At 71.5% G+C, this 56556-nt stretch carries 52 protein-coding genes (2 of these 52 only partly in view); 26 read left to right on the top strand and 26 right to left on the bottom strand.

The features are described 5' to 3' along the window. Positions 1 to 381, bottom strand: partial view of a PadR family transcriptional regulator gene (locus tag ABFX55_RS08060; protein WP_346119126.1) — the 5' portion only. The gene continues 351 nt to the left of window position 1, outside the view; the window shows 381 of its 732 coding nt (coding positions 1–381); it begins with the start codon at positions 379 to 381; its stop codon lies off the left edge, out of view. 307 nt (positions 382 to 688) lie between these two features. Between ABFX55_RS08060 and ABFX55_RS08055 the strand changes: the two genes are divergently transcribed. Continuing rightward, positions 689 to 1414 (top strand): metal-dependent hydrolase, encoded by a 726-nt coding sequence (locus ABFX55_RS08055; protein WP_346119124.1) that lies wholly within the window; start codon positions 689 to 691, stop codon positions 1412 to 1414. Positions 1415 to 1560: 146 nt separating this feature from the next. Next, a complete protein-coding gene (gene acnA / locus ABFX55_RS08050; protein WP_379479003.1) occupies positions 1561 to 4338 on the top strand; it encodes an aconitate hydratase AcnA in 2778 nt (925 codons plus the stop codon). Positions 4339 to 4366: 28 nt separating this feature from the next. Here the strand turns inward: acnA and ABFX55_RS08045 are convergent, their stop codons facing one another. Further along, positions 4367 to 4552 carry a hypothetical protein gene (locus ABFX55_RS08045; RefSeq protein ID WP_346119120.1) on the bottom strand — a complete coding sequence of 62 codons (186 nt, stop codon included), beginning with the start codon at positions 4550 to 4552 and terminating at the stop codon, positions 4367 to 4369. After that, a complete protein-coding gene (locus ABFX55_RS08040) occupies positions 4549 to 5328 on the bottom strand; it encodes a neutral zinc metallopeptidase (protein WP_346119118.1) in 780 nt (259 codons plus the stop codon). The genes ABFX55_RS08045 and ABFX55_RS08040 overlap by 4 nt, the downstream gene beginning before the upstream one ends. A 62-nt stretch (positions 5329 to 5390) precedes the next feature. Here ABFX55_RS08040 and ABFX55_RS08035 point away from each other — a divergent pair, with 62 nt between their 5' ends. From ABFX55_RS08035 to ABFX55_RS08015, 5 genes are all read left to right on the top strand, one after another. Then, on the top strand, positions 5391 to 6071 hold the full coding sequence (locus tag ABFX55_RS08035) for a sulfite exporter TauE/SafE family protein (protein ID WP_346119232.1): 681 nt from the start codon (positions 5391 to 5393) through the stop codon (positions 6069 to 6071). 352 nt (positions 6072 to 6423) lie between these two features. Next, positions 6424 to 7551 carry a sugar ABC transporter substrate-binding protein gene (locus ABFX55_RS08030; protein ID WP_346119116.1) on the top strand — a complete coding sequence of 376 codons (1128 nt, stop codon included), beginning with the start codon at positions 6424 to 6426 and terminating at the stop codon, positions 7549 to 7551. A 50-nt stretch (positions 7552 to 7601) separates the two neighbouring features. Beyond that, positions 7602 to 8366, top strand: coding sequence for an ATP-binding cassette domain-containing protein (locus ABFX55_RS08025; RefSeq protein ID WP_346119114.1), 765 nt, complete (start codon positions 7602 to 7604; stop codon positions 8364 to 8366). Further along, positions 8363 to 9622, top strand: a complete 1260-nt coding sequence (locus tag ABFX55_RS08020; RefSeq protein ID WP_346119112.1) for a sugar ABC transporter permease — start codon at positions 8363 to 8365, stop codon at positions 9620 to 9622. The genes ABFX55_RS08025 and ABFX55_RS08020 overlap by 4 nt, the downstream gene beginning before the upstream one ends. A 35-nt stretch (positions 9623 to 9657) precedes the next feature. Next, positions 9658 to 10863 (top strand): ROK family transcriptional regulator, encoded by a 1206-nt coding sequence (locus ABFX55_RS08015; protein ID WP_346119110.1) that lies wholly within the window; start codon positions 9658 to 9660, stop codon positions 10861 to 10863. Here ABFX55_RS08015 and ABFX55_RS08010 read toward each other — a convergent pair. The 3 genes from ABFX55_RS08010 to ABFX55_RS08000 all read right to left on the bottom strand — a co-directional run bounded on the left by ABFX55_RS08010 (position 10860) and on the right by ABFX55_RS08000 (position 13383). Further along, entirely contained in the window at positions 10860 to 11657 is a 798-nt protein-coding gene (locus ABFX55_RS08010; protein ID WP_346119108.1) for a neutral zinc metallopeptidase, read from the bottom strand. The genes ABFX55_RS08015 and ABFX55_RS08010 overlap by 4 nt on opposite strands. 90 nt (positions 11658 to 11747) lie before the next feature. Continuing rightward, a complete protein-coding gene (locus tag ABFX55_RS08005) occupies positions 11748 to 12518 on the bottom strand; it encodes a neutral zinc metallopeptidase (RefSeq protein WP_346119106.1) in 771 nt (256 codons plus the stop codon). A 64-nt stretch (positions 12519 to 12582) separates the two neighbouring features. After that, positions 12583 to 13383, bottom strand: a complete 801-nt coding sequence (locus tag ABFX55_RS08000; protein ID WP_346119104.1) for a neutral zinc metallopeptidase — start codon at positions 13381 to 13383, stop codon at positions 12583 to 12585. Between the two features lie 162 nt (positions 13384 to 13545). On the opposite strand from ABFX55_RS08000, the gene dxs reads away from it, so the two are divergent. Continuing rightward, a complete protein-coding gene (gene dxs / locus ABFX55_RS07995) occupies positions 13546 to 15426 on the top strand; it encodes a 1-deoxy-D-xylulose-5-phosphate synthase (protein WP_346119230.1) in 1881 nt (626 codons plus the stop codon). Here dxs and ABFX55_RS07990 read toward each other — a convergent pair. After that, positions 15368 to 16009 carry a DedA family protein gene (locus ABFX55_RS07990; protein WP_346119102.1) on the bottom strand — a complete coding sequence of 214 codons (642 nt, stop codon included), beginning with the start codon at positions 16007 to 16009 and terminating at the stop codon, positions 15368 to 15370. The two genes, dxs and ABFX55_RS07990, sit on opposite strands and share 59 nt — an antisense overlap. 141 nt (positions 16010 to 16150) lie before the next feature. On the opposite strand from ABFX55_RS07990, the gene ABFX55_RS07985 reads away from it, so the two are divergent. Both ABFX55_RS07985 and ABFX55_RS07980 read left to right on the top strand, forming a co-directional pair. Then, positions 16151 to 17611: an amino acid permease gene (locus ABFX55_RS07985; RefSeq protein WP_346119229.1), complete on the top strand. Its 1461-nt coding sequence runs from the start codon at positions 16151 to 16153 to the stop codon at positions 17609 to 17611. Positions 17612 to 17729: 118 nt separating this feature from the next. After that, complete coding sequence (locus tag ABFX55_RS07980; RefSeq protein WP_346119100.1) at positions 17730 to 18377, top strand: hypothetical protein; 648 nt, start codon at positions 17730 to 17732, stop codon at positions 18375 to 18377. Here ABFX55_RS07980 and ABFX55_RS07975 read toward each other — a convergent pair. The 5 genes from ABFX55_RS07975 to ABFX55_RS07955 are packed head-to-tail and all read right to left on the bottom strand — an operon-like array spanning position 18367 to position 23175. Next, positions 18367 to 18744 (bottom strand): SSI family serine proteinase inhibitor, encoded by a 378-nt coding sequence (locus tag ABFX55_RS07975; RefSeq protein WP_346119098.1) that lies wholly within the window; start codon positions 18742 to 18744, stop codon positions 18367 to 18369. The two genes, ABFX55_RS07980 and ABFX55_RS07975, sit on opposite strands and share 11 nt — an antisense overlap. A 55-nt stretch (positions 18745 to 18799) precedes the next feature. Beyond that, positions 18800 to 20869: a 3-hydroxyacyl-CoA dehydrogenase NAD-binding domain-containing protein gene (locus tag ABFX55_RS07970; protein WP_346119096.1), complete on the bottom strand. Its 2070-nt coding sequence runs from the start codon at positions 20867 to 20869 to the stop codon at positions 18800 to 18802. Next, positions 20866 to 22050, bottom strand: coding sequence for a thiolase family protein (locus tag ABFX55_RS07965; RefSeq protein ID WP_346119094.1), 1185 nt, complete (start codon positions 22048 to 22050; stop codon positions 20866 to 20868). The genes ABFX55_RS07970 and ABFX55_RS07965 overlap by 4 nt, the downstream gene beginning before the upstream one ends. 39 nt (positions 22051 to 22089) lie before the next feature. After that, on the bottom strand, positions 22090 to 22824 hold the full coding sequence (locus tag ABFX55_RS07960; protein WP_346119092.1) for a hypothetical protein: 735 nt from the start codon (positions 22822 to 22824) through the stop codon (positions 22090 to 22092). Between the two features lie 36 nt (positions 22825 to 22860). Then, complete coding sequence (locus ABFX55_RS07955; protein ID WP_346119090.1) at positions 22861 to 23175, bottom strand: ArsR/SmtB family transcription factor; 315 nt, start codon at positions 23173 to 23175, stop codon at positions 22861 to 22863. A gap of 95 nt (positions 23176 to 23270) precedes the next feature. Between ABFX55_RS07955 and ABFX55_RS07950 the strand changes: the two genes are divergently transcribed. From ABFX55_RS07950 to ABFX55_RS07920, 7 genes are all read left to right on the top strand, one after another. Then, positions 23271 to 24656, top strand: a complete 1386-nt coding sequence (locus ABFX55_RS07950) for an MFS transporter (protein WP_346119088.1) — start codon at positions 23271 to 23273, stop codon at positions 24654 to 24656. 66 nt (positions 24657 to 24722) lie between these two features. Continuing rightward, positions 24723 to 26108, top strand: coding sequence for an FAD-dependent monooxygenase (locus ABFX55_RS07945; protein WP_346119086.1), 1386 nt, complete (start codon positions 24723 to 24725; stop codon positions 26106 to 26108). Positions 26109 to 26179: 71 nt separating this feature from the next. Beyond that, a complete protein-coding gene (locus ABFX55_RS07940; protein WP_346119084.1) occupies positions 26180 to 27148 on the top strand; it encodes a hypothetical protein in 969 nt (322 codons plus the stop codon). Between the two features lie 118 nt (positions 27149 to 27266). After that, positions 27267 to 28262: a LacI family DNA-binding transcriptional regulator gene (locus ABFX55_RS07935; RefSeq protein ID WP_346119082.1), complete on the top strand. Its 996-nt coding sequence runs from the start codon at positions 27267 to 27269 to the stop codon at positions 28260 to 28262. After that, positions 28263 to 29051, top strand: a complete 789-nt coding sequence (locus ABFX55_RS07930; RefSeq protein ID WP_346119080.1) for a sugar phosphate isomerase/epimerase family protein — start codon at positions 28263 to 28265, stop codon at positions 29049 to 29051. It begins immediately after the preceding gene. Beyond that, positions 29048 to 30025 carry an alkaline phosphatase family protein gene (locus tag ABFX55_RS07925; protein ID WP_346119078.1) on the top strand — a complete coding sequence of 326 codons (978 nt, stop codon included), beginning with the start codon at positions 29048 to 29050 and terminating at the stop codon, positions 30023 to 30025. The genes ABFX55_RS07930 and ABFX55_RS07925 overlap by 4 nt, the downstream gene beginning before the upstream one ends. 130 nt (positions 30026 to 30155) lie before the next feature. Beyond that, on the top strand, positions 30156 to 32810 hold the full coding sequence (locus ABFX55_RS07920; RefSeq protein ID WP_346119076.1) for a PEP/pyruvate-binding domain-containing protein: 2655 nt from the start codon (positions 30156 to 30158) through the stop codon (positions 32808 to 32810). A 68-nt stretch (positions 32811 to 32878) separates the two neighbouring features. On the opposite strand, the gene ABFX55_RS07915 is transcribed toward ABFX55_RS07920, so the two are convergent. The 5 genes from ABFX55_RS07915 to ABFX55_RS07895 form a co-directional block, all read right to left on the bottom strand. Continuing rightward, the gene (locus tag ABFX55_RS07915; RefSeq protein WP_346119074.1) at positions 32879 to 33709 is read right to left on the bottom strand and encodes a sugar phosphate isomerase/epimerase family protein; all 831 of its coding nucleotides are present in this window, start codon (positions 33707 to 33709) and stop codon (positions 32879 to 32881) included. Continuing rightward, entirely contained in the window at positions 33706 to 34869 is a 1164-nt protein-coding gene (locus ABFX55_RS07910; protein ID WP_346119072.1) for a dihydrodipicolinate synthase family protein, read from the bottom strand. The genes ABFX55_RS07915 and ABFX55_RS07910 overlap by 4 nt, the downstream gene beginning before the upstream one ends. Then, positions 34866 to 36005, bottom strand: a complete 1140-nt coding sequence (locus tag ABFX55_RS07905; RefSeq protein WP_346119070.1) for a Gfo/Idh/MocA family protein — start codon at positions 36003 to 36005, stop codon at positions 34866 to 34868. The genes ABFX55_RS07910 and ABFX55_RS07905 overlap by 4 nt, the downstream gene beginning before the upstream one ends. A 70-nt stretch (positions 36006 to 36075) precedes the next feature. After that, entirely contained in the window at positions 36076 to 37317 is a 1242-nt protein-coding gene (locus tag ABFX55_RS07900; protein WP_346119068.1) for an HRDC domain-containing protein, read from the bottom strand. Beyond that, a complete protein-coding gene (locus ABFX55_RS07895) occupies positions 37314 to 37907 on the bottom strand; it encodes a DUF3000 domain-containing protein (RefSeq protein ID WP_346119066.1) in 594 nt (197 codons plus the stop codon). Before ABFX55_RS07895 ends, ABFX55_RS07900 begins: the two co-directional genes overlap by 4 nt. 612 nt (positions 37908 to 38519) lie before the next feature. Between ABFX55_RS07895 and hemE the strand changes: the two genes are divergently transcribed. Continuing rightward, positions 38520 to 39539, top strand: coding sequence for a uroporphyrinogen decarboxylase (gene hemE, locus ABFX55_RS07890; protein WP_312895495.1), 1020 nt, complete (start codon positions 38520 to 38522; stop codon positions 39537 to 39539). Positions 39540 to 39543: 4 nt separating this feature from the next. Here hemE and ABFX55_RS07885 read toward each other — a convergent pair whose 3' ends face one another. Both ABFX55_RS07885 and ABFX55_RS07880 read right to left on the bottom strand, forming a co-directional pair. After that, a complete protein-coding gene (locus ABFX55_RS07885) occupies positions 39544 to 39876 on the bottom strand; it encodes a TSUP family transporter (RefSeq protein WP_346119064.1) in 333 nt (110 codons plus the stop codon). Beyond that, positions 39828 to 40301, bottom strand: coding sequence for a TSUP family transporter (locus ABFX55_RS07880; protein WP_346119062.1), 474 nt, complete (start codon positions 40299 to 40301; stop codon positions 39828 to 39830). Before ABFX55_RS07880 ends, ABFX55_RS07885 begins: the two co-directional genes overlap by 49 nt. Before the next feature lie 140 nt (positions 40302 to 40441). On the opposite strand from ABFX55_RS07880, the gene ABFX55_RS07875 reads away from it, so the two are divergent. Next, positions 40442 to 43141 carry an AfsR/SARP family transcriptional regulator gene (locus ABFX55_RS07875; protein ID WP_346119060.1) on the top strand — a complete coding sequence of 900 codons (2700 nt, stop codon included), beginning with the start codon at positions 40442 to 40444 and terminating at the stop codon, positions 43139 to 43141. On the opposite strand, the gene ABFX55_RS07870 is transcribed toward ABFX55_RS07875, so the two are convergent. Continuing rightward, the gene (locus tag ABFX55_RS07870) at positions 43102 to 44094 is read right to left on the bottom strand and encodes a DUF4349 domain-containing protein (protein ID WP_346119059.1); all 993 of its coding nucleotides are present in this window, start codon (positions 44092 to 44094) and stop codon (positions 43102 to 43104) included. The two genes, ABFX55_RS07875 and ABFX55_RS07870, sit on opposite strands and share 40 nt — an antisense overlap. Before the next feature lie 127 nt (positions 44095 to 44221). On the opposite strand from ABFX55_RS07870, the gene ABFX55_RS07865 reads away from it, so the two are divergent. From ABFX55_RS07865 to ABFX55_RS07850, 4 genes are all read left to right on the top strand, one after another. Then, the gene (locus ABFX55_RS07865; protein ID WP_346119057.1) at positions 44222 to 44881 is read left to right on the top strand and encodes a class I SAM-dependent methyltransferase; all 660 of its coding nucleotides are present in this window, start codon (positions 44222 to 44224) and stop codon (positions 44879 to 44881) included. Between the two features lie 36 nt (positions 44882 to 44917). Further along, positions 44918 to 46330, top strand: coding sequence for a protoporphyrinogen oxidase (gene hemG / locus ABFX55_RS07860; protein WP_346119056.1), 1413 nt, complete (start codon positions 44918 to 44920; stop codon positions 46328 to 46330). A 4-nt stretch (positions 46331 to 46334) separates the two neighbouring features. Next, positions 46335 to 47036, top strand: coding sequence for a hydrogen peroxide-dependent heme synthase (hemQ, locus tag ABFX55_RS07855; RefSeq protein WP_183646251.1), 702 nt, complete (start codon positions 46335 to 46337; stop codon positions 47034 to 47036). 208 nt (positions 47037 to 47244) lie between these two features. After that, complete coding sequence (locus ABFX55_RS07850) at positions 47245 to 47865, top strand: hypothetical protein (protein ID WP_346119054.1); 621 nt, start codon at positions 47245 to 47247, stop codon at positions 47863 to 47865. 6 nt (positions 47866 to 47871) lie between these two features. Here the strand turns inward: ABFX55_RS07850 and msrB are convergent, their stop codons facing one another. After that, complete coding sequence (gene msrB / locus ABFX55_RS07845; RefSeq protein ID WP_346119052.1) at positions 47872 to 48273, bottom strand: peptide-methionine (R)-S-oxide reductase MsrB; 402 nt, start codon at positions 48271 to 48273, stop codon at positions 47872 to 47874. A gap of 330 nt (positions 48274 to 48603) precedes the next feature. Here msrB and ligD point away from each other — a divergent pair, with 330 nt between their 5' ends. From ligD to ABFX55_RS07830, 3 genes are all read left to right on the top strand, one after another. Beyond that, positions 48604 to 49602: a non-homologous end-joining DNA ligase gene (gene ligD, locus ABFX55_RS07840; protein WP_346119050.1), complete on the top strand. Its 999-nt coding sequence runs from the start codon at positions 48604 to 48606 to the stop codon at positions 49600 to 49602. A 62-nt stretch (positions 49603 to 49664) separates the two neighbouring features. Continuing rightward, on the top strand, positions 49665 to 50192 hold the full coding sequence (locus ABFX55_RS07835; protein ID WP_346119048.1) for a hypothetical protein: 528 nt from the start codon (positions 49665 to 49667) through the stop codon (positions 50190 to 50192). Then, a complete protein-coding gene (locus ABFX55_RS07830) occupies positions 50189 to 50878 on the top strand; it encodes a class F sortase (RefSeq protein ID WP_346119046.1) in 690 nt (229 codons plus the stop codon). The genes ABFX55_RS07835 and ABFX55_RS07830 overlap by 4 nt, the downstream gene beginning before the upstream one ends. Before the next feature lie 5 nt (positions 50879 to 50883). On the opposite strand, the gene ABFX55_RS07825 is transcribed toward ABFX55_RS07830, so the two are convergent. The 5 genes in view from ABFX55_RS07825 to ABFX55_RS07805 are tightly spaced (at most 43 nt apart) and all read right to left on the bottom strand, a layout consistent with a single transcriptional unit that may run on beyond the window. Further along, positions 50884 to 52902 (bottom strand): acyl-CoA dehydrogenase family protein, encoded by a 2019-nt coding sequence (locus ABFX55_RS07825; protein ID WP_346119044.1) that lies wholly within the window; start codon positions 52900 to 52902, stop codon positions 50884 to 50886. 43 nt (positions 52903 to 52945) lie between these two features. Then, on the bottom strand, positions 52946 to 54376 hold the full coding sequence (locus ABFX55_RS07820; RefSeq protein ID WP_346119227.1) for an aldehyde dehydrogenase family protein: 1431 nt from the start codon (positions 54374 to 54376) through the stop codon (positions 52946 to 52948). A gap of 37 nt (positions 54377 to 54413) precedes the next feature. Next, positions 54414 to 54767, bottom strand: a complete 354-nt coding sequence (locus ABFX55_RS07815; RefSeq protein ID WP_346119042.1) for a hypothetical protein — start codon at positions 54765 to 54767, stop codon at positions 54414 to 54416. 26 nt (positions 54768 to 54793) lie between these two features. Beyond that, positions 54794 to 55918 carry an ATP-dependent DNA ligase gene (locus tag ABFX55_RS07810; protein WP_346119040.1) on the bottom strand — a complete coding sequence of 375 codons (1125 nt, stop codon included), beginning with the start codon at positions 55916 to 55918 and terminating at the stop codon, positions 54794 to 54796. A gap of 3 nt (positions 55919 to 55921) precedes the next feature. Further along, a protein-coding gene (locus tag ABFX55_RS07805; RefSeq protein WP_346119038.1) for a pyrimidine reductase family protein crosses the window boundary here: on the bottom strand, positions 55922 to 56556 show its 3' portion. It continues 85 nt past the right edge of the window; the window shows 635 of its 720 coding nt (coding positions 86–720); its start codon lies off the right edge, out of view — the gene reads right to left on this strand; the stop codon is at positions 55922 to 55924.

Here is a 56556-nt window from a genome sequence, read left to right as displayed (position 1 = left end):
GCCGCCTTCGCTGCGCTCGGCGATCTCCTGGATGACCTGGTAGCCGTTGCGCGGCTCCTCGGCGAGCAGGGCGAGGATGGCGGCGCGGACGTCGCCGCGCTTGGCCTTGCGGCCGCTGCCGCCGAATCCGTGACGGCCGAACGGCCCGCCTGGACCGCCCCATGGGCCTCTGCCGAACTCGAAGGGGAACGGGCCGGGCCTGCCCCTTCCTCGCTGCCGGTGTTCGTGCGGGCCTCCCTCGTGCGGCGGGCCCTGCCTCTGGTGGTGATGACCGCCGTGCTGCCACGCCCCGGCCATCATGCGGAACGCCTCGCGGGCGGCCCTCTTCATCTCGCGGGGGTCGGCCCACTGGCCGCCGCCCATTGCCTGTGCGGAACTCATGGTGTGTTCTCCGTTCATACGCGATCGACTTTCGACCGCTCTCGATGCTTCAAAGATATATCGCTAACATTCTGAAGGCAAGGCCGGTTTCGGGACAGCTGTGGGGAAGTGCCGCGGAGTGACCTAGATCACGAAAAAGTCGCGGAATTCGGGAACATGGATGGGATGGGGGCCGTTAACTAGAGCAGACGAGGTCGTTCCGCGTCGGCAGGGCTGGGGGGTGCTGTCGCCGCGGTAGCGACCTCGTCTTTTTTGTCCCCGTCTCCCGCACGCGCTTTGCTCTACGATGACGTAGCGTGATCTTGACATGATGGGGCACACACACGCGCTGACCGGAGCCGCCGCCTGGCTGGGCCTCGCGCCCGTCTTCGCCGCGCTTCCGCTGGTGAACGAGTCGAGCAGGTTCATCGAGACGGGCATCATGGCGGGCGCCCTGACCCCCGCCGAACTCATCGCGGGCGCGCTGGTGTGCGCGGGCGCGGCGATGCTGCCCGACCTCGATCACCCCAGCGCCACCATCGCCCAGACCTTCGGCCCCGTGACCTGGCTGCTCAGCAAGGCGGTCTCGTGGCTGTCGGGCGGGCACAGGGGGGCCACGCACTCGCTGGCCTTCGCTGTGGCGGCGGGGTTCGGCGCGCACTACCTGGCCAGCACATACCCGATCGGCAGGGACATCATGGTCGTCCTGCTCATCGGCCTGTCCCTGCGCGCGATCGGCATCGGCATCCCCGGCAACAAGATGGGCTCGGCGATGGTCAACATCGGGCTCACCGCGGGGCTCTACGTCGTGTTCATGTCGCTGGGCGTGGGCTACGCGTGGCTGGGGCTGGCGGTCGGGATCGGCTCGCTCATCCACGTGGTCGGCGACTGCATGACCGAGCGGGGCTGTCCCGTGCTGTGGCCGATGGCCTACAAGTTCATGCTGCCGTGGAAGATCGGCATCAAGACCGGCAAGAAATTCGAGCAGAAGATTCTCGCGCCGGTACTTTCCGTGGCGATTGTCGGCCTCCTGTTCTGGCGCCTCGCCTACTAGCGGGTAACTTGATGTCGAGATACTTTGCCGGATATCTTGATGTCGAGAGATCCGGCCCCGCCTCCTGGTTAGGGTGACCTAACGTCATGGGAGGTCGCATGGTGCGGCAGGATTTGTGACTGAGAACTTGTCTAACGAGGAGGCGAATCACCGTGTCCGCGAACAGCTTCGGCAGCCGTGACACGCTACGCGTCGGCGACGCGTCGTATGAGATTTTCCGGCTTGATGCCGTCGAGGGCGCTGCCCGCCTCCCCTACAGCCTGAAGATCCTGCTGGAGAACCTCCTCCGCACCGAGGACGGCGCGAACATCACCGCCGACCACATCCGTGCGCTGGGCCAGTGGGACCCGAGCGCGGCGCCGAGCGTGGAGATCCAGTTCACGCCCGCGCGCGTCATCATGCAGGACTTCACCGGAGTGCCGTGCGTGGTCGACCTGGCCACGATGCGCGAGGCCGTACGCGACCTGGGCGGCGACCCCGCCCGCATCAACCCGCTGGCCCCCGCCGAGATGGTCATCGACCACTCGGTCATCGTCGACTTCTTCGGCCACCCCGACTCCTTCCAGCGCAACGTGCAGAGGGAGTACGAGCGCAACCGCGAGCGCTACCAGTTCCTGCGCTGGGGCCAGACGGCCTTCGACGAGTTCAAGGTGGTCCCGCCGGGCACCGGCATCGTCCACCAGGTCAACATCGAGCACCTGGCCCGCGTGGTCATGACCCGCGACGGCAAGGCCTACCCCGACACCTGCGTCGGCACCGACTCCCACACCACGATGGAGAACGGCATCGGCGTGCTCGGCTGGGGCGTCGGCGGCATCGAGGCCGAGGCCGCGATGCTCGGCCAGCCGATCTCGATGCTGATCCCGCGCGTGGTCGGCTTCAAGCTCACCGGCAAGCTGCCGGCCGGCGCGACCGCCACCGACCTGGTGCTCACCATCACCGAGATGCTGCGCAAGCACGGCGTGGTCGGCAAGTTCGTCGAGTTCTACGGCGAGGGCGTCTCCTCGGTGCCGCTGGCCAACAGGGCCACGATCGGCAACATGAGCCCCGAGTTCGGCTCGACCTGCGCGATCTTCCCGATCGACGGCCAGACCATCGACTACCTGCGCCTGACCGGCCGCTCCGAGGAGCAGATCGCCCTCACCGAGGCCTACGCCAAGCAGCAGGGCCTCTGGCTCGACCCCTCGGCGGAGGAGCCGGTCTTCTCCGAGTACATCGAGCTCGACCTGGCCACGGTCGTCCCCTCGATCGCCGGCCCGAAGCGCCCGCAGGACCGCATCGCGCTGAGCGACGCCAAGCGCGCCTGGCGCGCGGCCGTCAAGGACTACGCGACGGAGGCCGACTTCGGCCCCGCCGACGAGGCCTCGGCCGAGTCCTTCCCCGCCTCCGACTCCCCGGCGATCAGCCACGACGGCAACGGCGACCAGCCGCACGCCCCCGCGCTGAACGGCTCGCGCCCGCACAAGAAGGTGCCGGTCACGCTGGCCGACGGCACCTCCTTCGAGATCGACCACGGCATCGTCTCGATCGCCGCGATCACCTCGTGCACCAACACCTCCAACCCGTTCGTCATGCTGGGCGCGGCCCTGCTGGCGCGCAACGCGGTGGAGAAGGGCCTGACCCGCAAGCCGTGGGTCAAGACCTCGCTGGCCCCCGGCTCGCAGGTCGTCACCGGCTACTTCGAGCGCTCGGGGCTCCAGCCGTACCTCGACAAGATCGGTTTCAACCTGGTCGGCTACGGCTGCACCACCTGCATCGGCAACTCCGGCCCGCTGCCCGAGGAGATCTCGGCCGCGGTGCAGGAGCACGACCTGGCCGTCACCGCGGTCCTGTCGGGCAACCGCAACTTCGAGGGCCGCATCAACCCCGACGTGAAGATGAACTACCTGGCCTCGCCGCCGCTGGTGGTCGCCTACGCGCTCGCGGGCACGATGGACATCGACCTCGACAACGAGCCGCTCGGCACCGGCGCCGACGGGCAGCCGGTCTTCCTCAAGGACATCTGGCCCTCGCCCGAGGAGGTCGCCGAGGTCGTCAGCTCCTCGATCGGCCGCGAGATGTTCGAGCGCGACTACGCCGACGTCTTCAAGGGCGACGAGACCTGGCAGTCGCTGCCGATCCCGACCGGCAACACCTTCGAGTGGGACCCCGCCTCCACCTACGTGCGCAAGGCGCCCTACTTCGAGGGCATGCCGGAGAAGCCCGAGCCCGTCACCGACATCTCCGGGGCCCGCGTCCTGGTCAAGGTCGGCGACTCGGTCACCACCGACCACATCTCGCCCGCGGGCTCGATCAAGGCCGGCACCCCCGCCGCGCAGTACCTGCAGGCCAACGGCGTCGAGGTCAAGGACTTCAACTCCTACGGCTCGCGGCGCGGCAACCACGAGGTCATGATCCGCGGCACGTTCGCCAACATCCGCCTGCGCAACCAGATCGCGCCGGGCACCGAGGGCGGCTACACCCGCGACTTCACCCAGGCCGACGGCCCGGTGTCGTTCATCTACGACGCCTCGGTCAACTACGCCTCCGAGGGCACGCCGCTGGTCGTCCTGGCCGGCAAGGAGTACGGCTCTGGCTCCTCGCGCGACTGGGCCGCCAAGGGCACCGCGCTGCTCGGCGTCAGGGCCGTCATCGCCGAGTCCTACGAGCGCATCCACCGCTCCAACCTGATCGGCATGGGCGTCCTCCCGCTGCAGTTCCCCGAGGGACAGACGGCCGAGTCGCTGGGCCTGACCGGCGAGGAGAGCTTCGACATCACCGGAGTCGAGGCGCTCAACCAGGGCTCGATCCCCGGCACCGTGCACGTGAAGGCGGGCGAGGTCGAGTTCGACGCGGTCGTGCGCATCGACACGCCCGGCGAGGCCGACTACTACCGTCACGGCGGCATCATGCAGTACGTGCTGCGCTCGCTGCTGGCCAAGTAGGGGGACTTCCCGCTCCCGCACCCGGCCATCAGCCGGGGGCGGGCGGCGGGGGCCCGGCCATGGGCCGGGCGGGCGTGACCCTCAACGCGCCCCACTCGGGGGAACCACCCGATCTGACCGACGCCCCGCGCACCACCCCGCGCGGGGCGTCGGCGTTCTCCGCGCCGCCGTGGCTCACCTCTGCGACGGCACGCGCCGTCGGCGCGGCCGTCACGAGACCCTGGACGGCGGCGCCGACCAAGTGTCGCACGCCGAGGGCGACCCGGCCGCGTAGCCGCGTCCGAGCCAGTACGCGCGGCTGGCGCCCTTGCCGTGGCTGCGACGCCCCTCGGGCTCGTCCCCGCTCGCCCTCACCGCCTCGACGAGCGCCGTCCAGTCGGCGGGGGAACGGCCGAGCGAGCGCCACACGCTTGCGGTGAACACCCCCGCCAGGCAGTCGGCCTGCAGCTCGTAGCGCCTGCCCAGCTCGGCCTGGTCGCCCCTGCGGGCGCGCACCAGCCTCTCGTAGGCGCTCCTGACGCCCGCCTGCTGCTGCACGTGGTGACCGTACTCGTGGGCGGCGATCTTCAGCGGGTACAGGTCGGTGCGCCCCTCGATCCACGGGCCCTCGAGGGGGAAGACGAGCGTGGCGCGCCGGGTGCAGTAGAAGGCCGCCGCGCCGCCCGGCCACGGCAGGCCGCACACCTCGTCCTGCGGCTGCTCGAAGTAGAGGACCCTGGGGGCGCGGTAGCGCAGCCCCGCCCTGCGGAAGTGCGCCGACCACCCGGTGTCCATGCACCTGACGATCGCGGTGAGGTACTCCTTCGATCGGGGGATGCCGCCCGAGATCAGCGGCGGCTCGGGACAGGAGGCGGCGCGCAGCACGCCGGTCCCGTGGAGCCGTCCCGGCGGGCCTGCCTGTGCCTGGCCGTGAGCGGGCGGGACGGCGAGAGCACCGGTCGTGACCAGGGCGAGGGCGCAGGTGGCGGCCCGGCGAAGGGGGATTCTCACGACCATGGAGCATAGAGCCCATGACAGACGCGGTGTTGATCCTGATTCTTGCGGGTTTGGCGGTGTTTGTGGGGGCGGTTGTTCAGGGAAGCATCGGGTTCGGCCTGGGTCTGGTCGCCGCTCCCGTCCTGACGATGCTCGACCCCACCCTCATGCCGGGCTCGATCCAGGTGGTCAACGCCACGTTGCCGCTGTTCACGCTGGCCGTGGAGTGGCGCAGGGCGGATTGGAGGGGACTGGGCTTCGCGCTGCTCGGCCGGCTGCCGGGCAGCGCGATCGGCGCCGTCATCGTCGTCCACGTCTCCGCCACGTCCCTCGGCGTCTTCGTCGGGGTCATGGTGCTGATCGCCGTGGCGCTGACCGCACGGGCGGTGGCGGTGCCGCGCAACGGCTGGACGACCACCGCGGCGGGGTTCGCCTCGGGTGTCACGGGGACCGCCACCGGCATCGGGGGGCCGCCGATGGGGCTGGTCTACCAGAACGCCAGGGGCCCGGAGATCCGCGCGACGCTGGCCGCCTTCTTCTTCCTCAGCGCCAGCCAGTCGCTGCTCATCCTCTGGTGGGTCGACCGGTTGCCGGCCAGGGCGCTGTGGTCGGGCGCGCTGCTGATCCCGTTCCTGGTCGTGGGGTTCCTCGTCTCCGGGCCGCTGCGCCGCCACCTCGACGGCGGCGGGGTCAGGCGCGCCGTCCTCGTGGTGGCGGCGCTCTCCGCGCTGGCGCTGGTCGCGCAGAGCCTGCTGTGAGCGCGGCCCGCCCAACCCGCAGGTCTTCGTCTTCGCCGAGCGGAGCGCGACCTCGGGGTGGCGCGCCGACGCCTTGTCCAGCAGGGGCTGCGGCCTGCCCCGCAGGTGCAGGAGAACTCGTCGTCGTGCTCGCCCTCGCACGCGCCCGCCTCCTGATGCTGGGCGAACGCCGGTTACCCGGGCGTTTCTGGATTGTTACCCGCCACAACAAACTCGCCCTGCCGGGGGTCTTCCAAAGCAGGCCGCGGCGGAATACGTTGCCGCAAACAACATTCACCGCGTACGGCAGGCGCCGCCGTACGCGGGCGGAGCAACCCCCCATCCGTTCCCCCTGAGAAAGGACCCGTGCACCATGCGCAAGGGGATCCTCAGCCTGACCGCCGCGGTAGCGGCGACGACCCTCGGTCTCACCGCGTGCGGGGGCGACAGCGGTGGCACCACCCAGGCCAGTCCTGCCCAGTCCAGCGCGGCGCCCGCCTCCAGCGCGGCCGCCGCGGGCAAGATCGGCGTCATCCTTCCCGACAGCAAGTCCTCGGCCAGGTGGGAGACCGCGGACCGCAAGTACCTGGAAGAGGCCTTCAAGGCCGCGGGCGTCGCCTACGACATCCAGAACGCCCAGGGCGACAAGAACGCCTTCCAGACGATCGCCGACCAGATGATCACCAACGGCGCGACCGTGCTGATGATCGTCAACCTGGACTCCGGCACCGGCAAGGCCGTGCTCAGCAAGGCCAAGGCGCAGGGCGTGGCCACCATCGACTACGACAGGCTGACGCTCGGCGGCGGCGCGGCCTACTACGTCAGCTTCGACAACACCAAGGTCGGCACCCTGCAGGGTGAGGGCCTGTCGAAGTGCCTGGCCGACAAGAAGGCCGACAAGCCCATGGTCGCCTACCTCAACGGCTCGCCCACCGACAACAACGCGACGCTGTTCAAGGCCGGCTACGACGGCGTGCTCAAGCCGAAGTTCGACTCGGGCGAGTACGTCAAGGGCCCGGACGAGTCGGTGCCCGACTGGGACAACGCCAAGGCAGGCACGATCTTCGAGCAGATGCTCACCGGCGAGCCGAAGATCGCGGGCGTGCTCGCCGCCAACGACGGCCTCGGCAACGCCGCCATCACCGTGCTGAAGAAGAACAACCTCAACGGCAAGGTGCCGGTCACCGGCCAGGACGCCACCGTCCAGGGCCTGCAGAACATCCTCGCCGGCGACCAGTGCATGACGGTCTACAAGGCGATCAAGAAGGAGGCCGACGCGGCGGCCGCGCTGGCGGTCTCCCTGGCCAAGGGCGAGAAGCCCTCGGCCACCGGCACGGTCAAGGACACCGAGAGCGGTCAGGACGTGCCCGCCGTGCTGCTCGACCCCCAGGGGATCTTCTTCGACAGCGTGAAGGACGTCGTGGCCGACGGTTTCGTCACCAAGGACGAGCTGTGCACGGGCGAGTTCGCCGCCAAGTGCACCGAGGCCGGAATCCAGTAGACGCGGTCAGGGGTACGGCTGGCGGCAGCCGTACCCCTGCGGAGGAGCATATGAACCCCGTTCTTGAAGTGAGAGGGATCGACAAGAGCTTCGGTCCCGTCCAGGTCCTGCACGACGTCACCTTCGCCGCGCACAGGGGCGAGGTCACCGCACTGGTGGGCGACAACGGCGCGGGCAAGTCCACCCTGGTCAAGTGCATCGGCGGCATCTACCCGATCGACGCGGGCGACTATTTCTTCGACGGCGAGCAGGTGCACGTCGGCGGCCCCCGCGACGCGGGCGAGCTGGGCATCGAGATCGTCTACCAGGACCTCGCGCTCTGCGACAACCTCGACATCGTCCAGAACATGTTCCTGGGCAGGGAGCGCAGGAGCGGGCTGGTGCTCGACGAGGCCACGATGGAGGAGATGGCCCAGCAGACCCTCACCAGCCTGTCGGTCAGGACCGTGAAGTCCATCAGGCAGCAGGTCTCCAGCCTCTCGGGCGGGCAGCGGCAGACCGTCGCCATCGCCAAGGCCGTGCTGTGGAACAGCAAGGTCGTCATCCTCGACGAGCCCACCGCCGCGCTCGGCGTCGCGCAGACCGCGCAGGTGCTCGAACTGGTCCGCAGGCTCGCCGACAAGGGTCTGGCGGTCGTGCTGATCTCGCACAACATGAACGACGTGTTCGCCGTCTCCGACCGGATCGCCGCGCTCTACCTCGGGCGGATGGCCGCCCAGGTCAAGACCGCCGACGTGACCCACGCGCAGGTCGTCGAACTCATCACCTCGGGGCGCAGCGGAGACCTGGGCCTCACGAACGGGGTCTCGACATGAGCAAGCTCCTGGCCGACGACGAGGCCATCGTCACCGCAGTGCGGCAGCCCTCCATCGGCAACAGCGCCCGCGCCTACACGGAGAGGGTGCGCGGCGGCGACATGGGCGCGCTGCCCGCCGTGCTCGGCCTGGTCGTGCTCTGCACCGTCTTCGCGCTGCTGCGGCCCACCTTCCTCACCCCCGTCAACTTCGCCAACCTCTTCACCCAGGGTGGCCAGATCACCGTCATCGCCATGGGCCTGGTCTTCGTCCTGCTGCTGGGCGAGATCGACCTGTCGGCGGGCTTCGCCAGCGGCGTGTGCGCCGCCGTGCTCGCCGTGACGCTGACCGACATGGGCATGCCCTGGTACGTCAGCGTGCTGGCGGCCATCCTCACCGGTGTCCTCATCGGCCTGGTGCTGGGCGTGCTGGTGGCCAAACTCGGCATACCCTCCTTCATCGTCACGCTGGCGGGCTTCCTCGCCTTCCAGGGCGTGCTGCTCGTGCTCCTGGAGGAGGGCACCAACATCTCCATCCGCGACGAGACGATCCTGGCCATCGCCAACAGGAACCTCACCCCGATGCTCGGCTGGGGCCTGTTCCTGGTCGGGGTCGGCGGCTACGCGGCCGTCCAGATCGTCAGGTCGCTGAAGCGGTCGCGGCGCGGCCTGGTCGCCGACCCCGCCTCGCTGATCGCCGCGCGCGTCGGCACGATGGCGGTGATCGCCGGCCTCGCGGTCTACGTGCTCAACCTGGAGCGCAGCCGCAACCCCGCCCTGGTGTCGCTCACCGGCGTGCCCATCGTGGTGCCGATCGTGCTCGCCCTGCTGGTCGTGTGGACGTTCGTGCTGCGCCGCACCGCCTTCGGCAGGCACATCTACGCGGTCGGCGGCAACGCGGAGGCCTCCCGCAGGGCAGGCATCAACGTGGACCGGATCAAGATCAGCGCGTTCGTGATCTGCTCGGGCATCGCGGCGGTCGGGGGCATCATCGCCGCCTCCAGGGGCGCCTCCGTCGACCCGAACACCGGCGGCAGCCAGGTGCTGCTCTACGCCGTCGGCGCCGCCGTGATCGGCGGCACCAGCCTGTTCGGCGGCAAGGGCCGCGTGATGGACGCCGTCCTCGGCGGCGCGGTCATCGCGGTCATCGACAACGGCATGGGTCTCATGGGCTACGGCTCCAGCGTCAAGTTCATCGTCACGGGATCGGTGCTTCTGCTGGCGGCAGGGGTGGACGCGCTCGCCCGTCGTAGGGCGGCCGCCGCTGGTCTAAGGTGATCAGCGACTTCGGCACGGCAAAGGATCCACTGACGATGCGAGCGGGCCCGTCCCAGGAGGAGATCAGGCGTCACAACCTCGGCGCGCTGCTTCGCCATGTCCACCTGGGCGGGCCCACCTCCAGGGCCGAACTGACCTCCAGGATGGGCCTGAACCGCAGCACGATCATGGCCCTCACCTCCGACCTGACCGCCGCGGGCCTGGTGCGCGAGGAACTGCCGCGCGAGACGGGCAGGGCAGGTCGCCCCTCGCTCGTGGTGCGGCCCGAGTCCTCGCGGGTCTACGTCTTCGCCTTCGACGTCGGCCCCGACCGGCTCGCGGTGGCCCGCGTCGGGCTGGGCGGGGTGATCCTCGACCGGCGCGAGTCCGTACGGCGGCGCGGCGCCTTCGACCTGGAGGAGGTCGTCGGCGCGCTGGCCGCCTTCGCCAGGCAGATGCACCGCAAGACCCGCGCGGACACCGTCTGCGTGGGAGCGGCGGCCGCGGTCTCGGGCGGCGTGGGCAGGAGCGACGGGGTCGTCAGGTACGGGCCCAACCTCCTGCAGGCGGAGGCCCCCTTCGGCGAGGCGCTGGCCAGGAAGCTGGGCCTCGGCCTGCAGGTCAGCGTCGGCAACGACGCCAACCTCGGCGCGCTGGCCGAGCACACCAGGGGCGTCGGCGTGTCCGTGAGAGACCTGATCTACCTGCACGGCGACGTCGGCGTGGGCGGAGGGGTGATCGCGGGCGGGCACCTGCTCGGCGGGCACGAGGGGTTCGGCGGCGAGGTGGGCCACATGGTGGTCCACCCCGGCGGACGGCTGTGCGGGTGCGGCTCGCACGGCTGCCTGGAGGCCGAGGTGGGGGAGCGGGCGCTGCTGGAGGCGGCGGGCCGCACCACCGAGGGGCCCCTCGGACGCGACGCGGTCAGGGCCGTGGTCGACGCCGCCGACAGGGGCGACATCGTGGCGCAGGCCGCGCTGAGCCGCGTGGGCGACTGGCTCGGCCTCGGCGTGGCCAACCTGGTCAACATCTTCAACCCGGAGATGGTGATCTTCGGAGGGATGCTGCGCGAGGTCTATCTCGGCTCGGCCGCCCAGGTGCGCAGCCGCCTCGCGATCGACGCGCTGCCCGCCCACAGGGAGAAGCTGCGGCTGCGCACCTCCGAGCTGGCCGACGACGCCACGCTGGTCGGCGCGGCCGAGCTGGCCTTCGCGCACGTGCTGGCCGATCCGCTCGAGGCGCTGGCCAGGGTGGGCGGCTAGGAGACCTTGGAGGCGGGGGCCGTCCAGGTGTTGCACGAGGCGGGGTCGGCGGTGCGGAAACCCCTGTCGAGCCAGTCGGCGATGTTGCGGCCCTTGCCGTGGTCGCGCACCTTGCTCACCTCGTCGCCGCTCTGCCTGTCGATGAGCAGCAGCTCCTGCCAGTCGGCCTCCGTGCGGTCGAGGGAGTCCCAGACGCTGCCGATGAAGACGCCCGCCAGGCACTCGGCCTGAAGCTCGAAGCGGCGGGTCTGTTCGAGCTCCTCCTTCCTGCCGCTGAAGGGCTCGTACTCGAAGGCACGGGTGATGCCCGTCAGGTTCTGGACGTGGTGGGCGTACTCGTGGGCCACCGTGTCGAACAGGAACAGGTCGTAGGGATACTCCAGTGCCTTCTTGTCCAGCACGATGGTGAAACGCCGCTCAGGCGTGCAGTAGACGCCCGCCGCGTCGCCCACCTTCTCGTCGCAGAACGTCGCGGTCGGCCTGGTGGTGAAGCTGATGCCCGGCCGGGTGAACTTCACGCCCATCGCGGCGAAGCGCTCGCCCCACGAGCTGTTCAGGCACTCGTAGACGCCCAGCACGTACCGCCTGGCCGAGGCGCGGTCGTCGGCGGTGATCGCTCTCTCGGGGCAGGAGGAGGCCTTGAGCGGGCCGCCGCCGTACAACTTGTTCTTGGTCAGTCGCGGACCCTTGATCGGATAGGCGCCCGAGGCGGCTGACGCGGGGACGGCGGTGCCGCCGACAAGCAGGACGGCCAGCACAGCGGTGGCGGCGGCGCCGAGAAAGGGGAATCTCATGGGGCGCATTGTCCAGACATGCGCTTGAAAAATGATTGATGTCCGCGATCAGCTAAGACCGCGGACATCAAGTGAAAAATCACGACATGCTTAGGAGACGCGGGCCTTGGGAGCGCTGAAGGTGTTGCAGGCGTTCGGCGACTCGGCGTCGAAGCCCCTCTTCAGCCAGTAGGCGATGTTGGCCGGCTTGCCGTGGATCCCGTCGTCGAAGCCCGCCTGGGCGACCTTGAGGATGTACTTGAAGTCGAAGTCGCGGCGGCCGAGCGACTGCCACACGCTGCCGATGAAGGCGCCGGAGAAGCACTCGGCCTGCAGCTCGATCCTGCGGGCCTCGTCGTAGATGCGGGCCTTGCTCTTGCCCTTCCTGCGGTCGACGACGTCGATCATGCCGGTCAGCTCCTGGACGTGGTGGCCGTACTCGTGCGCCACGACCTCCATCAGGAACAGCTCGGTGGGCTCGGACAGGATGGCGGGGTTGAGCAGGACCGTCATCTTGCGCTCGGGCGGGCAGTAGAGCGCCTGCGCGCCCTCGGGGAACTTGCCGCACTTGCCGACCGACTGGCCGGGCTTGCTGACGACGCCGAACTTCGGCTTGCTGAAGGGGATCTTCGCCTTGGCGAGCTGACGGCTCCACGAGTCGTTGAGGCAGTCGAGCACGAACTCCAGGTACACCCTGGCGCCGTCCAGGTCGTCGCGCTGGATCGGCTGCTCCTGGCACTCCTTGAGCTCCATCGCGCCGCTCTTGTAGACCTTGTTCGAGGTCAGGACCGGCGGGAAGGCGGGGGTGCCCGCGGCAGCCGTACCGGCGAACAGGAGGCTCGCTAGGGCGCCGGAAAGCACGGCGAATAGGGGGGAACGCATAGTCACAGGACTTTAGACCACCAAGCGGTCACGCCGGAAGGCGCGACCGCCGGCGGGGAGCGGGCTAGGAGACGTACTTGGCGGAGACGTTCCAGGTGTTGCACGCGGCGGCGGCGCCGTAGTCCCAGCCGCGCTGCATCCACCTGGCCTGGTTACGGCTGGAGCCGTGGTCGTTCTGCGGCCAGATGGAGGCGCCCTTCTCGCCGAACCAGTCGATGATCTGCTGGTAGTAGGCCTCGTCCACGGGCAGCGTGTCCTTGACCGACTTCATGAAGACCGCCGACAGGCACTCGGCCTGCAGCTCGAGACGGCGCGAGTAGGCGAGCTTGCCCGCCTTGCTGGCGCGCCAGTGCACCTGGCCGTACCACGGCATGATGCCGGCGACCTGCTGCACGTGGTGGGCGTACTCGTGCGCCATCAGCCGGCCGATGCCGACGGGCGACGGATTGCGCAGCTCCGTCTTGGTGATCAACATGTACATGGTCCTGTCGGAGGAGCAGTAGACGCCGGAGGCGCCGGTCAGCCACCTGCCGCAGGCGGTGTTGCGCTTGGTCGTGATGATCCGCAGGCGCGGCTTGGAGAAGGGCATCCTGGCCTGCTTGAACTCGGCGGCCCACGCGCGGTTCAGGCAGTTGGTGAAAGCCTGGAGGAAGTGCTTGTAGGCGGCGGTGCTGCCGCGCTGGATCTCGCCGGGAGCGCAGTTGGAGCGCGCGAGCGTCCCCGTCTTGTACAACGGGCTGCTCGTGGCCGCGGCCTTCCCTCGGGGAGGCGCCACCTGCGCGGCCTCCGTGGTGGTGCCGGCGGAGGCCTGGGCGACGCCTGCCGTGCCGACGCCGGCCATGGCCAGCACCAGCCCGGCGGCCACAAGTGACGGAAGTTTCCTAAGGGGGACAGTGTTCATAGTGGGTAAACCCTAGGCCAAGATCGGACAAATCAGGGTGCATTTGACTCCGGTGAGTCATCGCGTGGTCCACGAACTAGACTCGATCCGTTGGCGAGTGGATGAGGGGATGATTCCGTGAGCGGGCTGCTGGCCTCGATCAAGGGACCGCACGACGTCAAACGGCTGGCGGCCGAGGAGCTGCCACAGCTCGCCCAGGAGGTTCGTGATCTGCTGGTCGACTCCTGTGCGAGGAACGGCGGGCACCTGGGCCCCAACCTGGGTGTGGTCGAAGTCACCATCGCGCTGCACAGGGTCTTCGACTCGCCGCGCGACCCGATCATCTGGGACACCGGCCACCAGTCCTACGTCCACAAGATGCTCACAGGGCGCTCGGACGGCTTCGACGCGCTCAAGCAGGAGGGCGGCCTGTCCGGCTACCCGAGCCAGGCCGAGTCGCCGCACGACTTCGTGGAGAACTCCCACGCCTCCACCGCCCTGTCCTACGCCGACGGCCTGGCCAAGGCGTTCAAGCTGCGCGGCGAGCGCGACAGGGTGGCGGTCGCGGTGATCGGCGACGGCGCTCTCACCGGCGGCATGGCATGGGAGGCGCTCAACAACATCGCCGCGGTCAAGGACCTGCCCTGCGTGATCGTCGTCAACGACAACGGACGCTCCTACTCGCCCACCATCGGCGGGCTGGCCACACACCTGGCCAAGCTGCGGGTCAACCGCCGCTACGAGGACATGCTCGAGTTCGTCAAGAACAAGATCGGAAACGTTCCCGTCGTCTACGACGCGCTGCACGGCTTCAAGAAGGGCGTCAAGGACGTCCTGGCGCCCCAGGTGATGTTCGAGGACCTCGGCCTGAAGTACGTCGGCCCGATCGACGGCCACGACGAGCAGGCTGTCGAGGAGGCGCTGCGCAAGGCGCGCGGCTTCGGCGGGCCCGTCATCGTGCACGCCCTCACCCAGAAGGGCCGCGGCTACGCCCCGGCGGAGAACCACGACGAGGACCAGTTCCACTCGCCGGGAGCCTTCGACAGGGCCACGGGCGTGGAGAAGCCCAAGGGCCGCATCTGGACCAACGTCTTCAGCGAGGAGCTGGTCGCGCTCGGCAAGGAGCGCGACGACCTGGTGGCGATCACCGCCGCCATGCTCCACCCCACAGGTCTCAACGCCTTCGCCGAGGCCTTCCCCGACCGCACCTACGACGTCGGCATCGCCGAGCAGCACGCCCTCACCAGCGCCGCGGGCCTGGCGCTCGGCGGGCTGCACCCGGTCGTCGCCGTCTACGCCACCTTCCTCAACAGGGCCTTCGACCAGCTGCTGATGGACGTCGCCCTGCACAGGCTGCCGGTCACCGTGGTCCTCGACAGGGCGGGCGTCACCGGCGACGACGGAGCCAGCCACAACGGCATGTGGGACCTGTCGATCCTGCAGGTGGTCCCCGGGCTGCGCATCGCGGTGCCGCGCGACGGCGAGCGGCTGACCGAGCTGCTGCGCGAGGCCGTCGCGGTGGACGACGCGCCGACCGTGCTGCGCTTCCCCAAGGGCCCCGTGGCCGCCACTCTCGAGGCGGTCGGCAGGCTCGGCGAGATGGACGTCCTGCGCAGCGGCGAGCCCGACGTGCTGCTGCTGGCCGTCGGCCCGATGGCGCAGGCCGCGATGGAGGCCGCCGTGCTGCTCGACGCGCAGGGCATCTCCGCCACCGTGGTCGACCCCCGCTGGGTCAAGCCGCTCGACGACGCGCTCGCCGACGCCGCCGCCGCCCATAAGCTGGTCGCCGTCGTGGAGGACAACGGCAGGGTGGGCGGCGTCGGCGACGCGGTCGCCCGCCTGCTGCGCGACCACGACGTCGACGTGCCGGTGCGCACCTTCGGAATCCCGCAGGAGTTCCTCGACCACGCCAAGCGGCCGAAGATCCTGGGCTACGCGGGGCTGACGGGGCAGGACCTCGCCCGCGACATCACCGAGGCGGTCGCGAAGCGGAGCTCGGCTCTGGAGAATCAGCCCGCCCAGGGCTGATCGCCCTGCGCACGGCGGCGGAGACGGCCACGATGACCAGGGCCGCCACCGCCGCCACCGGCAGCAGCAGCTCGGCGTGCTCGCGCACGACGCCGCCCGCGACCGCGCCGAGTGTCACGTAGGTGCTCACCCACGCGGTGCCGCCGATCACCGCCCACGGCATGAACCTCCTGTACGGCATGCCGAGGGCCCCCGCCACCGCAGGGGTGAGGGCGTGCACCACGGGCAGGTAGTAGGCCACGGCCAGCGCCCACCGGCTGCGCTCGAACAGCTCCTCGGCCCGCTCCCAGCGCTCCTCGCCGATCCTGCGGCCGAGCCTTCCGTGGCGCAGCCGTGGGCCGAGCGTCCTGCCCGCCCAGTGGCCTCCCGAGGCGCCCGCCACGCAGGCCACGACCCCTGCCGCGATGAGCGCCAGGACCTCGGGCGGGCTGCCCGCCGTGGTGCCCGCGACGATGAGCAGCGCGTCGCCTGGGACGATCAGGCCGACGCCGACCGAGGCGTCCAGGGTGAGGAAGGTCAGCAGGAGCGGCCACATCAGGACGAGGTCCTGGGCGGCCAGGGTGTCGAGCAGATGGCCGAACATGCCTCTCACCATGGCGGAGCGAAAAGCCCAGGTCATCGGGGCGAACCCCGAGACGACCCGGAGAGGCTCCGGCCACAAGGAGGAGCCTGCTGGCTGCATGATCGCCCATCGTGAGGGAACGATCACGACGTGGCAGAGATAATGAGGACCAAGAGCGTCGAGCAGTCGATCGAGGACACCGAGGCACCAGAGCACCGGCTCAAGCGGCGCCTGTCGGCCGTCGACCTGACCGTGTTCGGCATCGGAGTCATCGTCGGCACCGGCATCTTCGTGCTGACCGGCAGGGTGGCGAGGGAGACCGCGGGGCCCGCCGTCGCGCTCTCGTTCGTGGTGGCCGCCGTCGTGTGCGGGCTGGCCGCGCTCTGCTACGCCGAGTTCGCCTCGACCATCCCGGTCGCGGGCTCGGCCTACACCTTCGCCTTCGCCACGCTCGGCGAGTTCCCCGCCTGGATCATCGGCTGGGACCTGATGCTGGAGATGGCGCTGGCGGGGGCGGTGGTAGCGGTCGGCTGGTCGGGCTACTTCACCTCGCTGCTCTCCACGATCGGCATTCCCCTGCCCGACCTGGCCGGCATCAACTACCCGGCGATGCTGATCGTGGCGATCCTGACCGGCATCCTCGTGGCGGGCATCAAGCTGTCCTCCAGGGTCAACCTCGCCATCGTGGTGATCAAGGTCACGGTGATCCTGCTGGTCATCATCGCGGGGCTCTTCTTCATCCGAACGGCCAACTACACGCCCTTCATCCCGGCCCCCAAGGCCACCCCCGCCGTGGAGGGCCTGGGCGCGCCGCTGATCCAGGTGCTGTTCGGCATCACGCCTGTCGCCTTCGGCGTCATCGGCATCTTCTCCGCGGCGGCGATCGTCTTCTTCGCCTTCATCGGCTTCGACATCGTGGCCACCGCGGCGGAGGAGACCATCGAGCCGCAGCGCGACCTGCCCCGCGGCATCATCGGCTCGCTGGTCATCTGCACCCTGCTCTACGTCGCGGTGTCGCTCGTCGTGGTCGGCATGCAGCCCTACAGCCAGCTCAGCGAGGACGCCCCGCTGGCCGACGCCTTCACCGCCGTCGGCCAGCCGTGGATCGCCGGTCTGATCAGCATCGGCGCCATCGCGGGCCTGACCACCGTGGTCATGATCCTGATGCTCGGCCAGACCAGGGTGCTGTTCGCCATGTGCCGTGACGGCCTGCTGCCGCGCACCCTGGCCAAGGTCCATCCCGTCTACGGCACGCCCGCCAGGATCACGCTGATCGTCGGGTTCGTCACGATGGTGCTGTCGGGGTTCATCTCGCTCGGCGCGCTGGCCGAACTGGTCAACATCGGCACCCTGTTCGCGTTCGTCGTGGTGTCGGCGGGCGTGATCATCCTTCGCCGGACCCGCCCTGACCTGCCGCGCGCCTTCCGGGTGCCCCTGGTGCCCGTGCTGCCGATCGCCTCGGTCCTCGCCTGCCTCTACCTGATGATGAACCTGCCGGTGGAGACGTGGCTGCGATTCTTCGCCTGGCTGCTGATCGGCGTGGTGATCTACTTCCTGTACGGCTACCACCACAGCACCGTCCGCGGATACCGCGCGGGCGGGCCGAAGAGCCAGGGCTTGTGACGCGCGGGCCGGGGGTGAGGGCATGAGGCCCCCGGTCGTACAGGTTCGACGGCTGGGCCTCTGCCACGCTCAGCCGCAACCGAGGGAACCTCCTCTCTTGCTCCGGTGTATTCGGAGCATGAGACGCATTCTGCTCGTGCTCGCGCTCCTGCTGCCCGGCCTGGCCCTCGCGGCGCCCGCCAGGGCGGGCGGCTGGGCCGCCACCTACCTCGACCCGGTGCCCGCCTCCTTCGAGGCGGAGGCCACCTACACCGTGGGCTTCTGGATGCTGCAGCACGGCACCCATCCCTACGAGGGGCCGGACCTGGGAAAGGTCGGGCTGAAGTTCACCGACGGCGCCAGGAGCCTGGAGTTCACCGGCGTCGAGCTGAAGGAGAAGGCCCACTACGCCGCCGCGCTCGCCCTGCCCGCGGGCCGGTGGAAGGTCGAGGCGATCCAGGGGTGGTTCGCCCCGTTCGAGATCGGCACTCTCCAGGTGCCGGGCGCGCTGGCGGTCAAGCCGCTCGATCCCGAGCTCAAAGCCATGCTCCCGCGCTACCTGGAGATGAACGGCGGCAAGGACCCGTGGGGCCAGGTGCGCCCGCCGGGGTTCTCGAAGGCGGCGGTGGCGCCGCCCGCCGGCGCGGCGGCCCCCGCCGCCCCCGCTCCCTCGACCGCGCCGGCCCTGGCCGCCTCCGCCTCGCTCCTGCCCTACGGCGTGGCGCTCGGCCTGCTCGCGGTCGCGGGGGCGGCCTGGCTGGTCGTCCGGCGGCGCGTCAGAGCGTGAAGACCGCTCCGCCCGCGGCCTTCATCAGGCACGCGTTGGAGTAGGTCTTGGTGAAGCGGACGGGCTTGCCCCGCCAGGCGCCCCAGACCTCAACGGTGTGCGGCCTGAACTCCTTGGTGCAGATCGGGTTCTTCCTCACCTCGAGCCTGGCGGGCTTGCCCTTCACCGCGCGCAGCAGGCGGCAGGCCGCCCGGGGCGTGGGGTGGTTGCCGCCGTCGCGGTCGCAGGTGAGCCTGACGGTCTTCGCGGTGTCGGCCACGGTCACCGCCACCTTCAGCGAGGCCCTCGGCCGCTGTTCGGCCAGCGCCGGAGCGGTCGCGGCCATCATGAAAGCCCCCGTGAGGGCCAGTATCTTGATCGCTCTCATCGCCCCACGCTAGAAGACCACGGCGTGGGGCGAGTCGAGCCAGACCTATCGGGCATCAGGCGGGAACCGAGGCGACTCCCGGCTCGAGGAAGCGCGGCTGGGCGAAGCCCGCGCGGTCGAGGTACGGCGTGACGCCACCGAGGTGGAAAGGCCACCCCGCGCCGAGGATCATGCACAGGTCGATGTCCTGCGCCGCGGCGACCACGCCCTCGTCCAGCATGATCCTGATCTCCTCGGCCAGCGCCCTCAGCACCCGCTCGCGCACCTGCTCGGCCGTCGAGGGGCGCTCGCCGCCGGCGAACAGCGCCACCGCCTCGGGGTCGAGGGAGAAGTCGGGGGCGTAGACGCCAGGCTTGCCGGAGGCGACCAGCTTGGCCATGTTCTCCGACACCCCGAAGCGGGAGGGGAAGGCCGCGTGCAGCGTCTCCGACACGTGGTGGCCGACCGCCGGGCCGACCAGCTGCAGCAGGGCGAAAGGCGACATCGGCAGGCCGAGGTCGTCGAGAGAGTGCTCGGCCAGCTCCAGCGGTGTGCCCTCGTCCACGGCCGCGATGACCTCGCCCATGAAGCGGGTCAGCAGCCTGTTGACGACGAACGCGGGCGCGTCCTTGACCAGCACGGCCGACTTCTTCAGCGACCTGCCCACCGAGAAGGCGGTGGCGAGCGTGGCGTCGTCGGTCGAGTCGCCCTTGATGATCTCCAGCAGCGGCATCACCGCGACCGGGTTGAAGAAGTGGAAGCCGACCAGGCGCTCGGGGTGCCTGAGCTCGGAGCCCATCTCGCTGAGCGAGAGCGAGGAGGTGTTGGTCGCCAGCACGCACTCGGCCGAGACGTGCTCCTCGACCTCGGCGAAGACCTTCTTCTTGACGCCCATGTCCTCGAAGACGGCCTCGATGACGAAGTCGGCGTCGGCGAAGGCGTCCTTGGTCAGCGACCCGGTCACCAGCGCCTTGAGCCTGTTGGCGTGGTCCTGGCTGACCCTGCCCTTGGACAGCAGCTTGTCCACCTCGGCGTGCACGTAGCCGACGCCCTTGTCCAGGCGGGCCTGGTCGAGGTCGGTCAGCACGACGGGCACCTCGAGGCGGCGGGCGAACAGCAGCGCCATCTGCGAGGCCATCAGGCCCGCGCCCACCACGCCGACCTTGGTGACCTTGCGGGCCAGCGCCTTGTCGGGCGCGCCCGCGGGTCGCTTGGCCCGGCGCTGCACCAGGTCGAAGGCGTAGAGCCCGGCCCGCAGCTCGTCGCCCATGAGCAGGTCGGCCAGCGCCTCGTCCTCGGCGGCGAACCCGGCGTCGCGGGAGGCGTCCTTCGCCGAGGCGATGAGGTCGAGCGCACGGTAGGGGGCGGGGGCCGCGCCGCGCAGCTTCATGTCGACCAGGAAGCGGGCGTCGGCGACGGCCTTGTCCCAGTCCTCCTCGATCGCGGGCCGCTCGACCGTGACCGAGCCGCCCAGCACCTGGGCGGCCCAGCGCAGCGACTCCTCGAGGAAGTCGGCGGGCTCGAACATCGCGTCGGCGACGCCGAGCGCGAACGCGTCACGCCCCTTGATCATGCGGTTCTGCGACAGCGGGTTCTCGACGATGAGCTTGATCGCCTTGGCCGGGCCGATCAGGCGGGGGAGCAGCTGGGTGCCGCCCCAACCGGGCACCAGGCCGAGGAAGCACTCGGGCAGGGCCACGGCGGGCACGCCCGAGGAGATGGTGCGGTAGGTGCAGTGCAGCGCGATCTCCAGGCCGCCGCCCATGGCCGCGCCGTTGACGAAGGCGAAGCTCGGCACGTCCAGCTCGCCTAGGCGGCGGAAGACCTCGTGGCCCAGCCTGCCGATCTGCAGCGCCTCCTCGCGGGTGCGCACCAGCGCCGCGCCCTTGAGGTCGGCGCCGACCGCGAAGATGAACGGCTTGCCGGTGACGCCGACGGCCGCCAGGTCGGTCCTGGCCGCGATCGCGTCGATCGCCTCGTTCAGCAGCGTCAGCCCGCCGGGGCCGAAGGTGTTCGGCTTGGTGTGGTCGAAGCCGTTGTCGAGGGTGATCAGGGCCATCGTGCCCGCGCCGTGGGGCAGCTCGACGTCGCGCACCAGGGCCTTGGTGACGACTTCGCCGGCGAAAAGGTCGTTGATGTTGCTCATGCCAGGTTCTCCCAAATGACCGTGCCGCCCATGCCCATGCCGACGCACATGGTGGTGATGCCGTAGCGCACGTCGGGCCGCTCGCCGAACTGGCGGGCCAGCTGCGTCATCAGCCGCACGCCCGAGGAGGCCAGCGGGTGGCCGAAGGCGATCGCGCCGCCGTAGGCGTTGACCTTCTCGGAGTCCTCGGGGATGCCGAAGTGGTCGAGGAAGGCGAGCACCTGGACGGCGAAGGCCTCGTTGATCTCGAACAGGCCGATGTCGTCGATGGACAGGCCCGCCAGGCGCAGCGCCCGCTCGGTCGAGGGGATCGGGCCGACGCCCATGACCTCGGGGTCGACACCGGCGAAGGCGTAGGAGACCAGGCGCATCTTGGGCGTGAGCCCGAGCTCGGCGGCCACGTCGGCGGCGGCCAGGACGCAGCCGGTGGCGCCGTCGTTGATGCCGGAGGAGTTGCCCGCCGTGACGCGGCCGTGGGCGCGGAAGGGCGTCTTCAGCCCGGCCAGGCCCTCGACGGTGGTGCCGGGGCGCGGCGCCTCGTCGGCGACCGCGAGCCCCCAGCCCTTCTCGGCCGTCCTGATGGCCGTGGGCACCAGGTCGGGCTGGATCTTGCCGTCGGCGTAGGCCTTGGCGACCTTCTCCTGCGACAGCGCGGCGTAGGCGTCGGCGCGCTCCTTGCTGATGTCCGGGTAGCGGTCGTGCAGGTTCTCCGCGGTCATGCCCATGACCAGCGCGCTGCCGTCCACGAGCTTCTCCGACAGGAAGCGGGGGTTGGGGTCGACGCCCTCGCCCATCGGGTGGCGGCCCATGTGCTCGACGCCGCCGGCGATGGCCACGTCGTAGGCGCCGAAGGCGATGCCGCCGGCGACCGAGGTCACCGCGGTCATCGCGCCCGCGCACATGCGGTCGATCGCGTAGCCTGGCACGCTCTTGGGCAGCCCCGCCAGCACCGCCGCCGAGCGGCCGATCGTCAGGCCCTGGTCGCCGATCTGGGTGGTCGCCGCGATCGCGACCTCGTCCACCCGCTCGGGAGGAAGGTTCGGATTGCGCCTGATGAGCTCACGGATGACGCGGACGACCAGGTCGTCAGCGCGGGTCTCCGCGTACAGGCCCTTGGGCCCCGACTTGCCGAACGGCGTGCGAACGCCGTCGACGAAAACGACGTCACGAGAGGAAGGCACGGATTCGCTCCTCGTTGCAGGACTGGTTCGCCCCCTATGCTACTCATGAGTAACTAGTACTGCCTGTCGCCGGGTTCCCGACCATGCCGCCAGCAGGCAGGCGAGGGTCAGGGCGAGCAGGGCGCACAGCAGCCAGGTGGCCGGCTCCCACAGGTGGGCGCGGGCCGCCACGAGCGCGCAGGTGGCCGCCGCCGCCCCCGCCCACGCCGGGCGGCGCTCCTGGCCGGGCCCCCGGTGTCCCGGATCCCACGGGTCACCGGGGGAGGCGGTCGCGTGCGCCAGGGTGTCGCGCATCCACCAGATCGCGAAGAACACCGCTGCGGCCGGCCCTGCCAGCGCGACGACCTCGATCGCCTGGCTCGTCGCCGTGGCCAGGCCGTACAGCGCCGACTCCCTGAACAGGCGCGGCACGGTGAAGCCGAGCAGCAGTGTCACCGCCCAGCCCGCGGCGATCCCCAGCCTGGAGGCCGCCTGCCGAGGCCCTGACGAGTCCTTGGCGTAGAGGGCCTGCTCGCGTGCGCGCACCCGGCGCGAGCGCGCGCCCCAGGCCGCCTGTGTCAGCGCCATGGCAGGGACGGCCAGCGCGAGCACGGCGAGCGCCAGCCACGCGAAGGGCCGCGTGCCCTCCCTGGTCGGCGCCCGCTCGGCCAGCATCTGCGCCGTGGCGAGCGAGGCGATCGAGGCGACGAGCACGGCCACGGCCAGGCGCCGCGCCGACCGGGCGTGGGCGCGCAGGCCCGCGATGGCGTCCGCGCCGGGAAGGGTGGTAACCATGCCGGTCATCATGGCCGTCGCGGGCTCCCGCTTCGCTCACATCGCGTGGGATTCCTGGACCACCAGGTCGAGCAGGCCGGGGAAGCGGGCGTCCAGGTCGGCGCGGCGCAGGGTGATGAAGAGCTTGCGCCCCTCGGGGCGCTGGACGATCACCCCCGCCTCCCTCAGCACGCGCCAGTGGTTGGTCAGCGTGGACTTGGGGACGTCCGGCAGGACCGAACCGCAGAACATCTCCGTGTCGGGTGGCTGCGCCGAGAGCGTGCGGACGATCTGAGCCCGCACCGGGTGGCCGAGCGCGGCCATGACCTCGACCAGCTGGATCTGCTCTCTCGTGGGATGAAGCGCCGTCATCCAACCATTGTACGGAACTATCGAACTTGACGCCTGTCGTTCGATCGTACGAGAATCCCGTACTGTTCGCATTTCCCGAACGGTTGAAGGATCCCATGCCGCACACCCGCTGGACGCTGGCCCTGCTGGCGCTCTCGCAGCTCATCACCTCACTCGACTTCTTCATCGTGGTCGTCGCCCTGCCGGACATCGGCGGCGACCTCGGCTTCTCCGCGCAGAGCCTCCAATGGGTCTCCAGCGCCTACGCCGTCGCCTACGGTGGCTTCCTGCTGCTCGGCGGGCGGCTGGCCGACCTGGCCGGACGACGCAGGATGTTCGTCGCCGCACTGGCGCTGTTCGCCCTCTCCTCCCTGGCGGCGGGGCTGGCCACGGGGCCCGCCGCCCTGGTCCTGATCAGGGCCGTGCAGGGCCTGGGCGGCGCGCTGCTCTTCCCCGCGACGCTCTCCCTGGTCAACACCCTGTTCGAGGAGGGCAGGGCGCGCAACGCGGCGCTGGCGGTCTGGAGCGGCGCGGGAGCCAGCGGCCTGGCGCTCGGCTCCCTGCTCGGCGGTCTGCTGACCGGCGCCTTCGGCTGGGAGGCGGTCTTCTACGTGAACGTGCCGCTGGCGGTGCTGGCCATCGCGGCCGCCTACGCGCTGATCCCCTCCGACGGCCCCCGCGAGCGCGGCAGGCGCCTCGACCTGCCGGGCGCGGTGCTGGCCACGGCGGGAGTGAGCCTGCTGGCCTTCGCCCTCATCCAGGGCCCCGAGAGCGGCTGGGCCTCCGCGCCGGTACTGGGCGCCTTCGTCCTGGCCGCCGTCCTGCTGGCCGCCTTCGTCGCCGTCGAGCGCGGCAGCGGCGACCCGCTCATGCCGCTGCGCCTGTTCCGCAACCGCAGCCTCACCCCCGCGATCGTGGTCATCCTCGTCTTCGGCGGCACCTTCAACGCCCTGCCGTACTTCCTGACCGTCTACTTCCAGACCGTGCTCGGCTACGGCGTGGTGACCACGGGCCTGGCCTTCCTGCTGCCCTCCCTGCTGATCGCGCTGGGCACCCAGCTCGGCGGCAGGCTGGCGGGGCGCATCGGGATGCGCGCCACCCTGCTCATCGGCACGCTCGGCGGCGCGGCCGGCACCGCGCTGCTGGCGCTCGGGGTGAGCGAGGGCGGCAGCTACTGGAGCGCGCTGCCCGGCATCGTGGTCATGGGGGTCAGCCAGGGCTTCACCTGGACCGGCATGTGGATCGCCGCCGCCACCGGCGTGGCCCCCGCCCAGCAGGGCGTGGCCTCGGGCATGGCCTCCACCGCGCTGCAGGTCGGCTCGGCCATCGGACTGGCGGTGCTCGTCGCGGCGGGCGGCGTGGGTGAGGCCACCGGCGCGGCGCTCGCGGGAGGGGTGCGCACGGCCGTGCTGGTCGCGGCGGCCGGCATGCTGCTCGGCGCGCTCGTCTCGCTCGCCTTCGCCAGGAAGACGCGGCCCGAGCTGCGCCCCGCCGTCGTCTGACGCAACCATCACACCGCCGGCGGTGTTCTGGACATCGTCGCGCGTACTCACCTGAGGAGATCTCACATGTTCGATGTCGCCGTCGTCGGCGGCGGTCCCGTCGGCATGCTGCTCGCCGCCGAACTCGCCCTCCAGGAGGTCGACGTCGTGGTGGTCGAGCGGCGGGCCGTACCGCCGGCGGAGTCCAGGGCGGGCACGCTGCACGCGCGCACCGCGCAGAGCCTGGAGAGGCGCGGGCTGCTGGCCGAGGTGGGCCACTCGACCTGGGGGAGCGTGCGGTTCCACTTCTCCGGCATGTTCGGGCTCGACCTGGGCGCGGTCGTCGACGACGGCCCGACGCTCGTGGGCAGCCCGCAGGCGTGGGCCGAGCACGTCTTCGCCGAGCGGGCCGTCTCGCTCGGCGCCACGATCCTGCGTGGGCAGGAGGTCACCGGCCTGCTCCAGCACGACGACCACGTGCGCCTGTCCAACGGTGTCGAGGCCCGCTACGTGGTGGGCTGCGACGGCGCCCGCAGCGCCGTCCGCAAGGCCGCGGGCATCCGGTTCACCGGCAGCGGCGCGCGCGTGGCGGCCCTCATGGGAGAGGTACGGCTGCCGCCGGGCCTGCCCGGCGGTTACCACAGAACCCCGCGAGGCTGGCTCATCGTCTGGCCGGGCGGCAGGATCACCACCTACGACTACAGGGGGCCGCACGCCGACAGGGACGCCCCCGTCACGCTCGAGGAGCTGATGGAGGCGGCCGAGCACATCGCGGGCTTCCCCGTCCCGATGTCAGAGCCGCGCAGCCTCACCAGGTACGGCGACGCCTCCCTGCAGGCCGAGACCTATCGCAGCGGCCGGGTGCTACTGGCCGGCGACGCCGCGCACGTCCACTTCCCGTGGGGCGGCCAGGGGCTCAACACCGGCCTCGAGGACGCCTTCAACCTGGGCTGGAAGCTGGCCGCGCAGGTGAAGGGCAGGGCGCCCGAGGGGCTGCTCGACACCTACCACGCCGAGCGGCACCCCGTCGGTGCGAGGGTGCGGTGGAACGTGGCGGCGCAGAACGCGCTGGCCGACCCCGATCCCCGCATGGACCCGCTGCGCGAGCTGTTCGCCGAGCTGATGCGCCTCGACCAGGTCAACGCCTACCTCAGCGGCATGGTCAGCGGCGTGGACACCGTCTACGACGTCGGGGTGCCCGGCGCCGGCTGGATGGCGCCCGATCTCGCCGTCGAGACCGACGAGGGCAGGGTCACGCTGGTCGAGCTGCTGAGGAGGGGGCAGACGCTCTTCCTCGACCTGGCGGGAAGGGACGACCTGGTCTCGGCCGTCGGCTCGCGGACCGAGGTCGTCAGAGGGAAGGCCGACAGCCCCTTCGAAGCCCTGCTGATCAGGCCGGACGGATACGTGGCGTGGACCTCGGAAGCGGGGGACACGGCACTACCTGGAGCACTAGATCGCTGGAACTTGTGAAATATCCGGACAAAAAGTGGTGGGGTCTGTTAGGAAGGTGCGCGATCAAGTAAGCACTAGAGAGGTTCACCGTGGCGCGCGACGAGAACGACAGGCCCGAGATGACCGGGGACGTGCTGTCGGACCGCTGGACCCCTGACTCGGCCGACACCGACGAGCAGCCCGCCGTCGACGCGGAGGGAGAGCCGCGGACGCCCGACCAGGCGCCCGCGCCCGCCCAGGCCGCCGCTCCGCCCGCCCCGCCCACCCAGCAGGTCCCCCCCGAGGCCGCCGACGTCCTCGTCGCCGCCGGTCCGCCCGAGACCGTCGCCCCCGAGGACGTCCCGCTGGTGACGGTCCTGGACGCGCCGCCCGTGGTCGCGCTGGAGGTGCCCGACACCGAGGCGCAGTACCTGCCCCTCGACCAGGGTTACGACGTCTCGGGCGACTCCTCTCCCCGGGGCTTCCTCGGCTCGGGATGGACCGAGGACAGCGGGGCGCCCGAGCGTGAGGTGCGCAGGCGCACCAGGCTCCTGCTGGCGGGCGCCGCGGCCGTCGTGGTGATCGGAGCGGCGGGCGGCTGGATGCTGACCGGCTCGGGCGGCGAGTCCTGCGCGGGCGGAGCGTGCGCCTCCAGCCGTTCGCTGGAGCCCGTGGCCACCGACGCTCCCATCGAGAAGACCGAGACCGACGCCGTGGTGGAGCCGCCGCTCGACCCGTCCCAGACGCCCGAGGCGTCCGCGACGGTCAGTGAGAGCCCCGAGCCGGTGGCTCGCGTCCGGCCGACCAGGACGGCCACGCCGAGGCCGACGGTGAGCCGCGCCGTCGCCCCCGCCACCCGCAAGCCGAGCGCCACCCCCGTGCGCTCGCTCAAGGACGACACCGCCAGGGACGGGACGTCGAAGTCGGAGTCCCCCTCGGAGTCCAGGTCCGAGGCCCCCTCGTCCTCGGAGAGCACCGAGGCGCCTCCCGCCACCGAGCAGCCCGCGCCCGCTCCCACGCAGCAGCAGCCCGCCGAGGAGCCGCGCAGGGGCGGACTCCTGGACTGGCTGTTCGGCTAGAACGCCCTTCACGGCAGCCGCCTTCCCCGTGGGGGAGGGCGGCTGCCGTCGTCATTACCGTACGATCGCGCGAAGGCTGCCGGTCTGACAGACTGGAAATCGCTTTCCGGGAGGGCTCATGGTCACGTTGGAGGACGTCGCCAAACAGGCGGGCGTCTCGCTCGCCACCGCCTCGCGCGTGCTGAACGGCAGCACCCGCCAGGTGGGCGCCTCCCTGCGCGCGCGGGTCGAGCAGGCCGCGGCCGAGCTCGGGTACCGCACCAACTTCGCGGCGCAGACGCTGGCCCGCGGCGCCAGCAAGGTCATCGGCATCGTGGTTCACGACCTCACCGACCCCTACTTCGCCGCGCTGGCCGACGGCGCCATGCGGGTGGCCGCCGAGGAGGGCCTGCTGGTCATGGTGGGCACCACGCACCGCGATCCCGAGCAGGAGATCGCCTACGTCGCCTCGCTCAACGCGCAGCGGGTGCGGGCCGTCCTGCTGGCCGGATCGAGGGTGGACGACCCGCACGTCACAGGGAGGCTGCGCGAGGAGCTCGGCCGCTACCTCGGCAGCGGCGGCAGGGTGGCCTGCGTCGGCCAGGACCTGCTCGACGTCGACACCGTCGCCCCCGCCAACCGTGAAGGCGCCGCCGACCTGGCCAGGTCGCTGGCCGCGCTCGGTCACACCCGCTTCGCCGTGCTCGCCGGCCCCCCTGGGCTGCTGACCGCCGCCGACCGGTGCGCCGGCTTCACCGGCGCGCTCGCCGAGCTGGGGCTGCCCGAGCCGCTGGTGCTCCACGGCCCCTTCGACCGCGACGGCGGCTACGAGGCGGCGGCCAGGACGGGCGAGGCGACCTGCGTGTTCGCGGTCAACGACGTGATGGCGGTCGGCGCGCTGGCCTCCTATCGCGACAGGGGCGTCAGGGTGCCGCAGGACGTGTCCGTGGCCGGCTTCGACGACATCACGACCCTGCGCGACCATGTGCCCGCCCTCACCACGGTACGGCTGCCGCTGGCCGACATGGGGGCCAGGGCGCTGGCCATGGCGCTCGACCTCGGTGAGGAGGCGCGGGTGGAGCGGGTGAGCGGTGAGGTGGTCATGCGTGAGAGCGTCAGAGCAGTGGAGGCATAAGTGAGGCTCGCGGTCAGCACCCTGGGAATGCCGGGGCAGGACCTGACGTCGTCGATCTCGATCGCGGCGGCGGGGGAGTGTGAAGGGCTCGAACTGCGGCTGCATCCCGACACGGGTGTGCACGCGGGGCTGGCGGCCGAGGAGCGGAAGGCGGTGCTGCGGCAGATCACCGACGCGGGCCTCACCGTCGCCGCCCTGGCGGGATATGTCGGTATATGCGACTCCGGGGTGGCGGACACCGACGCCGTCGAGGCCCTCCTGGCCGATCTACGCCTGGCGGCCGATCTCGAGGCGCAGGGCGTGCGGGTCTTCCCGCGAGGGGACGATCCCGCCGTGGGCGCCCGCCGCCTGCGCGCCGTCGCCGACGAGGCCGCCGCCCTGGGCGTGCGCGTGTTCGTCGAGACCCACGACAAGATGGCCACCGGCGCGGCCGTGGCCAGGCTGCTCGACCTGACCGGCAGGCCTGACGCCGCCGTCGCGCTCTGGGACCTGCTGCACCCGTGGCGGCACGGGGAGTCGCCCGCGCAGAGCCTGGCGGCGCTGGCTCCCCACCTGGCCTACGTCCAGGTGAAGGACGCCGTGTCCGCCACCGACACCACGCCCGTCCCCATGGGCTCGGGCACCGTGCCGCTGGAGGAGGCGGGAGAGCTGCTGCGGGCGCACGGCTACGACGGGTGGGTCTCCCTGGAGTGGGAGCGCACCTGGTATCCGCAGGTCGCCCCGGTCGAGGAGATCCTGCCAGGCGCGGCGGCGTGGGTGCGCCGCCACGCCCCCTCGGCAGCCTCGTGAGCGGCGCCTCCCCGGCCGCGCGGCCCAAGGTGCTGGTCGTGGGCATGGACGGCCTGCGCTTCGACCGCATCGCGGCCGTGGGCGCGCCGGTGCTGCTGGAGCTGATGTCGTCGGGCGCCTGCGGAACCGGCCTGCTCCCGTACGGCGAGGCCGCCACGCCGCGCACGGAGTCGCCGGGCGAGGTGGTGCCCAGCCGTACCTCGCAGGACGCCCCGCCGGGCGGCGGCGCGCTCGCGGCCACGATCCTGGGCGCGGCGGCGACGGGAGAGCGGGCCGGCATCGTGGCCAGGACCGACTCGGGGCCAGGATGGTCGTCGATCGCCACAGGCGTGTGGCCGGACAAGCACGGCGTCGTCGACAACGGCTTCGTCGCCGCCGATTTCTCGAAATATCCCGACTTCCTGGTGCGGGCGAAGGCGGCGCGCCCCGACCTGTCCACCTATGCGATCTTCTCGTGGGCGGCGCTCGCCGAGCACGGCGCGTTCGGCGCCGCCATCGACGAGCGGGTGGTGCTCGACGGCTACGCCGACACCTTCGCCGCCTGCGACCTCCTGGTGGCCGACCTGGCCGAGCGCCATCTGGCCGAACAGGATCCCGACCTGGCCTTCGTCTACTTCGGCGACACCGACGAGGTCGCCCACAGGCTCGGGCCGCTGTGCCAGGAGTACGCCGACGCGCTGCTGCTCCAGGACGCCTTCCTCGGCCGCCTGCTGGCGGCGGTCAGGGGACGTCCCTCCTACGCGCGCGAGCGCTGGACCGTGCTGGTCACCACCGACCACGGCCATCTCGACGAGGGCGGGCACGGCGGCGTCACCGACGAGGAGCGCGCCACGTTCGTGATCATGAGCGAGCTCGACCGCCCGACTCCGCCGCTTCGCGCGCCGCGCCTGGTGGACCTGGCCCCGACGGCCCTGTCGCGGGTGGGTGTCGCGATCGACCCCGCCTGGGGTCTGGACGGCCGGCCCCTGGACTGAGCAGGCGCGGAAGACAGAAGTTCATCACTTGATGAATTTTTTTGCGGAAAGGCATTCCGTCATGCCGCTGTGCGCTGCAGACTCTGACGAACAGGGTGAGAAGCACGACTGACGGCAAGGGGAACGCCCGATGAAGACCGCAAGCGCATCGCTCGCACTCGGGTTCGGCGACATCGACGCCGCGATGCTCGCCGAGGTCGGCGGCAAGGCGGCGAACCTGGGTGAGCTGACCAGGGCCGGCCTGCCGGTGCCCCCCGGCTGCTGCCTGACCACGCAGGCCTACCACCGGGTCGCCGAGGGCGCGGGCCTCAAGGAGGTCATCGCCGAGCTGGCGAGCACGGCGGCGGCGGACACCCCCGCGTTGGCCGAGCTGGCGGGCAGGGCGAGAGCGCTGCTGCTGGAGGCCCCCGTTCCCGAGGAGGTGCGCGCCGCCATCGCCGAGTGCTACGCGCGGCTCGGCGAGGGGGCGCCGGTGGCGGTGCGGTCGTCGGCGACGGCCGAGGACCTGCCGTACGCGAGCTTCGCGGGTCAGCAGGACACCTACCTCAACGTCGTCGGGGCCGAGGCCGTGCAGGACGCCGTCCGCCGCTGCTGGGCCTCTCTCTGGACCGACAGAGCGGTGGCCTACCGCGCCTCCAACGGGATCGACCATGCCGCGGTACGGCTGGCGGTCGTGCTCCAGCGGATGGTCGAGGCCGAGGTGGCGGGTGTGATGTTCACCGCCAACCCGGTGACGGGGCGCCGCCGCGAGGCCGTCATCGACGCGGCACCCGGGCTCGGCGAGGCCGTGGTGTCAGGGGCGGTCAACCCCGACAGGTTCGTGGTGGACCTGGCGAGCACGCGGATCGTCGAGCGCAGGATCGGCGACAAGCGGGTGGCGATCCGCTCACTGCCAGGAGGCGGCACCGAGCGGATCGAGACCCCCTCGGGCGAGCCTTGCCTCACCGACGAGCGGGTGCGCGCGCTGGCCGCGCTGGGTGCCAGGGTGGAGGACCATTACGGCTCCCCGCAGGACACCGAGTGGGCGATCGACGCCGACGGCACGCTCTGGCTCACCCAGGCCAGGCCGATCACCACCCTCTACCCCGTGCCCGAGAGCGACAAGGACGGCCTGCGCGTCTACTTCTCGGTGAACGTCGCCCAGGGCGTCATGCGCCCGTTCACCCCGATGGGGATGGCGGCCTTCAAACTGGTGAGCGCGGGCGCGGCGGCGTTGTGCGGCTTCCCGCCCGCCGACCGGCTGGCCGGAGCGCCCATCATGGCCGAGGCGGGGCAGCGGCTGTTCCTCGACATCACGCCCGCCGTCCGGAGCAGGGCGGGCCGGACGATCCTGCCGCGGATGCTCGCCGTCGGCGAGGCCCGCGCGGGGGTGATCTTCCAGCAGGTCGCGCAGGACCCCAGGCTCTCGGTCACCAGCACCTCGATGCGCCCCTTCATCCGTACGGCGATGCGGGCGGCCGGCCGCATCGGCGCGCCCGAGCGCGTGGCCCTCGCGCTGGCCAGGCCGCGGGCGGCGCTCGCCTTCACCAGGCGTCTCGGAGAGAAGCTGGAGGCCAGGCTGGAGATCAGCCCGGACGCCACCGCCGAGCAGCGGCTCGACCACGCCGAGCGGGTGCTGCGCGGCACGTTCCCGACGATCCTGTCGATCATGCCGATCGCCATCGCCGGCTACGCGGGCCTGGGCCTGGCGGGAAAGCTGTCGGGCGCGAAGGGCGAGCAACTGCAGGCCGTCCTGCGCAGCCTGCCGAACAACCCCACCACCGAGATGGACCTGGAGCTGTGGCACCTGGCCAGGGACATCGCCGCCGACCCCGAGGCGGCCGCCCAGTTCAGGTCCGCGCGGGTGAGCGAGCTCGCCGACGCCTACGAGCGCGGCGAGCTCAGGGCGCAGCGGGCGGTCGCCGGCTTCCTGTCCAGGTACGGCCACCGCGGCGTCGCCGAGATCGACCTGGGCATGCCGCGCTGGTCCGACGAGCCCGCGCACATCCTCGGCGTGCTGGCCAACTACCTGCGCCTCGACAGCGAGGACCTGGCGCCCGACGCGATGTTCGCCAGGGGCGCCAGGGAAGCCGAGCGGGCGGTGCGGACGATCGTCGCCATGGCCGAGGCCAGGGGCAGGCTGCGAGGACGGCTGGCGGCCTTCGCCCTGCGCAGGACCAGGATGTTCGCGGGACTGCGCGAGCTGCCGAAGTACTACGCGGTCGAGGTGCTGGCCGCGGTACGGCGCAGCATGCGCGTGGTGGGCGAGGAACTGGTGGCCAAGGACGTGCTCGACAGCGCCGACGACGTCTACTTCCTCGACCTGCGCGAGACGCGCCAGGCGCTGACCGGCGGCTCGCTGAGAGAGCTGGTGGCCCGGCGGAGAGCCGCCTACGAGCAGGAGGTGCGCCGCCGTCACGTGCCCAGGATGCTGCTGTCGGACGGCACCGAGCCGGAGGCGCTGGCGGTCAGGGCCGAGGCGGGGGAGGGCGCGCTCACCGGCACCCCCGCCTCGGCGGGGACGGTCACAGGGACCGCCAGGGTGGTGCTCGACCCGATCGGCGCGCACCTGGAGCCGGGCGAGATCCTCGTCGCGCCCTCCACCGACCCGGGCTGGACGCCGCTGTTCCTGACGGCGGGAGGGCTGGTGATGGAGATGGGCGGCTCGATGTCGCACGGCGCGGTGGTGGCCAGGGAGTACGGCATCCCCGCGGTCGTCGGGGTGGCCGACGCCACGCACGCGATCGTCACAGGAGCGACGATCACCGTGGACGGCTCCAGTGGGGTCGTCTCGATCGCCGGCTGAGCCCCGTCACCTCCGGCGGGAGGGGGTCGCCCCGGGCGCCGGCTCCTGGCGCCCGGGAGGAGACGGAGTCAGGCGACGAGGGCGGCGAAGCGCTCCTTCATCGTCGCCATCACCGTGTCGGGGTCGGCCGCCCACACGTCGGCGTTGAAGATCTCCACCTCGATGTCGCCGGTGTAGCCCGCCTCCAGCACCGCCTTCGTGAGCGGGGCGAAGTCGATCACGCCGTCGCCCATCATGCCCCTGCCGAGCAGCACGTCGGAGGGGAGCGGTTGCAGGAAGTCGCACACCTGGTAGGAGGCGATCCGCTCGCCCGCCCGCGCGATCTGCTCGTACACCGAGGGGTCCCACCACACGTGGAAGGTGTCGACGACCACACCCACCTGCGACGAAGGGTACGGCGAGGCCAGATCGAGCGCCTGGCCGAGGGTCGAGAGCACGGCCCTGTCTGCGCAGTACATCGGATGCAGCGGCTCCAGCGCCAGCCGTACCCCCCGCTCGCCCGCGTAGGGTGCCAGCACCGACAGCGCCTCGGCCACCTGGGCGCGCGCGCCCGCCAGGTCGCGGGAGAAGCCCTCGGAGGGAGCCTGGCCCGCGGGGACGCCCGGCAGACCGCCGACGACCATCACCAGGCAGGCCGCGCCGAGCTCGGCGGCCTCGTCGATCGCCCTCAGGTTGTCGTCGAGCGCCTCCCTGGAGCCGCTGGTCAGGAAGCCGCCCCTGCACAGCGACGAGACCCGCAGGCCCGCGTCGCGCACCAGCCTGACCGACTCGGCCAGGCCCTGCGCGGCGACCTCCTGCCGCCACAGCCCGATCGCCTCGAGGCCGTGCCTGACGCACCCGTCGACGGCCTCGGCCACCGTCCACCGCTTGGTGGTCCACTGGTTCAGCGCCGGCTTCACAGCCCGTTCACCGCCAGCAACGACCGCATCCGGTGGACGGCCAGCTCCTGGTCGGCCAGCAGGCCGGCCCGGTCGGCCAGCGTGAACACCTCGCACAGGTGCGGGAGCGACCTGGCCGCCTGGGCGCCGTTGACCATGGCGAAGGCGTCCTGGTGGCCGTTGAGCCAGGCCAGGAAGACGATGCCGGTCTTGTAGTTGTAGGTGGGCGTCTCGAAGATCTTGCGCGACAGCGGCACCGTCGGGGCGAGGATCTCGTCGTAGTGGGCCAGCAGCCGCTCGCGGGCGTCCTCGGTGCAGGCGGCCTCCGCCGCGTCGAGCACCTGCAGGGCGGCCGCCGCGGCGGGCGCGATCGCGTCGAAGATGCCGAGCAGCGCGTGCGAGCCGGTCCTGATCAGCGAGGGGTAGTTGAAGTCGTCACCGGTGTAGAGCTTGACGCCCTCGGGCAGCGCGGCCCGCAGCGCCACCTCGTGCTCCTCGTCCAGCAGCGACACCTTGACGCCTTCGACGGAGGAGGCGTGCGCGTGGATCAGCTCGAGGAAGGACTCGGTGGCCCGCGAGACGTCGCGCGAGCCCCAGTATCCGGCCAGCTGGGGATCGAACATCTCGCCCAGCCAGTGCAGGATCACCGGGCGGCCCGCCACGCCGAACAGCTTGCCGTACACCTGGTGGTAGTCGGCGGGGCCGGTGGCGACGCGGGCCAGCTGGCGGGAGGCCATCACGATCACGCCCGCGCCCGCGTCGCGCACGGTCTCGATCTGCTCGGCGTAGGCGGCGGTGATCTCGTCGAGGGTGGCCGCCTGCGGCGCGTGGTCGGTGCCCGCGCCGCAGGCCACCAGCTCGGCGGCGTCGCCGAAGGAGCGGGCCTCCTCGGCGCTGCGCCTGATCAGCGAGCGGGTGGCCGCCCAGTCGAGGCCCATGTTGCGCTGCGCGGTGTCCATGGCGTCGGCGACGCGCAGGCCGTGCGACCACAGATGGCGCCTGAAGCGCAGGGTCGCCTCCCAGTCGACCGCCGCGGGGGAGCCCGGGGTGTTGTCGCCCAGCGGGTCGGCGACCACGTGGGCCGCCGCGTAGACGACGCGGCTGGTGGCCGGCCGCTCGACGGCCGGCCAGACGACGGGCTCGGCGAGCGTGTAGGGGCCCGAGGGCAGATCGATTCTCACCGCTCCTCCAGCGCGATCCTGCGGCCCTCCGCCGAGCTGCGCAGCCCGAGCTCGGCCAGCCGCACGCCACGCGCGCCCGAGGCGAAGTCGTAGGGGAAGGGGGCGTCCTCCACGACGTGCCTGACGAACAGCTCCCACTGCGTCTTGAAGCCGTTGTCGAAGTCGGCGTTGTCGGGCACCTCCTGCCAGTCGTCGCGGAAGCGCGCGGTGACGGGCAGGTCGGGGTTCCAGACCGGCTTGGGCGTGGTGGCGCGGCTCTGCACGCGGCAGTTGCGCAGGCCCGCGACGGCGCTGCCGTGCGTGCCGTCCACCTGGAACTCCACCAGCTCGTCACGGTTCACCCTGACCGCCCACGAGGAGTTGATCTGCGCGATGATGCCGCCCTTCAGCTCGAAGACGCCGTAGGCGGCGTCGTCGGCGGTCGCCTCGTAGGTGCGGCCCTGCTCGTCGACGCGCGAGGGAATGTGCGTGACGGCCTTGGCGTAGACCGACTCGACCTCGCCGAAGAGGTTCTCCAGCACGTAGTGCCAGTGCGGGAACATGTCGAGGATGATGCCGCCGCCGTCGGCCGAGCGGTAGTTCCACGAGGGCCGCTGAGCGCTCTGCCAGTCGCCCTCGAAGACCCAGTAGCCGAACTCGCCGCGCACCGACAGGATGCGGCCGAAGAAGCCGCCGTCGATGAGCCGCTTCAGCTTGAGCAGGCCGGGCAGGAACAGCTTGTCCTGGACGACGCCGTTCTTGATCCCCTTGGCCTTGGCCGCCTCGGCGAGCGCCACGGCCTCCTGCACGGTCTCGGCGGTGGGCTTCTCCGCGTAGACGTGCTTGCCCGCCTCGATCGCCTTCAGCACCGACTTGACCCGCGCCTGGGTGACCTGGGCGTCGAAGTAGACGTCGGCCTGCTCGAGGGCGGAGTCGAGGTCGGTGGTGTAGTCGGCGATGCCGTGCTTCGCGGCGAGGTCGGCGAGCTTGGCCTCGCTGCGGCCGACCAGGATGGGGCGCAGGACGACCCTGTCGCCGTCGGAGAGCGTCACGCCGCCCTGCTCGTTGATGGCCAGGACCGACCGGACCAGATGCTGGCGGTAGCCCATCCGCCCGGTGACGCCGTTCATCACGACGCTGATGGTGCGCACGCTCATGTGACCTCTCCTAAGGGGAAAGCGCTTTCCAGAAGACCGTAAGGCCGTGGACGCCGGGGCGTCAAGCGGTCTAGAGGATGCCCTTGGTCTCGAGCCTGTCGAGCGCCTTGGCCAGCGGGTGGGCGGCCAGGCCGATCTGCCACTCGCGCGCGCCGAGCGAGCGCAGCCGCTCGGCGACCGACTCGTCGCTGATCTGGGCGGGCGGCTCCCATGTGAGCCTGCGCACCGCTTCGGGCTGCAGGAGGTTCTCCGTCGGCATGCGGTGCTCGTCGGCCAGCGCGGCGACCACCGCGCGGGCGGCGGCCAGCCGCTTGGCGGCGGCGGGATCGCGGTCGGGCCAGCGGTTGGCCGGCGGCGGCCCTTCGCCGGGCGTGCTGGGCGCGGGCAGCTCGGAGTCGGCGAGCGTGCGCGCCCTGTGGACGGCGTCGAGCCAGGCCCCCATGTGGCGCCTGGCGGACCTGCCGGTGAAGGCGGTGATGTCGGTCAGCGCCTTCTTGGTGCGCGGCATCTCGAGCGCCGCGGTGATGATCGCGGCGTCGGGCAGGACCCTGCCGGGCGCGATGTCGCCCTCGCGGGCGATCTGGTCGCGCATGGTCCACAGCTCGCGGACGATCGCCAGCGCCCGCACGTTGCGGACCTTGTGGATGCCCGAGGTGCGCCGCCACGGGTCGGATCTCGGCGGCGCGGGCGGCATGGCCAGGATCGCGGCGAACTCCTCCTGCGCCCACGCCAGCTTGCCGCTGGCGACCAGTTCGTCGTGGAGCACGTCGCGCAGCTCGACCAGCACCTCCACGTCGAGCGCGGCGTAGCGGAGCCAGTCTTCGGGCAGCGGCCTGGTCGACCAGTCGGCCGCCGAATGCCCCTTCTCCAGGCGCAGCCCGAGGACGGTCTCGACCATCGTGCCCAGGCCGACCCGCTCGTAGCCGAGCAGCCGGCCCGCCAGCTCGGTGTCGAACATCCTGCGCGGCCTGAACCCCACCTCGGCCAGGCACGGCAGGTCCTGCGAGGCGGCGTGCAGCACGATCTCGGCGTCGGCGACCGCCGCGTCGAGCTCCGACAGGTCGGGGCAGACGATCGGGTCGATCAGCGCGCTGCCGGCTCCCGCACGGCGCAGTTGCACCAGGTAGGCGCGGCCGCCGTAGCGGTAACCCGAGGCGCGCTCGGCGTCGACGGCCACCGGGCCGCTGCCCTTGGCGAACGCCTCGACGGTGGCCTCGAGCCCCTGCCTCGAGGTGACGACCGGCGGGATGCCCTCGCGCGGCTCGAGGAGGGGGACGACGGCCTCGGTGGTGCTCTCACTGCTTTCGGTCACGGCCTGGTGGACTCCGGATCTTCGCGACGGCGCGGCATCGTGGCCACGTCGGGTGGGAGCGGTGGGATGCCTGCCGCCAGGCACATCAGGTCGCACCAGGCGGCGACATGGCCGGAGAGGTCCTCCTGCGAGGGAGACCACGACGCGCGCAGCTCCAACTCGGTGGAGACGGGGTCGTCGGCCTTGTCGCCGAAGCCCTCGGAGACCGCCCTGGTCACCGTGCCGCCCGCCGCCGAGTAGCCCGCCTCGCGAGAGTCGAGGGCCTCGGTCAGCCAGCTCCACACCACGGGCCCCAGCATGGGGTCGGAGGTGATCTCGGGCTCCATGTCGGCCCTGACGTAGGCGACCAGGCGGAACTGGCCCTGCCAGCCGCGCTGGCCCTCCGGGTCGAACAGCAGGATCAGCCTGCCGACCGCCAGCTCCTCGTCGTCGCGGTAGACCGAGGCGCCGATGGCGGCGCTGAAGGGCGCGAGCCGCTGGGGAGCCGGGAGGTCCTCCAGCTCGATCTCCGGCCTGACCTCGGCCATGCGCAGGCTCTCGACCGCCCGCCTGAAGGCGGCGGGGGCCTGCGGCGCGTCACCGAGGGTCATAGCCGAAGCGTAGGTCGAGGTCGGTCGCATGGGGACCACGGGGGTGCTCATCCGGGCCGATCAAGCCGCGACCGTCAGCGGGCGCGAGCCTGGCTCTGACGGCTCGAAGGGACCGGCGAGCAGCGCGTGACCGCACTCGAGGCACGCCCACTCGGGGCAGACCTCGTGCCCCTCCATGCATGGCGGCTGCTCGAACGGCCTCTCACCTGCGCATGAGGGGCAGTGCTCACTGCGGCGCTCGGGGGAACTCCACAACGCGGTCATCGGTACGGAGCCTTTCTTCGCGGACGTGGCTCCGACGTTGGCATGCCGCGCTGACAATTCCGCGCAACGCGCTCGGCGTGTCCTGAAAGTGAGGCGGTATTCGATGACGCGCGGTGGATTGGCGAACATTTGGTCCAGTCAGGAGGGGATTTGGGGGCGACCGTGAGATGAACTGTACCTGGGCGACGCGAAGCTCGGGGCCCGGTCCGGATGGCAGGCCCGAGCTAAAGGGATGAACTGCGCTAAACCTCTACTTCGACTCCTGATCGTGACTTTAGCCCTCGCATGCGTATGTTTCCGATTAGCGCCGGTGGAGCGACCGCCACCATGGCGTGGCACCCTTGAATGGTGAATCTCGCCGACTCCGCCTTCCTGCGCGCCTGCCGTCGCCAGCCCGTCGACCACACCCCGGTCTGGTACATGCGGCAGGCAGGGCGTTCGCTGCCCGAATACCTCAAGGTGCGCGAGGGCGTGCCCATGCTGACCGCGTGCGCGACGCCCGACCTGATCGTCGAGATCACCATGCAGCCGGTGCGCCGCTACGGCGTCGACGCGGCCATCTTCTTCAGCGACATCGTCGTGCCGCTCAAGGCCATCGGCGTCGACCTCGACATCAAGCCGGGTGTGGGCCCGGTCATCGCCGACCCGATCCGCGACAGGGCCGGCCTCGAGGTCCTGCGCCCGCTCGAGCCCGGCGACGTGCCCTACGTGACCGAGGCGATCCAGAGCCTGGTCGGCGAGCTGGGCTCCACGCCGCTGATCGGCTTCGCGGGCGCGCCGTTCACGCTCGCCTCCTACCTGATCGAGGGCGGCCCCTCCAAGAACCACGACCACACCAAGGCCATGATGTACGGCGAGCCCGCGCTGTGGCACGCGCTCATGGAGCGCCTGACCGACATCGTGAGCCGGCACCTGCGCGTCCAGATCGACGCGGGCGCCTCGGCGATCCAGCTGTTCGACTCATGGGTGGGGGCGGTCGCGCCCGACGACTACCGCGAGTTCGTCCTGCCGTACACCAGACGGATCTTCGAGGCGGTGCCCGACGTGCCGCGCATCCACTTCGGGGTGGGCACGGGCGAGCTGCTCGGCGTGCTCGGCGAGGCGGGCGCCGACGTGGTGGGCGTCGACTGGCGCGTGCCGCTCGACGAGGCCGCGCGGCGCGTCGGGCCTGGCAGGGCGCTGCAGGGCAACCTCGACCCCGCGATCCTGCTGGCCCCGTGGGAGGCCGTCGAGCGCAAGGCGCTGAGCATCCTCGAGCAGGGGCGCTCGGCCGAGGGCCACGTGTTCAACCTCGGTCACGGGGTGCTGCCGAGCACCGACCCCGACCAGCTGCGCCGCCTCACCGACCTGGTCCACTCCTTCCGCTGACGCCTCACAGGCGCAGCTGGTCCAGGCTGAGCTTGACGATCAGGGCGGCCACCACGCACAGCAGCGTCGCCCTGATGAAGGCCGCGCCCCTGCGCAGCGCCGTGCGGGTGCCGACGCGGGCGCCGAGGACGTTGCAGGCGGCCATGCCGAGTCCGAGCAGCCAGAACACCTGGCCCTGCGCGGCGAACACCACCAGCGCGCCCAGGTTGGCCCCCACGTTGACGACCTTCGCGGTCGCCGAGCCCATGACGAAGTCCAGCCCGAGCAGCGTGGTGAGGGCGATGAGGATCATCGCGCCCGTTCCCGGCCCGACCAGGCCGTTGTAGAACGGCAGCACGACCCCGACCAGCACGACGGCGGGCACGAGGGTGCGCCGGCGCGCGGGGCGCCGCCGTACGCGTGTGCCCAGGGTGGGCCTGGCGACCACCGCACCGCCACCAGGGCCAGCGTCACCAGCACGAACGGCCTGAAGACCTCGGCGGGCACCTGGCCCGCGGTGACGGCGCCCGCCCCCGAGAGCGCGACCGCCAGCACCGTCGCGGGCACCGCCACCCGCGCCTCCACGCGGACCCTCCTGGCGAAGCCCACCGCCGAGACCGTCGTCCCCGCGATCGACGACAGCTTGTCGGTCGCCAGCACGGCGGGCGGCGGTGCGGCGGGCAGGGCGAGCAGCTGCACCAGCCCTCCTCCGCCCACGACGGCGTCCACCCACCCCGCGGCCAGCGCGACGGCGAGCAACAACAAGATCAGCTCGACTTTCACCCGATATCCCCCGAAGTGCCCAGGTCCCCTGAGGGGAAGGTCCCAAGTGGCCGTTGGGCGGACGTTGTGCCACCGTTGGGCGGGTGCATTTCGGGGTGTTGGGGCGGCTGTCAATCAGCCGTGACGGGGAAGCTGTCGAGGTGACCTCCGCCAAACAGCGCACGCTGCTGGCCGTGCTGCTGACCGAGGCGAACAGGCCCGTGCCCCCCGGCAGGCTGGCCGAGGCCGCCTGGGGCGAGGCCCCTCCTGCGCCCGCGACGCTGCGCTGGCACGTCCACCACGTACGGCAGGCGCTCGGCGGCGACCGCCTCACCCGCCAGCCGGAGGGCTACCTCCTCACCGTCCACCCCGGCGAGCTCGACGCCGAGCGCTTCGAGCGCCTGTGCGCCTCGGCCGCCGGCCTCGACGACCCCGCCCGGATCGCCGAGGTCCTGGGAAGGGCGCTCGCGCTGTGGCGCGGCCCCGCCTACGCCGACCTGCCGGGCGAGGCCGTGGGGGAGGAGGCCGCCAGGCTCGAGGAGCTGCGCCTGCGCGCGGTCGAACAGCGCGCCGAGTCGATGCTCGCGCTCGGCAGGGCCGAGGAGACCGTCGAAGGGCTGGCCGCCGCCGTCGCCGCGCACCCCTTACGTGAACGGCTGCGCGAGCAGCTCATGAGGGCGCTTCGCCTGGCCGGCAGACGCGCCGACGCCCTGCGCAGCTACCAGGAGGCGCGCGAGCTGCTGGCCGAGGAGCTCGGCATCGAGCCTGGCCGCGGGCTGAGGGAGCTGAACGCGGAGATCCTGCGGGAGGAGAGCCCCGTCGCCGCCTTACGGCCCGCGCAGCTGCCGCCCGACGTCTTCCCCTTCACAGGACGCGCCGCCGAGCTGTCCGCGCTGGACGGCGCGCCGCCGCTCATCGTGATCAGCGGTACCGGAGGGGTGGGGAAGACGGGCCTGGCGGTGCACTGGGCCCACCGGGTGGCCGACCGCTACCCCGACGGCCAGTTCTATGTGGACCTGCGAGGACAGGCCGCCCCGCTGGACCCCGCCGACGTGCTCGAACGCTTCTGCCACGCGCTCGGCGTCACCCGCCTGCCCGCAGGGCTCGAGGAGCGCACGGCCCTCTACCGGAGCCTGCTGCGCGACAGGCGGATGCTGATCCTGCTCGACAACGCGGCGGGCGCCGCGCAGGTCAGGCCGCTGCTGCCCGGTGCGGGAGGCTGCCGCGTCGTGGTGACGGGGCGCAGGCGCTTCGACGGGCTCGTGGCGGGGGAGGGAGCCCTGCCCCTCCAGCTCGACGTCCTGCCGCCGGAGGAGGCCGCCGCCCTGGTCGCCCGCCTCGCCTCGCGTGAGCGGCCCGAGGGCGGGGCGGGGCGGGAGCAGGAGATGGAGTCGCTGTCGCGGGTGGCGGCGCTGTGCGACGGGCTGCCGCTCGCGCTGCGCATCGCTGGAGCGCGCCTGGCCACCCGGCCAGGCTGGACCGTCCAGGACATGGCCGCCAGGCTGGAGCGGGAGCGCCGCCGCCTCGACGAGCTGCGCGCGGGGGAGCTCGACGTGCGGGCGGGCTTCGAGCTGAGCCACCGCGCCCTGTCCGGGGCCGAGCGGACCCTCTTCGAACGGCTCGGCCTGCTCGACCTGCCCGGCGGCTACGCGCCCTGGATCGCCGCCGCCCTGCTCGACGGCTCGACGGAGGAGGCGGCGGACCTGCTCGAACGGCTGGCCGACGCCCAGCTCGTCCTGCCGCTCGGCACCGACCCCTCCGGCCAGCAGCGCTACCGCTTGCACGACCTGATCCGGCTGTTCGCCCGCGAGCGCGCCGACGCCGCCATGGAGCCCGCCGTCAGGCAGAAGGCGCTGAGCAGGGCGTTCGAGGCCTTCCTCGCGCTGGCGGAGGAGGCGGTCTCCCGCGACTATCTCGACGGTTTCATCCCCTTCCACGGCGAGGCGCCACGCTGGAGGCCGGAGCCCGGGGTGTCAGCCACCGTGCTCGCCGAGCCGCTGGCCTGGCTCGAGGCCGAACGCCGCACGCTCACAGGGCTGGTCGAACGCTCGGCCGAGCTCGGCCTGACGACGCACTGCTGGGACCTGGCGCTGTCGGGGGTGCGGCTGTACGAGCTCAGGGGCTACCTCGACGACTGGAGGGCCACCGCGCGGCTGGCGCTGGGGGCCTGCCGCGCCCATGGCGACAGAAGGGGCGAGAACGCGATGCTGGTCTCGCTCGGGGCGCTGGCGACGATCGAGCGCCGTTACGCGGAGGCGCGCCCGCTGCTGACCGAGGCGCTGCCCGAGGTGAGCGGCCACACCAGGATCCTGGCCCTGGCCAACCTGGCCTCGGTCGAGCGCAGGACGGGCAGGCCCGAGGCGGCGCTCCCGCTCTACGAGGAGGCGCTGGCCCTGGTGCGGCAGACCCAGGACCCGCCCGTCCTCGGGCTCACGCTGTGCTTCATGTCGGGCGTCTACGAGGACCTGGAGCGCTACACCGAGGCGGAGGCGCTGCTGACCGGCGTGCCCACCTTCGGCATCGGGCGGATCGAGGTGGAGGTCTCGACCCGCCTGGGCAGGATCGCGTTGCGCAGGGGCGAGCACGCCAGGGCGTACGAGCTGTACCGCACCGTGGTCGAGATCGCGGGCTCCTGGGGCGACCTGGCCCACGTCGCGATGGGCCTGGAGGGCAAGGGAAAGGCGCTGGCGGGTTTGGGCAGGACGAGGGAGGCGGCCGCCGTCCTGTCCGAGGCGGCGCGGCTGTCGGCGGGCGTGGGCGAGAGCGCCCGCGCCGAGGAGATCCGCGGCGTGCTGGATCGGCTGACCGCCGCGCGCGCGGATCAGTCGGAGGAGGGACGAGCGTCGTCGTCCTCGGGCTGACGGGACGGCGCGCCGTGGGTCACCGGCACGGGAGGCGGCGAAGCCTTCGGCGGCGAGGGACGGCGGGCGCGGAGCCGCCGTACGAGCAGCAGGAGGGCGACGGCCAGCGGCACGATGACGATCAGCCACGGCAGCAGCGTGCCGATCACGGTCAGCAGCACCTTCACGAAGCCGACCAGCGCCGACCAGCCCGCCGCCAGCCCGCCGAGGAAGCCCGCGGGCTCGTCGGACGGCTCGGCCACGGGCGTGGAGGGCCCGACCAGCCGCAGCGTGAGGGTCGCCATCGCGACCTGCGAGGCCAGCGCCTTCTGCCTGGCCTGCAGCGACTCCATCTCGGACTCGCGTGAGGCGATCTCCCGCTCGACCTGGATCACCTGGCCGACGGTGTCGGCCTTGGCCAGCAGCGCGCGCATGGCGGCGAGCGCCTGCTCGGCCGACTTCAGCCTGCTGGCGACGTCGGCGACCTCCTCGGTCACGTCGCTGGTGTTCTGCCGCAGCGACTCGCGCTTGCCGATCTCCTTGCCGAGCCGGTCGAGCACCTGCGCGTAGACCGCGGGCGGCACCTTGAAGATCAGGGTGGCCTCGCCTCCTCCGCCGTCGAAGGAGCCGGAGTCCTCACTGGCCAGATGGCCGCCCGCCCCGGTGACCAGCTGCTTGGCCTGGTCGGCCGCCTTGGTGACGTCCTTGGCGCGCACCGTCAGCTGCGACACGTAGATGATCGACCGCTGCTCGGGCGCGACCTTGACCTGCTCGGCCCCGCGCCCGCCCCCGCGTGTCGCCGGTGTTCTCGGGGCCTCGCCGGACTGCTCCGTCACGTCGGAGTCGTAGGCGGGGCTGATCTGCTGGGGGGCGGAGCCCGATGTGGCGGCCTCGCCTCCGCCGCCGCCGCAGCCGGACACGAGGAGTGCGGCGCACGCCGCGGTCAACGCCATGCCGTACCGGAATCTGGTCATACCCGTGAGACGGACGCGAGCTGCCCGGTGCTGTCACGAAGATGTCACGTTCGTCCCTCCGGTCGATCACGGCGACCACTTGGAGGGCAGGGAAGTCATCCTGGGGTACGAGGAGGGAGACGATCTCGTGACACAGGCTGAAGAGATGCGCTCGCTTCCGGACAAACTCCACAGGACGTTCTTCAAGTCGATGTCGCTGCTGCCTGCCAGAGGACAGGGCCTCCTTCTGCGGCACTACTTCGAGTGGTTCCACCGCACGCCCGACCCGTGGCGGCACGCCGTCGACCCCTACGAGGCCAGGAAGTACGCCACCACGCTCGCGCACGTCGAGGGCGACACCTTCGACAGGGTCCTCGACGTGGGCTGCAGCGAGGGAACCTTCACGCTGCTGGCGGCCGAGTCCTATCCGGAGGCCGACGTGCTCGGCGTGGACGTCTCCGAGCGCGCCGTCCACAGGGCCGCGTCCAGGTCGAAGGCCCGCCCGAGCGGCAGGACCAGGTTCGCGGCGATGGACTTCCTGAACCAGGACCCCGGCGGGCGCTTCGACCTGGTCGTGTGCGCGGAGACGCTCTACTACGTCGGCAGGGACGACAGGCTGCGCCTGGCCTCCGAGCGGCTGCGCTCCTTCCTCGCCCCCGGCGGCACGCTCGTCATGGTGCACCCGTGGCCCGAGGCCCGCCGCCTGCACCGCTTCGTGGACGGCGACCCGCTGCTCGTCAGGCGGGACGAACAGGTCGAACACGACGGCGGCAGGCCCTACGCCGTCAGCTCTTACCGGCTCCGGTAGCAGGTCCGGAGCGGTGAGGCGATAGCGTCTTGAGACGTGGAAGGGAATCGACGGCATGTAGTGATCGTCGGCGGCGGGATCTCGGGTCTCGCGGCGGCGTGGTTCCTCAGGCAGGGCGGCGGCGAGCGGGTGCGGGTGACCGTCCTCGAGTCGAGCCCGAGGATCGGCGGCAAGCTGCAGACCAGCGAGGTCGCGGGTGTCAGCGTGGACGAGGGCGCCGAGTCGATGCTGGCCAGGCGGCCCGAGGGCAAGGACCTGGCCAGAGCGGTGGGCCTCGGCGGCGATCTGGTCGAGCCCGGCACCACCCAGGCGGCCATCTACTCCAGGGGCGCGCTCAGGGCGATGCCCAAGGGCCAGGTCATGGGCGTGCCCGGCGACCTGGCCGAGCTGGCCCGATCGGGCCTGGTCTCGCCGGGCGGGCTGATCAGGGTGCCGCTGGACCAGGTGCTGCCCGCCACGCTGGTGCGCAGCGACGTCTCCGTCGCCTCCTACATCCGTGCCCGCATGGGGTCAGAGGTCGTGGAACGGCTGATCGAGCCGCTGCTGGGCGGCGTCTACGCGGGCCGTTCCGACAGGCTGTCGCTGGAGGCGACGATGCCGCGCATCGCCACCGCGGCGCGTTCGGAGCGCTCGCTGCTCGGCGCCGTGCGGGAGATCGTGCGCGAGACGCCCAAGGACGCGGGGCCGGTCTTCACCAGCCTGCGCGGCGGGCTCGGCGGCCTGCCCGAGGCGGTGGCCAAGGCGTCGGGGGCCGACATCAGGACCGGCGTGACCGTCCGCGAGCTGCGCCGCACGCCGTACGGCTGGCAGCTGGTCACGGGCCCCGTGCCGCGACCTGAGACGATGGAGGCCGACGCGGTCATCGTCGCCACGCCCGCCACGTCCTCGGCCAGGCTGCTGAAGGACGAGGTACCGAAGGCGGCGACGGAGCTGGCCAGGATCGAGTACTCCAGCATGGCCATCGTCACGCTCGCCTACCCTCTGTCGGCCTTCCCCTCGCCGCCCACCGGCAGCGGCTACCTGGTGCCTCCCGTGGAGGGCAGGGTGGTGAAGGCGGCGACGTTCAGCTCGGTCAAGTGGCCGCACCTGACCGAGGCCGACCCCTCGGTGCTGCTGGTGCGCTGCTCGATCGGCCGCGTCGGAGAGGAGCACCTGCTCCAGCGCGACGACGCCGAGCTGGTCGCGGTCGCGATGGCCGAGATGAGCGAGGTCATGGGGGTGCGCGGGCTGCCGCTCGACTCGAGGGTCAGCCGCTGGGGCGGTTCGCTTCCGCAGTACAACGTCGGCCACCTCGACCGCGTCGCCCGCGTCCGCGCGGCGGTGGCCGTCGAGCCGGCGCTGGCGGTGTGCGGTGCCGCCTACGACGGGCTCGGCGTGCCCGCCTGCGTCTCGACCGCGCGCACGGCGGCCGCCCGGATTCTGGACCACCTGGCCACGCAGGGAGAATGAGAACATGACAGAGGCGACCCAGCGGCCCAAGGCTCGCGACCTGAACCAGGTGATCCGCTACACGATGTGGTCGGTCTTCAAGACCACCGAGCAGTGCCCGAGCAACCGCGAGGGCATGGCCGACGAGGTCGACGAGCTGCTGGAGCAGGCGGCGGGCAAGGACGTGGTCACCCGCGGCTGCTACGACGTGGCAGGCTTCCGTGCCGACGCCGACTACATGTTCTGGTGGCACGCTCCCACCGCCGAGGACCTCCAGGACGTCTACTCCAGGTTCAGGCGCACCACGCTGGGCAGGCTGAGCACGCCCGTCTGGTCGGCGATGGCGCTGCACAGACCCGCGGAGTTCAACAAGTCGCACGTCCCCGCGTTCCTCGCGGAGGAGGAGCCCAGAGGGTTCGTGTGCGTCTACCCCTTCGTGCGCTCACTGGAGTGGTACCTGCTCGACGACGGCGAGCGGCGCAGGATGCTGGCCGAGCACGGGATGATGGCGCGCGAGTACCCCGACGTCAGGTCCAACACGGTGGCCTGCTTCGCGCTCAACGACTTCGAGTGGATGCTGGCCTTCGAGGCCGACGAGCTGCACAGGATCGTCGACCTCATGCGCCACCTGCGCGGGGCCGAGGCCAGGCGGCACACCAGGATCGAGGTCCCGTTCTACACCGGGGTCCGCAAGCCGGTCGGCGAGCTGATCGCAGCGCTTGCCTGACTTTGTAAAGGCGCTCGCCCGCGTCATCTCCGGTTCCTGATCCACATTTCTTTGCCATAATCAGGGGAAATCCCCTGTCGTAGTGAGGCAAAGGGTGCATGAAGGCGGGAGTCTGGCACGCTCCAGACGCGGTTCGCGGGGTAGGCGGCGGCGCAAGAAGTCGCGCGGGCCATGGGCGCTGGGAGGCTCGGTCGCAGGGGCGGCGCTGATGGTCGCGGGGCTCGCGGTCGGAGCCGAGATGCTGGCGCGGGAACGCTCCGAGCAGGCCGCGTCGTCCCTGCCCTCCGCGGTCACGGCCGGCGGCTCGACCGAGCGGGCCGGCTCGCCCGGCGCTCCGGTCGCGGCGGGCGGGCAGGCCGACAAGCAGGGCAGGACGGGGAACGCGGAGGCGGCCGGTCAGGCGAGCGCGCCCGTGCCCGCCGTGTCGCCGCCGGCCGCCTCTCCCTCCGCGCCACCGCCCGAGCCGCCCGCACCCGCGAGCGTGAAGGACGATTCGGGCGCCGCGGAGAGCGGGCACACCGACGCCAAGGCCGCCGAGTACTTCGACAAGCGCTGGGGCAAGGGCGACAAGGCGGCCAAGCGGCTCAAGGACATCCGCACCGTCGGCGGCTACCTGCGCATCTACACCGACCTGCCGGAGTCGGCCGACAACTCCAAGCAGGCCATCACGCTGTGCGAGCGGGGCCTGGAGTACCTGAAGGAGATGGGCGAGGAGCGGCCCGTGGTCTTCGTGCAGGCCGAGTTCGGCGAGAACGGCAACCCCGTGCTCGCCAACGTCCTCGGCCCCGACGACGGCGACTGCAGGGTCACCCACCCCGCGACGGACTGAGGCCCGCTACGGCGCTGGCTCCAGTCGTACGGAGACGGAGTTGATGCAGTAGCGATCGTCGGTCGGGGTCGCGTAGCCCTCGCCGTGAAAGACGTGACCCAGGTGCGAGTCGCAGCGGGCGCAGCGCACCTCGGTGCGGACCATCCCGTGGGTGTGGTCCTCGATCAGCGTGACCGCTTCGGACTTCGACGGCTCGAAGAAGCTCGGCCAGCCGCAGTGCGACTCGAACTTCGTGTCGGACCGGAACAGCTCGGCGCCGCACGCGCGGCAGGAGTAGACGCCCTCGGTCTTGGTGTCGACGTACTCACCGGTGAAGGGGCGCTCGGTGCCCGCCTCCCTGAGCACGTGGTACTCCTCGGGTGACAGCTGCGCGCGCCACTCGGCGTCGCTCTTGACGACCTTGTCCATGAGCCCACTTTATGCGAGCGCGGAAAGATCTCCATGGGCGAAGCATCCTTTCTGCGGCATTTCGGCGTCTTTGTCTATGTAGGAGGTGTGGCATCGCCTCCTCACTGAGGGGTGAGACCGCTCGCCCGGGGCCGTCGCCGCTGCACAGCCGCGCCCGTGTTGTGCGCCGGTGGCCCCATCGAGGCCGGCCGGACGGCGCGCCAGCGTCCGGTGCGGCACGAGGCGGACGGTCTTCAGGTCCGTCCCGTCGAGTGCCCGGTCCCGCCACCGTGGCGGTCTCCGGGACGGACCCGCCCAACTCTTCGCGCCGAATCGGGGTAGGTTCAGCGCATGCCGTCACCTTTCATCGAGCTGCAGGTCGGGGAGCGTACCGTCAAGGTCACCAACCCCGACAAGGTGTACTTTCCGGAGATCGGCGCCACCAAGCGCGAGCTGGTGGAGTACTACGTCAGCGTCGGGGAGGGGGCGCTGCGCGCGCTCAGGGACCGGCCGACCCACCTCAAGCGGCATCCTGACGGGGTCGGCAGCGAGGCCATCTACCAGAAGCGGATGCCCGCCAAGCACCCTGAGTGGCTGGAGACGGTCACCGTGACCTTCCCCAGCGGCAGGACGGCCGACGCGCTCCGGGTGACCGAGGTCGCCTCGATCGCCTACTGCGCCAACCTCGGCACCATCGACTTCCACCCGTGGCAGGTCCGCGCCGCCGACGTCGAGCACCCCGACGAGCTGCGCATCGACATCGACCCGCAGCCGGGGCTCGGCTTCGACACCGCCCGCCGTACCGCCTTCCTGGCCCGCGAGGTGCTGGAGGAGGCGGGGATGACCGGTTTCGTGAAGACCTCGGGCAACAGGGGCGTGCACGTCGCGGTCAGGATCGAGCCCCGCTGGGACTTCGTCGAGGTACGGCACGCGGGCATCGCGCTGGCCAGGGCCATCGAGGACCGCGCGCCCGACCTGGTGACGACGGCGTGGTGGAAGGAGGAGCGCGGCGACAGGGTCTTCATCGACTTCAACCAGAACGCCAGGGACAGGACGATCGCGAGCGCCTACTCGGTGCGCGCCAAGCCGAGCGGACCCGTCTCGGCGCCGCTGACCTGGGAGGAGCTGGCCGACGCCGAGCCGGCCGACTTCGACATCAGGACCATGCCCGAGCGCTTCGCGAGGGTCGGCGACGCGCACGAGGCGATCGACGAGCGGGCCTTCTCCATCGAGACCCTCCTGGAGTGGTACGCCAAGGACGATCGCGGCGACATGCCGTACCCGCCGAACTATCCGAAGATGCCGGGCGAGCCGAAGCGGGTGCAGCCGAGCAAGGCGCGCGACGAGTGACGTGTATCACTTGAATCACATTACTTGACGCCCGGTCCAATAGTTCGGAAGGCTCTCGGGCTATGGCTTTGGCATCAGCACGACGGCTCGCCGCCGCGGGAGCGGTGACGGCCTTCATCGTCGGCGGAGTGACCATGGTGGCGGGTGCGGGCACCGCCATGGCGAGCGACTGCAAGCTGCTCGTCCTGGTCTGCGACGAGCCCGCGCAGGGCGGAGACCCTGACGACCCGTGGAAGCCCGACGTCAGGGTGCCCGACGTCCCGCTTCCGCGCGACACCTGGTCCAACGCCCCCGCGCCGCACGACACCTGGTCCGCCGCGCCCGCCCCCCAGGACACCTGGTCCAACGCGCCGGCCCCTCAGGACACCTGGTCGTCGGGCCCCGCGCAGCCTCCGAAGGAGGAGGCGCCGTGGAAGCCGGTCGACGAGGGCAGGCACCGCATGCCGGACGGTCCGCCGCAGACGGGGGCCGGTGGGCTGGCGGGCGCCGACCCGATGTGGCCGTTCGCGGCCGGTGGCGCGGCGCTGCTGACGGGCGCGGGCCTGGCCGGCTTCGCGCTACGGCGGGGACGCCCAGCGACGGCGGAGTGAGCGGGCCTCCTGGGCAGCGGCTCGTCCTCGTGGGCGCGGTGGTGGTCTCGCTGGCGGGGATCGCCCTGATCTGGTTCGGCGTCAGCGGCATGGTGAGCGGCGCCGCCGAGCCCGCGCCCGTCTCCGCCACGGCCGCGGCGAAGCTGCCGAGGGTGGGCGCGCCCGCGCTGACCGAGCCGCCCGAGGTGCTGGTCGGGCGGGTGGCCAAGCCGATGAGGACCGCCCGGCCGACCGCGGTCTACATCCCCAAGCTCGGCATCTCCGCGCCGCTCATGGAGCTCGGTGTCGACGCCAAGGGCGCGATAGAGAACCCGCCGCTCGACCATCCCAACGTGGCGGGGTGGTATCGCTATGCGCCGGTCCCCGGCGCGCGCGGCGCCGCGGTCATCACCGGCCACCTCGACACCCGCACGGGACCCGCGGTGTTCGCCAGGCTCAGGTCGATCAGGCGGGGCGACCAGGTGCAGGTGATGCGGGCCGACAGGTCGGTGGCCATCTTCGTGGTGGACAGGGTCGAGCAGGTCGCCAAGCGCGTCTTCCCCACCGAGAAGGTCTTCGGCAAGGTGAAGTACGCGGGCCTGCGCCTGGTGACCTGCGGCGGCGCCTTCGACAGCAAGGCGCACAGCTACCAGGACAACACCATCGTCTACGCCCACCTGGCGCACGCCTACCACCCGGGGAGCTGACCGGGTCAGGGGTCGCGGGGCAGCCCGAGCGCGCGCTCGGCGACGATGTTGAGCTGCACCTCCGTTGTGCCGCCGCCGATGGTGAACGCCCTGGTGGTGAGGATCATCCTGCCCCAGTGCGGATCGGCGGGCGCCAGCGACCAGCAGAACTCCGAGATCGCCTGGGCGTGCCGCATGCCCAGCAGCTTGCGCACGCTGGAGGCGGTCCCCGAGTCGGTCCCGGCCAGCTGCGAGAGCGTGACCCGCAGGCCGAGCGCCGAGATCGCCTGCCCCTCGGCCCACAGCCGTCCCGCCTGCTCACGCTGGGCCTGCCGGAGATCGGGGAGGCGCTGGAGAAGCTTCACCATGTCGGTGTGCTGCGAGCCGGGGCCCCAGCTGTCGCCGAGCGCCACCCTTTCGTGCGACAGCGTGTCGCGCGCGACCCGCCATCCGCCGTCCACCTCGCCCACGACCAGATCGTCGGGGACGAAGACGTCGTCGAGGAAGACCTCGTTGAAGAGCTCGTCCCCGTTGATCTCCTTCAACGGCCGCACGGTGACGCCCGGCGCGGCCATGTCGACGAGGAAGTAGGTGATCCCCTCGTGCTTGGGCCTGTCGGGGCTCGTCCTGGCCAGGCAGATGCCCCAGTGCGCGTACTGCGCGAGCGAGGTCCAGATCTTCGATCCGCTGATCGACCAGCCGCCCTCGACCCGTACGGCCTTCGTGGACAGCCCCGCCAGGTCCGAGCCCGCTCCTGGCTCGCTGAACAGCTGGCACCAGACGATCTCGCCGGTGAACGTCTTCGGCAGGAAGCGGTCCTGCTGCTCCCGCGTGCCGTACCGGACGATGGAGGGCACCGCCCACGCGGCTATGCCGAGGTTGGGCCGCCTGAGCCCGCGCAGCTCCTGGTGGATGATCACCTGCTCCAGCGGTGAGGCCCCGCGGCCCCACGGCTCGGGCAGGTAGGGCATGATCCAGCCCTCGCGGGCGAACCTGCCCAGCCTGGCAGGCGGCTCCTCCTCGGCGAGCGCCGCCGCCTCTGCCCTGATCCGCTCCCTGACGGGCGCGGCCTCCAGCGGGAGGTCGGGCTCCATGCTCCTGCGCACGCCGCCGACGGCGAGCTCTGCGACCTCCTCCGCCCAGCCGCCCGGCTCTCCTGCCAGCATCCGCAGGGACAGGGCGCGCCGGTAGTAGCGGTGGGCGTCGTGCTCGAAGGTGTAGCCGATGCCGCCCAGCACCTGGATGGCGTCGGCGGCGCACCGCACCGCCGCGTCGGGCCCGAGCACCGCGGCCACCCCTGCCGCCAGCCGCGCCTCATCGGGGACGGGCCGTCCTCCCAGAGAGTCGAGGGCGCGGGCGGCGTCCCACACGGCGGCCCTCGCCTGTTCGAGCGCGACCAGCGCCGCCGCCACCCGGTGCTTGACCCCCTGGAACTGCCCGATCGGGCGTCCGAACTGTTCCCGGACCTTCGCGTGGGCCGCGGCCGTCGCCACCGCCCACGCGGCCACTCCGCACGCCTCGGCGCCGAGCAGGACCGCCGCCAGCTCGCGCACCGGCGCGGCGCCCAGGAGGCGCTCCTCGGGCACCTTCCGCGCCGTCACGCGCACCGGCGGGCGTGACAGGTCCAGGCCCTCCAGCGGCTCGATCTCCACCTCGGACCTGTCGAGCACCGCCCACCCGTCCTGCACGGGCAGCAGGAAGAGGCCGGCGTCGGGCGAGCCCAGCCCGTGCCCCTCCAGGACGGCGGCCGCCGTGGTCGTGCCGTCGGCCAGGCCAGGCAGCAGGGACAGGCATCGGCCCGACCGCGCCAGCACCGCCGAGACCAGCACCGTGGGCAGGCAGGGCCCTCCGGCGAGCCCCTCGCCCAGCGCCTCCAGCGCCACCGCGAGCTCGACCAGCCCGTAGCCCTGCCCGCCCGCCTCCTCGGGCAGATGCAGCCCCAGGACGCCCTGTGCGGCCAGCGCCTCGTGCCCGGGAGACCGTGAGACCAGCCCCCTGACCGAGCCCGCCAGGGCCAGGTGTTCCTCTGTCAGTGCGATGCCCATGCGCCCGAATCTAGAACCTTATTCGGTCGGTGGCCAGGGGCGATCACAGGTTGATGATCGCGGCCTTCTCCCTGGTGTACTCCAGCACCGCGTCGTGCCCGTAGCCGCTGTCCTTCACGCCGCCGAACGGCAGCCCCGGCGGCATCTGGCGGAAGGTGTTCACCCACACCGTGCCGCACTCGAGGTCGCGCACGAACCGGTGGGCACGCCCCAGGTCGCGCGTCCACACCCCGGCCGCCAGCCCGTAGTCCGAGTCGTTGGCCAGGGCGAGGGCCTCCTCGTCGCTCTCGAACGGCAGCGCCACCGCCACAGGTCCGAAGATCTCCTCCTGGCAGATCCGCAGCGTGTTGTCGGTGACGGTGTAGAGGGTCGGCGCGACCCAGTAGCCACCTGGCAGGCCGGGCACCACCTCGGCGCCGGTCCTGCCGCCGAAGACGAGCCGCGCGCCCTCCTTCTCGGCGATCTCCAGGTAGGAGGCGACGCGCTCGTACTGCCCTGCCGACACGATCGGGCCCATGGTGGTGGCCAGGTCGAGAGGGTCGCCGAGGACCAGCCCCGCCGCCGCGGCGGAGATCCGCTCCAGCATCTCCTCCCAGATCGAGCGGTGGATGAGGATGCGCGACCCCGCCACGCACACCTGGCCCGCGTTGCCGGTGTAGATGGAGTTGACCGTCACCCCCTGGGTGGCGGCGTCGAGATCGGCGTCGGGGAAGACGATGTTCGGCGACTTGCCGCCCAGCTCGAAGGTGAGCGGCTTGATCCCGGCGGCCTGGGTGATGGCCACGCCGGTCTGGGTCGAGCCGGTCAGGCTGATCTTGTTGACGCCGCGGTGCCGTACCAGCGCCTCTCCGACGTCCTCACCCATGCCGGAGACGAGGTTGAGCACGCCCGGCGGCAGCACGTCGGCCAGCAGTTCGCCCAGGCGCAGCACCGAGGCGCTGGCCTGCTCGGCCGGTTTGACGATCACCGTGTTGCCGGCGGCCAGCGCGAAGGCGGCCTTGGCGGAGAAGGTGGAGATCGGGGAGTTCCACGGGATGACGGCCAGCGCCACACCGTACGGCTCCCGCCTGGTCAGCCCCAGGCTGTCGGGGCCGAGAATGACGGTGTCGCCCCTGACGGCGTCGAGCACCTGGCCGGCGGCCAGCTCCCACAGGAACCTCATGCCGGGCAGGTCGCGTTTGAGTGTGTCGCGAAGGATACGGCCGTTGTCGCGGGTCTCGATCGTGGCCAGCTCCTCGGCGTGCTCGGCGAAGACCGCCGCCACCTGGCGCAGGAAGTGCGCCCTGCCGAGGGCGGGCATCGCCGACCACGCGGGGAGCGCGGCGCGGGCGGCCGCCACGGCGGCCTCGGCGTCGGCCCTGCCACTGGCGGGGACGCGCGCCCAGACCTCGCCGGTGGCGGGGTTGACCGAGTCGAGGGTGCGGCCGTCGGCCGAGGGAACGAGCCTGCCGCCGATCAGGTTGCGATACTCCATCACGCAACCAAGCATATGCTTGCTTGACTGGCGGCGGCTAGCGGCGCGTCGAGCTCAGCGTGAAGGCGATGTTGACCAGTGCGACGCCGCCCCACACCGCCAGATAGGCCAGCAGGTCCGACTCGCCGATGGTGAGGGCGACGGTCGCGATCGTGCCCATCACGAGGGAGACGATCGCCAGCGCCAGCCGCATCCCCGCGACGTTCTGCTGCTGCTGGAGTTGGCGCCGCACGTGTCCGGAGTCGGCCACCATGCGCTCGTCGACGCGCCTGTCGACCTCCTTGCCCATCTTGTCGAGGAAGGACTCGATGATGGAGTCCTCGAAGTCGGGGCCGAGATCGCGGCGCGCCGCGACGGCCGCGCGCAGCTCATCGCCAGTTGATGACGTCATAGATCGAGATATAACGCATCTTCTGGTCAGCGGGCAAGAATGTCATCGAGGTTGTACGAAATCGGCTTTTCAAGTTGCTCATACGTGCAGGATTCGGGCGTCCGGTCCGGCCGCCAGCGGCGGAACTGCGCGGTGTGCCGGAACCTGTCGCCCTCCATGCTGTCGTAGGCCACCTCGATCACCAGCTCGGGCCTGAGCGGGATGAACGACAGGTCCTTCTTGGCGTTCCATCGTGAGACGGCGCCCGGCATGCGCTGCCCGCCGCTGGACGGGGTGGCCGCCGGCTGGCCCACCCGCAGCAGGGCCTGGTCGGCCCACTCGCCCCACGGGTGCTCGCCCAGCTTGGCGAGGTAGGGCGTGAGCTCCTCCACCAGCTCGGCCCTTCGCGTCATCGGGAAGGAGGCCGCCACGCCCACGTGGTGCAGCCTGCCGTCGGGGCCGTAGAGCCCCAGCAGCAGCGACCCCACGATCGGTCCGCTCTTGTGCTCGCGGTACCCCGCGATCACCACGTCGGCCGTGCGCTCGTGCTTCACCTTGTACATGGCCCTCTTGTCGGGCATGTACGGCTGGTCGCCCGGCTTGACGATGATGCCGTCGAGCCCCGCACCCTCGAACATCTCGAACCACTCCGAGGCCCGCTCGTCGTCGGTGGTCACGGGGGTGAGCCTGATCGACCCGCCCGCCTCGGGGAAGATCGACTCCAGCCGGGCGCGGCGCTCGGCGAAGGGGGCCTCCATCAACGACTGCGTGCCCAGCGCGAGCAGGTCGAAGGCGACGAACGAGGCGGGCGTCTGCTCGGAGAGCATCTTCACCCGCGAGGCGGCCGGGTGGATGCGCTGCTGCAGCGCCTCGAAGTCGAGCTCCTGCCCCTTGCGCAGCACGATCTCGCCGTCGACCACGCACTTGTCGGGCAGCTCGGCCCTGACCGCCTCGACCAGCTCGGGGAAGTAGCGGGTGAAGGGCCGCTCGTTGCGGCTGCCCAGGAAGACCTCGTCGCCGTCGCGGAAGATGACGCAGCGAAAGCCGTCCCACTTGGGCTCGTAGAACAGCGTGCCGTCCTGCTTGGGCATGCCCTTGACCGCCTTGGCCAGCATCGGCGCGACCGGCGGCAGCACGGGCAGATCGAGGTGGAGTTCGAGTTCGTCGTCCATGGCCTACTCCCTGATGTATCGGCAGAAGAGGACGCCCTCCTCCTCCAGCACCTGCGCGAGACGCAGGTCGGTCTGACCCGCCTCGCCGTTCAGGATGCGCGCGGCGCCGCCCCCGATCAGCATCGGGCTGACCGACAGGCACAGCTCGTCGATGAGACCCGCGGCCGCGAGCTGCCCGTTGAGCCTGGGCCCGCCCTCGCAGAGGATCCTCGTGAGCCCGCGCTCGTGCAGCGCGGCGGTGGCCAGGTCGAGCTCGACCCTGTCGTCGCCCGCGACGATCACCTCGGCCCGATCGGCCGCCTCGGTGCGGCGGTCCTTGGGAGCGGCCTCGCAGGTGATCACAATGGTCCTGGCGTCGGGCGCGGCCTCGGTGAACAGCGGGCTGCCCAGGTCGAGGTCGAGCCTGCGGGTCACCACCGCGACGGGCGGCGCGGCGGGCCTGCCCTCCCGCAGCGGCGCCCACGACTCGCGAGGCTTGGCGGGGCCGTAGCCCTCGGTCCTGACGGTCGCCGCTCCGGCGAGGACGACGTCGGACAGCCCGCGAAGGACCCCGAAGATCCGTCTGTCGCCCTTGCTGGACAGGCCGCCGGACAGGCCCTTGATCCACGCGCCGCCGTCGGCGCTCGCGACCATGTTGA

Source organism: Nonomuraea roseola (assembly GCF_039535395.1).
Classification (GTDB): domain Bacteria; phylum Actinomycetota; class Actinomycetes; order Streptosporangiales; family Streptosporangiaceae; genus Nonomuraea; species Nonomuraea roseola.
Note: the sequence above shows the minus strand (reverse complement) of the source record. Positions and strands in the feature narration are given on the sequence as shown.

Coding starts and splice junctions, on each gene's coding strand:
- ABFX55_RS08025 (WP_346119114.1), top strand. CDS start 7,602: ATGAACCCCGTTCTTGAAGTGAGAGGGATCGACAAGAGCTTCGGTCCC.
- ABFX55_RS07960 (WP_346119092.1), bottom strand. CDS start 22,824: ATGGTTACCACCCTTCCCGGCGCGGACGCCATCGCGGGCCTGCGCGCC.
- ABFX55_RS07985 (WP_346119229.1), top strand. CDS start 16,151: ATGAGGACCAAGAGCGTCGAGCAGTCGATCGAGGACACCGAGGCACCA.
- ABFX55_RS07905 (WP_346119070.1), bottom strand. CDS start 36,005: ATGAGCGTGCGCACCATCAGCGTCGTGATGAACGGCGTCACCGGGCGG.
- msrB (WP_346119052.1), bottom strand. CDS start 48,273: ATGGACAAGGTCGTCAAGAGCGACGCCGAGTGGCGCGCGCAGCTGTCA.
- ABFX55_RS08010 (WP_346119108.1), bottom strand. CDS start 11,657: ATGAGATTCCCCTTTCTCGGCGCCGCCGCCACCGCTGTGCTGGCCGTC.
- ABFX55_RS07935 (WP_346119082.1), top strand. CDS start 27,267: ATGGTCACGTTGGAGGACGTCGCCAAACAGGCGGGCGTCTCGCTCGCC.
- ABFX55_RS08055 (WP_346119124.1), top strand. CDS start 689: ATGATGGGGCACACACACGCGCTGACCGGAGCCGCCGCCTGGCTGGGC.
- ABFX55_RS07835 (WP_346119048.1), top strand. CDS start 49,665: ATGGCTTTGGCATCAGCACGACGGCTCGCCGCCGCGGGAGCGGTGACG.
- ABFX55_RS07850 (WP_346119054.1), top strand. CDS start 47,245: ATGGTCGCGGGGCTCGCGGTCGGAGCCGAGATGCTGGCGCGGGAACGC.
- ABFX55_RS07945 (WP_346119086.1), top strand. CDS start 24,723: ATGTTCGATGTCGCCGTCGTCGGCGGCGGTCCCGTCGGCATGCTGCTC.
- hemQ (WP_183646251.1), top strand. CDS start 46,335: ATGACAGAGGCGACCCAGCGGCCCAAGGCTCGCGACCTGAACCAGGTG.
- ABFX55_RS07815 (WP_346119042.1), bottom strand. CDS start 54,767: ATGACGTCATCAACTGGCGATGAGCTGCGCGCGGCCGTCGCGGCGCGC.
- ABFX55_RS07975 (WP_346119098.1), bottom strand. CDS start 18,744: ATGAGAGCGATCAAGATACTGGCCCTCACGGGGGCTTTCATGATGGCC.
- ABFX55_RS07990 (WP_346119102.1), bottom strand. CDS start 16,009: ATGTTCGGCCATCTGCTCGACACCCTGGCCGCCCAGGACCTCGTCCTG.
- ABFX55_RS07970 (WP_346119096.1), bottom strand. CDS start 20,869: ATGAGCAACATCAACGACCTTTTCGCCGGCGAAGTCGTCACCAAGGCC.
- ABFX55_RS07955 (WP_346119090.1), bottom strand. CDS start 23,175: ATGACGGCGCTTCATCCCACGAGAGAGCAGATCCAGCTGGTCGAGGTC.
- ABFX55_RS08030 (WP_346119116.1), top strand. CDS start 6,424: ATGCGCAAGGGGATCCTCAGCCTGACCGCCGCGGTAGCGGCGACGACC.
- ABFX55_RS07870 (WP_346119059.1), bottom strand. CDS start 44,094: ATGACCAGATTCCGGTACGGCATGGCGTTGACCGCGGCGTGCGCCGCA.
- ABFX55_RS07980 (WP_346119100.1), top strand. CDS start 17,730: ATGAGACGCATTCTGCTCGTGCTCGCGCTCCTGCTGCCCGGCCTGGCC.
- ABFX55_RS08015 (WP_346119110.1), top strand. CDS start 9,658: ATGCGAGCGGGCCCGTCCCAGGAGGAGATCAGGCGTCACAACCTCGGC.
- ligD (WP_346119050.1), top strand. CDS start 48,604: ATGCCGTCACCTTTCATCGAGCTGCAGGTCGGGGAGCGTACCGTCAAG.
- ABFX55_RS08005 (WP_346119106.1), bottom strand. CDS start 12,518: ATGCGTTCCCCCCTATTCGCCGTGCTTTCCGGCGCCCTAGCGAGCCTC.
- ABFX55_RS07920 (WP_346119076.1), top strand. CDS start 30,156: ATGAAGACCGCAAGCGCATCGCTCGCACTCGGGTTCGGCGACATCGAC.
- ABFX55_RS07825 (WP_346119044.1), bottom strand. CDS start 52,902: ATGGGCATCGCACTGACAGAGGAACACCTGGCCCTGGCGGGCTCGGTC.
- ABFX55_RS07895 (WP_346119066.1), bottom strand. CDS start 37,907: ATGACCCTCGGTGACGCGCCGCAGGCCCCCGCCGCCTTCAGGCGGGCG.
- ABFX55_RS07820 (WP_346119227.1), bottom strand. CDS start 54,376: ATGGAGTATCGCAACCTGATCGGCGGCAGGCTCGTTCCCTCGGCCGAC.
- ABFX55_RS08020 (WP_346119112.1), top strand. CDS start 8,363: ATGAGCAAGCTCCTGGCCGACGACGAGGCCATCGTCACCGCAGTGCGG.
- ABFX55_RS07950 (WP_346119088.1), top strand. CDS start 23,271: ATGCCGCACACCCGCTGGACGCTGGCCCTGCTGGCGCTCTCGCAGCTC.
- ABFX55_RS07810 (WP_346119040.1), bottom strand. CDS start 55,918: ATGGACGACGAACTCGAACTCCACCTCGATCTGCCCGTGCTGCCGCCG.